The organism is Leisingera sp. (genome assembly GCF_982940295.1).
In genome coordinates, this window is the sequence record NZ_CEYXRG010000004.1 from 1 (window position 1) to 46,111 (window position 46,111).

The following is a 46,111-nucleotide window of genomic DNA, read 5'->3' on the forward strand; positions in this document are numbered from 1 at the left end:
ACCGAATCCGATTCGGTATTGAGCCGAATCCTATTCGGTATTCGGCCGAATCCGAAGCCGAAGCCGAAGCCGAAGCCGAAGCCGAAGAAATCATCGCCGCAGCGCTGGATGAAGCAACCCCCGCCACCGGGACCGGCGCGCAAACCGAAGAGCGCAAGGACAGTCCCGCTGTCGAGCTGCTGGAGGTCAACGAAGCCGAGGCACAGGAAGACGCGGACGCTCCGGCAGCCGCCGAAGCGGAAGACGCTGCACCGCACGCAGCAGAGGACACCGCCCCCGCCGCCGACAGCATCGCCGCCAAGCTGCAGCGCATCCGCGCCGTGGTGGCGCAGGCGCCCGAAGAGGACTTCAGCGAGGACGAGCACGCCGACGACGTGCTGGAAAGCGCGGCTGAGGAAATCACCTCCGCGCTGATGGAGGACGACGCAACCGGCGCGCCGGACTTCGACGACGACGGCGACGACGAAATCTCCCGCACGCTGGACCGCCTGGACCTGGGCCGCGCAGCAGCTCAGGAGCCTGAAACCGCCGCGGAGGCAGAGACCGAAGACAGCGCAGACGCCTCTGACGGCAGCCTGTTCGCAGACCTAAAGGACGCTGCCGCCGCAGACCAGCCCGCAGCCGGCGATGCCGGAAACCTTCTGGCGGATGAGGACGCTGAGCAGGCGCCCGCTCCGGCGGCGCGGGTGCGCATCACCAAGGTCAAACGCTCCGACTTCGACAAGGCCATCGCCTCAGGCCGCCTCCAGGACACCGGCAGCCGCCCCGAAGCGGACGCCGCGCCGGCGGCCCTGTCGGAAGAGGACGAAGCCGACCTGATGCGCGAACTGGCCGAGGTGGAAGCGGAAATCCTCGCCGCTTCGGAACTGCCTGAAGACACCGCCGCTGATCAGGACACTGCCGCCGCAAGCCCCGCAGCAGGTGCTGCCGCGGAGCAGCCCGCTGCCTCCAGCCTGGCGGATAGCGATGTCAGCCGCCTGATGGCCGCCGCCGACGAAAAGCTCGAGGACCCCGAATCGGCCTCCTCGCGCGAAGCCTACGGCCACCTGCGCGCCGCCGCCGCCGCCGCCAAGGACGGCTCCGCCGGGGGCACCGGCGGCAACGACGACGCCCAGGCCTACCGCGAGGACCTGGCCAGCGTGGTGCGCCCGCGCCGCCCGGAGGCCCGCCAGGCCAGCTCCGAGCGCCCGGCCAGCCCGGCTGCCCGCCCGGCGCCGCTGAAACTGGTGGCCGCCCAGCGCATCGACCAGGGCGCGGACCCGCAGCAGCCGGTGCGCCCGCGCCGGGTTTCGGCCGCAGTTCTGGGAGAAGAATCCGAGACCGCCGGCAGCGGCTTTGCGGCCTATGCCGCTGAACGCGGCGCTGCTGAGCTGCATGAGCTGCTGGAAGCCGCCGCCGCCTACATGAGCTTTGTCGAAGGCCGCGACCACTTCTCGCGCCCGCAGCTGATGAACAAGGTGCGCAGCGCCGGCAGCAGCGACTTCAACCGCGAGGACGGGCTGCGCTCCTTCGGCCAGCTGCTGCGCGACGGCAAGATCGAACGCTCCGGCAACGGCCAGTTCACCGCCTCCGGCGACATCGGCTTCAAGCCCGGCAAACGCGCCGCGGGCTGAACAGCCGGTCAGACAACCAAAAAAGGCGGCCCCGCGAGGCCGCCTTTTCTTTTTCAGACCGGATCCCAATTCTTCTGGCCGGAAATATCCCGGGGTGAATTGGCCGTCAGGCCAAGAGGGGCAGAGCCCCTCCCCTTACTGGTCCTTAGCGTCCGGATCCGCCTGGCCGACGCCGCGGAACACGAACTTGAACGGCAGCACCCAGACGATGCCCAGGGCGACATAGACGATCAGTTCCAGCCACAGCGGCGGGCGGTCCAGCCAGTTCATCACCGTGACCGCGGCCACGATGTAGAGCGGCATCCCGACCAGCAGGATCACCAGGGCCCAGCGCCGCCGGGCCTTGTAGCTCAGGCCTTGCTTCTCAGCCATCAGTCAGCGAACGGGTCGGTCACCAGGATGGTGTCGTCCCGCTCCGGGCTGGTGGACAGCAGCGCCACCGGGCAGTCGATCAGCTCTTCCACCCGCTTCACGTATTTGATGGCGTTGGCGGGCAGGTCGTTCCAGCTGCGCGCGCCCTCAGTCGACTCGCTCCAGCCCGGCATTTCCTCATAGATGGGGGTGCAGCGGGCCTGCTGGTCGGCGGCGGTCGGCAGATAGTCCAGCGTCTCGCCATCCAAATCATATCCGGTGCAGATTTTCAGGGTCTCGAACCCGTCCAGAACGTCCAGCTTGGTCAGGCAGATGCCCTTGATGCCCGACGTGGCGCAGGTCTGGCGCACCAGCGCCGCATCAAACCAGCCGCAGCGGCGCTGGCGGCCGGTGGTGGTGCCGAACTCATGGCCGCGGGTGCCCAGGCGCTCGCCGTCCGCATCCGGAGTGCCGTCTTCCTTCAGAAGCTCGGTCGGGAACGGGCCTTCACCAACGCGGGTGGTATAGGCCTTGACGATGCCCAGCACGTAATCAATCGAGCCCGGGCCGATGCCGACGCCGGTGGCCGCCTGGCCTGCAATCACGTTCGAGGAGGTCACAAACGGGTACGTGCCGAAATCGATGTCCAAGAGCGCGCCCTGCGCGCCTTCGAACAGGATCCGCTTGCCCGATTTCCGCTTTTCGTTCAGCACCTTCCAGACCGGTGCCGCATAAGGCAGGATCTTGGGCGCGATTTCCTTCAGCTGTTCGATCAGCGCGTCGCGGTCGATCGGATCAACGCCCAGGCCGTTGCGCAGCGGGTCATGGTGCTGCAGCGCGCGGTCGACGCGGGCAATCAGGGTCGCCTCATCGGCCAGGTCGGCAACGCGGATCGCGCGGCGGCCCACCTTGTCTTCATAAGCCGGGCCGATGCCGCGGCCGGTGGTGCCGATCTTGGTGCCCTTGGAGGCCGCCTCTTCGCGCGCCCGGTCCAGCTCGCCATGCAGCGGCAGGATCAGCGGGGTGTTCTCGGCGATCATCAGCGTCTCGGGGGTGATCTCGACACCCTGCTCGCGGACCGTCTCGATTTCCTTCAGCAAGTGCCAGGGATCCAGCACCACGCCGTTGCCGATGACGCTGAGCTTGCCGCCGCGCACCACGCCCGAGGGCAGCGCGTGCAGCTTGTAGACCTTGCCGTCAATGACCAGCGTGTGGCCGGCGTTATGGCCGCCCTGGAAGCGGGCGATCACGTCAGCGCGCTCGCTCAGCCAGTCCACGATCTTGCCTTTCCCTTCGTCGCCCCACTGGGCGCCGACTACGACGACATTGGCCATATCCGGTCCTTTACAGTCTGGTTCAAACCCACGCTCATATAGCGATGCTGCGCAGGCAGTGGAACCGGAAATTCGCCGCAGTTGGCGGCCCGGCCAAGGTTTTCGCCCCAATCACCGAGGGCTGCGCCTGCCTGGGCTGACGCGAATGCGCCTGCCGGGGGGCAGGCAGGCGCAGCCCGGCGGTGCTGCGCGCCTTGATTCCGGGCAGGGTGTGATTCCGGGCAGGGTGTTGCGCCCCCGCCGCACGCCCCCTTCACCTGATACCCACGTCCCTATGCCATCCTGCCAAACGATCGCGATCCCCCGCCATGGTTCCCGCGCGCGGGGCCATGATACGAGGCGCAGGCATCTGTGCGGCTGCCTGCGCGACACCCGGAGACCGGCCCTGATAAAAAGGGGGTCGTCCAGGAAATCCTGTCCGAGCAGGCCCCCGGCGGGGTCTGTCCAACTCCACCCGGCGGCGCCGCCCCCTTAACTGGGACACAGCGCGACAGCGGAATGAAACACCAGAAACAGCAAAAACCGCCCCGGCCCCAACGGCCCCGGCGGCCAAAACTGCGCGCTCAGCCGCGCAGATGCACCGGCGCGCCATGCGGCGTCGTCAGATACGCCTCTTCCCAGCGGCTGCGCATCGCTTCCGCCTCCGCAGGCGAGGCCGCGCCCTGCTCCGCCAGAAAAGCTTCCAGCGTCTCCAGCCAGGCGCGAAAGTAATCCTCGCCGCCATCCAGCTCGCGGCTCAGCCCGTGGCGTTTAAGTGCCGCGGAGAACCGCTCCACCCACTCACCCCAGGTAAACCGCCCGGATTCATTCAGATGCACGGTCAGCGCAAAGACCTGCGCGTGCCACGGCTCGGCAAAAACCGGCTCCGGCGCTGCGACCTCGGGGCAATCACTCATAACGGCTCCAGATAGCTCTGCCACAGGTCCAGCACCACCTCGTCCTCCGGGTGCTCCGGATGCGCCCACAGCTCACGCGCAAAAAAGCGCACCGCATAAAGCGGCTCCGGCGCCTCGCCCAGACCATGGGCGCTGCTGTCCGGGAACACATGGGTGCCATGCAGCCGCAGGATATAGCCGCGCGCGCCGGCCGCGTACTGCGGCAGCCTTGTGTGGCCGCCATCCACCAGCGCGTTATCCGCCGGCATCCGCGCCCGCACCGCCTGCCCGGGCGAGAACCGCGGCGCCGGCCCGCCGTCGCGGTCCGCCGGACCGCCCTTGGCCAGCGCGCCCGCAACATTCTCCGCCTTCAGGGCCCGCTCCGCCAGCTCATGCAGCCCGGCTGCGCCCTTGCCCTCAAGGTCTTCGCGCGTCAGCACGCCCTTCTCCACCAGCAGATCCGCCAGTGCCGAGATCCATTTCTCGTAATAGGAAAACCGGGCGTAATCCTTGGGTGACAGCCGCTCGCGCGCGTGGCGCGAGGTGTCGATGTTCCATTGCCCCAGCGCACCGCAGGCCAGCGTCACCGCCAAGGCGCGCGCATGCCAGTCCTCGGCAAAGACCGGCGCGTCCTCCGCTTCCGGCACCACCGGCCCGTCGCCGAATCGCCCGCCCATGTCATGCACCCGGGTCATGCCCCCGCCTCCCCCGGCTGCCGCGCCAGACCGGTGCCGATCATGCTGTCGCGGGTGACCAGCGCCGCCAGCTCCTCTTCGCTCAGCCCTTCCGTGCCTCCGGGCCGAACCGGAAGCACCAGATAGCGTACCTCGGCGGTCGAATCCCAGACCCGCACCGCGCAGCCCTCGGGCAGTGTGACGCCGAACTCCGCCAGCACCCTGCGCGGCTCGCGCACCGCGCGGGCGCGGTAGGCGTCGGATTTATACCAGCCGGGCGGAATGCCCAGCAAAGGCCACGGGTAGCAGCTGCACAAGGTGCACACGACCATATTGTGCTGTTGGGCTGTGTTCTCCACCACCACCATATGCTCGCCCTGGCGGCCGTAATAGCCCAGCTCCGCCAGCACCGGATCGGCATCGGCCAGCAGTGCTGCCTTGAACTCAGGATCGCTCCAGGCGCGGGCCACCACCCGGGCGCCGTTCTGCGGGCCGATCTTGTTCTGGTAGGTGTCGATGATCTCCTCCAGCGCGGCGGGGTCGATCAGCCCCTTCTGTACAAGAATCGTCTCCAGCGCCTTGACCCGCAAGGCAGGGTCCGGCGGCAAAAGGGCGTGCGGGTGGTCGTGGTGATCATGTGGCATGAGAAAACTCTGCCCTGCCCCAAGCCCCTGCGTCCAGTCACAAAGCACCGCTGCGGCACCTCTGACTGCACGTCATGGGTGCTGCCCGGCGTCAGGCAAACTCCGCCCTTGCCCCCCCGGGCAATCTTGCCTATTTACCGCCCGATACTCAGCCAACCGCCGCAGGGACCCATGGAAAACGTTGTTCTCATCATCCATCTTCTTCTGGCTCTCGGCCTTATTGCCGTGGTGCTGCTGCAGCGCTCCGAAGGCGGCGGTCTGGGCATGGGCGGCGGCGGCGGCGGCGCCATCTCGGGCCGCGCGGCGGCAACCGCGCTCAGCAAGGTGACCTGGATCCTGGCAATCGCCTTCATCTGCACCTCGATCACCCTGACCATCATGGCAGCGCAGAAATCCGCAGGCTCCTCGGTCACCGACCGGCTGGCGGTTCCGCAGGCCGAAGACGGCGACGCACCGGCGGTGCCGGCACCGCTGGGCAGCGATCTGCTGCCGCCGAGCGAAGGCGACAACGCTCCGCTGGTTCCCAGCGCCGACTAACCTACTACACCTTGAGAGGGTTTTAGGAACCGCAACAGCATCTTGCGGTTCCCTTGCGCTTATTGCGCGAATCCTTTATATATGAAGTCCCGTGATGCTGCGGTTTTCGTACCCATTCCGAGGGCCGCCGGGCAGCTAGATTCTGACTTCTCACGGGGGCAGCCGAACACTCATGGCGCGTTTCATCTTTATCACTGGCGGTGTTGTTTCATCCCTGGGCAAAGGCCTGGCTTCGGCAGCACTGGGGGCGCTTCTGCAGGCCCGCGGATACTCCGTCCGCCTGCGCAAGCTGGACCCCTATCTGAACGTCGATCCGGGCACGATGAGCCCGTTCGAGCACGGCGAGGTGTTCGTCACCGACGACGGCGCCGAGACCGATCTGGACCTCGGCCACTACGAGCGCTTCACCGGGGTTCCGGCGCGCAAGACCGACTCGATCTCCTCCGGCCGGATCTACACCAACGTGCTGGAAAAGGAGCGCCGCGGCGACTACCTCGGCAAGACGATCCAGGTGATTCCGCACGTCACCAACGAAATCAAGGACTTCATCTCCATCGGCGAGGATGAGGTCGACTTCATGCTGTGCGAGATCGGCGGCACCGTCGGCGACATCGAGGGCCTGCCCTTCTTCGAGGCGATCCGCCAGTTCGCCCAGGACAAGCCGCGCGGCGAATGCATTTTCATGCACCTGACCCTGCTGCCCTACATCAAGGCCTCCGGCGAGTTGAAGACCAAACCGACCCAGCACTCGGTCAAGGAGCTGCGCTCCATCGGCCTGGCGCCGGACATCCTGGTCTGCCGTTCCGAGGGCCCGATCCCGAAGAAAGAGCGCGAGAAGCTGGCCCTGTTCTGCAACGTGCGCCCCGACTCGGTGATTGCCGCGCAGGACCTCAAATCCATCTACGAGGCGCCGCTGGCCTATCACCGCGAAGGCATGGACCAGGCGGTGCTGGATGCCTTTGGCATTGCCCCCGCCCCCAAGCCGAACCTGGAGCGCTGGGAAGATGTGGCTGACCGCATCTACAACCCCGAGGGCGAAGTGCGGGTGGCCATCGTCGGCAAATACACCCAGCTGGAAGACGCCTATAAATCCATCGCCGAGGCGCTGACCCACGGCGGCATGTCGAACCGGGTGAAGGTGCGGATCGAATGGGTCGATGCCGAGCTGTTCGACAAGGAAGACGCCGCCCCCTATCTCCAGGGCTACCACGCGATCCTGGTGCCCGGCGGCTTTGGCGAGCGCGGCACCGAGGGCAAGATCAAGGCGGCCCAGTACGCGCGTGAAAACAAGGTCCCCTACCTGGGCATTTGCCTCGGGATGCAGATGGCGGTGATCGAGGCCGCGCGCAACGTTGCAGGCATTGCCGAGGCGGGCTCCGAGGAGTTCGACCACGAAGCCGGCAAAAAGCGCTTCGAGCCGGTTGTCTATCACCTCAAGGAATGGGTGCAGGGCAACACGATGGTCGAGCGCAAGGTCGGCGACGACAAGGGCGGCACCATGCGCCTGGGCGCCTATGACGCGACCCTGCTGGAAGGCTCCAAGGTCGCCGGGGTCTATGGCAGCACCCATATCGAAGAGCGCCACCGCCACCGCTACGAGGTCGACACCAAGTACCGCGAGCAGCTTGAGAAATGCGGCCTCAAATTCTCGGGCATGTCGCCGGACGGGCGCCTGCCGGAGATCGTCGAATGGTCCGATCACCCGTGGTTCATCGGCGTGCAGTTCCACCCGGAGCTGAAGTCCAAACCCTTTGCCCCGCACCCGCTGTTCGACGGTTTCGTGCGCGCAGCCAAAGAAGCGTCGCGGCTGGTCTGAGGGCATGCGCGGCTGGCGGGGTTCTCCCGCCCGTCGCCTGGCTCACGGCGCGTGAGCGGCTCCCGTTGGGCCCGGCGCCGCCAAGGCGGCGCAGGGAGAAACAGGAAAAAGGCGGGCCCAGAGCCCGCCTTTTGCATTTTACCTAATTGGATTGTGGCGGCTTAGAAGCCGTGCATCCGCTTGGCCCATTGATAGGCCACCACCAGCCCCTTCATCCGCGGCAGCATGATCAGCGAGGCGCCCACGGTGATCACCGACATGATGATCGCCAGCGTCCAGGGGTCCGGGCGCATCTGCATGTAGACGATGTGCAGCGCAAAGCCGAGGATGTGGCCCACCACCAGGATGGTCAGGTAGGCCGGGCCGTCATCGGCGCGCTGGTGGTGCAGCTCCTGGCCGCACTCGGTGCAGCTGTCGTTCACCTTCAGATAGCTGTGCAGCAGCTTGCCGCCGCCGCAGTTCGGGCAGCGCAGCCGCAGCCCCTTCAGCAAGGCGGGTTTCAGCTCCCGCTGCTCCTGTTCCACTAGATCAATCCCGGTCATCGCGGCGTCTCCTTGGGTTTGCCGCGTGATACAGTGATTCCGGCATTGAATGCAAACAATATGCCATCATTGATGTTGCATTTATTGACGCAGTCATGCATTGAACCAATCAATCAAGGCACAATGCGCCCAGCGGAGACACGGCGATGAAACAATGGACCCCTGCCCGCCTGGACAGCGGCAAGCCCCGTTACCTGGAAATCGCCGAGGCGATCCGGGCCGATATCGATGCGGGCGTGCTGTCCCCCGGCGACCGTCTGCCGCCGCAGCGGCGGGTTGCGCAGGATCTGGGGCTGGATTTCTCCACCGTATCGCGGGGATACGCCGAAGCCGTGCGGCGCGGTTACATCGAGAGCTTTGTCGGCCGCGGCACCTTTGTGAAGGCGCAGGAAGCGCTGCCTGAGCGGCCCGATCCGCGGCGGGCGCTGGAAGAAGACCCGATGATGAACATGCCGCCGGAGCCGGACGACCCTGCCCTGCTGGCGCGGATGCGGCAAGGGCTGGAGCATGTCTCCGCCAACCTGCTGCCGCTCTTGCGCTATCAGTCGGTGACCGGCAGCCCGCAGGACCGTGCCATCGCGGCAGAGTGGATGCAGGCCAACGGGCTGGCCTGCACGCCGGAGCGGCTGGTCATCACGCCGGGCGCGCACGCCAGCCTCTATGCCATCCTGACGGTTCTGTGCGAGCCCGGCTCGACCGTCATGTGCGAGGATGTGACCTATCCCGGCCTGCGCTCCATCGCCGCCCGGCAGGGGATCCGTCTGGTCGGGCTGGCGGGGGACAAGGACGGCATCCTGCCGGATGCGCTGGAGAAAGCCATCACCGGCCACTGGCCTGCAGCGCTGTATCTCAATCCGACGCTGCAGAACCCGACCACAAAAACCATCCCGGCCAAACGGCGGCAGGAGATTGCCGCGGTGCTGCAGAAACACGACCTGCCGCTGATCGAGGATGACGCCTATTGCTTTGTCGACAACGGCGCGCCGCAGTCCATCAGCAGCCTGATCCCCGATCTGGGCTGGCATATTGCCGGGCTTTCCAAGTGCTTTGGCGCCGGGCTGCGTCTGGCCTATACCACGGTGCCGAGACGCGCGCTGCTGGGGCAGTTCAGCCAGGCGCTCAGGTCGATGCATGTGATGGTGTCGCCCTTGAACCTGGCGCTGCTGGGCCGCTGGATCGAGGACGGCACTGCGGCGGCGCTTCAGCGTTTCATCCGCAAGGCGGCGGCCGAGCGGCAGGCGCTGGCAGCGGAGGTGCTGCAGGACTGTTTCGTCGAGAGCGATCCGCTGGCCTTCAACCTGTGGCTCAGCCTGCCGCGCGGCACCAGCCGGGCCGAGGTGATGGGCCGTATGGCGGGCCGCCAGATCGGCATCATGCCGAGCGATGCCTTCACCGTCTCCGGCCTGCCTGAGGAAGCGGTCCGGGTCTGCCTGGGCGGGCCGATCGGCCTGGACGAGCTGCGCGAGGACCTGATGGCGCTGAACGACGCGGTCACCCGCAAGGACTGGCTGGGGTGACGCGCCGGTGGTAAAGTCTCTGCGCACCGCAGGAGACCCCGCATGATGCGCGCATTCCGCAACCTGATCGAACGCCAGCTGGCCAAGGCGCAGGCCGAGGGGCAGCTGCAGGGCCTCGAAGGCGAAGGCAAGCCGCTGCCCGACCGCAGCAGCGAGGCGTACGCGGATGCGGGCATGGCGGCGGGGATGCGGATCATGGCCGAGGCCGGCGTGGTGCCGGAGGAGTTCAGCCTGAAGGACCAGCTGGCCGCCGCGCGCCGGGAGTATGCCGCGCTGACGGACCCGGAGGCACGCAAGGCGGCGATGGCGCGGATCTCGGATCTGGAAATGCGCTACAACATGGCGCGGGATGCGCGGAAATCCTTCTTCCGTTAGCGCAACACCCCGTTGTTTCCGGCGCAATTCGCGCTATAGACAGCCCCAAGACAGACCTTTCAAAAGAAGAGTGACGCATTATGGCTAAAGACGCTTCCGTACAGCAGGAACAACTCGACCGCATCGCAGGCGGCAAGGGCTTCATTGCCGCGCTGGACCAGTCGGGCGGCTCCACCCCGAAGGCGCTGAAGCTTTATGGCGTGAACGAAGACGCCTATTCGAACGACGACGAGATGTTCGCCGAGATCCACAAGATGCGCACCCGCATCATCACCTCGCCGAGCTTTACCAAGGACCGCATCCTGGGCGCGATCCTGTTTGAAAAAACCATGGACGGCGAGATCGAAGGCAAGCCGACCGCCGAGTTCCTGTGGGACAACTGCGGTGTGGTCCCGTTCCTGAAGGTCGACAAGGGCCTGGCGGACGAGGAAAACGGCGTGCAGATGATGAAGCCGATGCCGGAGCTGGACGCGCTGCTGGCGCGCGCCAACGATAAAGGCATCTTCGGCACCAAGATGCGCTCGGTCGTCAAGGACGCCAATGCCGAGGGCATCAAGGCGGTTGTCGCGCAGCAGTTCGAAGTGGGCCGGCAGATCGTTGCGGCCGGCCTGGTGCCGATCATCGAGCCGGAAGTCGACATCAACTCCGCCACCAAGGCCGAGGCGGAAGAGCTGCTGAAGGCAGAGATCAAGGCACAGCTGGACGCCCTGCCGTCCGATGCCAAAGTGGCGCTGAAGCTGACCATCCCGACCAAGCCGGGCCTGTACGACGATCTGGCGGACCACGCCAATGTTGTCCGCGTTGTGGCGCTGTCAGGCGGCTACACCACCGACGACGCCTGCGCGCGCCTGGCGCAGAACCCCAAGATGATCGCCTCCTTCAGCCGCGCCCTGACCGAGGGGCTGAACGTGGCGATGTCCGATGCGGAATATGACGCCGCCCTGGGCGCTAATATCTCCAAGATCTACGACGCATCGCTGTAATCCGGCTGCGTCCGGAAACGGCAAGGGCCGCGCCTGCTGAGGCTGCGGCCCTTTTTTTGTGCTGGCTGGCAGGCGGCCCCGCAGGCCGCCTGGCGCGCCCCGGGGCCAGGCGGCAGATCAGACCCCGGAGCGCCCGGCGCAGCACACCGCCAGCACAAGGCCTGCGCCGCTGAGGAAGGGCAGCCAGAAATAGCGCAGTGCCGCCAGGGTGAACCAGCCGGGCTGCGCCTCCAGCGTCTGCCCAGCGCCGCCGAGCCAGGCCCAGAACACCAGTGCCGCGGCAGAGATCAGAACGCCGCTGAAAGCGAGCAGCCAGCGGGCAGAGCTAGGCATCCGCGCCTCCGCCGCGCGATGACGATCCGCGGCCCGGCTGGCGGCGAGCCATCCGCTCACGCCGCTTCAGTCAGCGAGGGGCGCAGGCCGGTGCAGCTGACCTGGTTTTCATTGGCAGCCAGGTAGCGCTGCGCCTCCTCCCGGTTCCCGAAGCTCAGGGCCTCATCATAAAAATATGTGATCCTGTCCCCGGTCCGGGACAGCAAGGCGCCGCTTTCAAACAGAATAAACCACTTCTTACGCACCAGTTGCATCAGCCTCACTCCTTTCTGAAGCCCGGGCCAGGGCAATCCTCCCGCCTGGCCGGTTCCACTGCAGTTCCTGAGGGTGCACGCAGCCGTCCGGGGCCCTGCCGGGTCCCCCGCTGTCCGTCTGCCAGGTGCTGGATCTGCCCCTGTTGCGCCCTCCTGAAGCCAGGTTTTGCGCCCAGAAGTTGCCAAAAGGTTAACGGGTGTTTGTGCTGGTTTTGCGCGGCATTTTTCTGCCGGCAGACGGCGGTTTCCCGCTTGCGTCGGCGGATTTACGTAAAATTTGGCAAAAACCCGCCGTTGCAGTTTCCGGAGTTGTTTTTTGGGGGAAAGCCCCCCTGCCGGACGCTGCCTCAGCTCCCGGCAGCATAGCCTCACGCCGGGCAGCGGGACAGGTGCAGCGCCGTGCGGCCGTGCCCTCAGCGGAAGTCCGGCGGGCGTTTCTGAAGCTGGGCGGCGACCGCCTCCATATGATCGGGCTTGCCGATCAGCTCCAGCTGTTCGGCGCTTTCGGCCAGCAGCACCTCTGCCTGGCTGGCGCCGCTTTCGGCCTGGGCGATCAGCCGCTTGGCGGCGCGGATGGCGGAGGGGCTTTTGGCGGCGATGGTTGCGGCCAGCTCATTGGCGCGCGAGAGCGGGTTGCCGGCCAGTTCTGTCACCAGCCCCCAGTCCAGCGCCTGCTGCGCGCCGATCTTCTCCGCCGTGTAGGTCAGGCGCCGCATCACGTCGGTGCGCACCAGCCGCGGCAGCAGCGCCATGCCGCCCATGTCGGGGATCAGGCCCCATTTCATCTCCATCACCGCCAGCTGCGCTTCGGGGTGGGCGATGCGGATGTCAGCGCCCAGCGCGATCTGCAGCCCGCCGCCGAAACAGGCGCCGTGCAGGGCGGCGATCACCGGAACCGGCACCCGGCGCCAGACCATCGCGACTTCCTGAAAGGCATTGGCGTCGTGGTGGGTGCGCTCCATCACCAGGGTGCTGAGGTCGCGCTGCACGAAGCTGGCAAGCGCTGCCATGTCGAGACCCGCACAGAAGCTTTTGCCGGACCCGGAGAGCACCACCGCGCGGGCGTCCGACTCCGCCACTTCCTGGCCGGCGGCGATGATTGCGTTCACCATCTCCTCGTCCAGGGCGTTGTGCTTGTCCGGACGGGCAAGCGTCACATAGGCGATATGGTCCTTGTAGCCGATGGTCACTCTGTCCATGGTCTTCTCCCCGCTGGATCTTTTGCGTCAGCCTGCCCCGGAACCGGCGGCGTTTCCAGTGCTACGTGGGGGCAGCCGTCCTGCCGGGGCCGCAGCCCTTGCCCCGCTTTGCGGCTTGGGGTTATCTGCCGCCATGACTGGTCCCCGCTACACCCCGCTTGCGCTTTCCCTGCCCGCCACCGTGCCCTTTGTCGGCCCCGAAACCCAGGAGCGCGCCCGCGGCCAGGTTTTTGCCGCGCGGCTGGGGGCGAATGAGAACATCTTTGGCCCCTCGCCCAAGGCGATTGAGGCAATGGGCAAGGCGGCGGCGGAGATCTGGAAGTACGGCGATGCAGAGAACCATGATCTGCGCCAGGCGCTGGCCGCGCATCATGGTGTTGCACCGGCGAATATCATGGTGGGCGAAGGCATTGACGGCCTGCTCGGCTACCTGGTGCGGCTGCTGATCGGCCCGGGCGATGCGGTGGTGACCTCGCTGGGAGCCTATCCGACGTTCAACTATCACGTCGCGGGCTTTGGCGGGGTGCTGCACACCGTGCCCTACAAGGACGACCGCGAGGATTACGCCGCGCTGTTTGCCAGGGCGGCGGAGGTTGGCGCGAAGATCGTGTATCTTGCCAACCCCGACAACCCGATGGGCAGCTGGCACAAGGGCGCGGAGATTGCCGCGGCGCTGGACGGCCTGCCGGATGGCTGCCTGCTGCTGCTGGACGAGGCTTATGTGGAGTGCGCGCCTGAGGGCACCGCGGCCCCCATCAGCGCCGATGATGCGCGGGTGATCCGGATGCGGACCTTCTCCAAGGCCTACGGCATGGCCGGGGCGCGGGTGGGCTATGCGCTGGGGCATCCGGAGCTGATCCTTGCCTTCAACAAGGTGCGCAATCATTTCGGCATGAACCGGGCGGCGCAGGCGGGGGCGCTGGCGGCGTTGCAGGATCAGGAGTGGCTGGCGCAGGTGCTGGCGCAGATCGGCGGCGCGCGGGCGCGGATTGCGGAGATCGCGGCGGAGAACGGGCTGAGCACCCTGCCCTCGGCCACCAATTTCGTCACCATCGACTGCGGCCGGGACGGGGCGTTTGCCAAGGCGGTGCTGGACTCGCTGGTGGATCAGGGGATTTTCGTGCGGATGCCCTTTGCCGCGCCGCAAAACCGCTGCATCCGCGTCAGCTGCGGGCCGGAGGCTGAGCTGGCCGCGTTTGCCGCCGCGCTGCCGCGGGCGCTGGAGGCCGCGCGGGGAGCTGGCTGAAACCTGCCGGCCGCCGCCGGATCGCGGCGGTTTTACCGGACATTCACCACTCCAGGACTACCATCTGAAAGTAGTACCTGGAGAATTGTCATGCGTGACCCTGAACTGCCGGATGGCATGCCGGATTTCTTCACTGCCGCGATCACTTTTGCCGGGATCAACCTGATGTGGATCTTCTTTGTGATCTGGGTGATGTACGGGATGGTTCCCGTGCTGGTGCTGGCGGTGCTGATCAACCATTTCATCACCCGGCTGGACATCCGGCTGAATTCGCAGAAGGCGTGACGCCGCCTTCTGCCCGGACCTGACCAGCCGCTAAGCGCCGCCGAGCGCGGATGCGGCCGCTTCCAGCGCACCCGCCCCGTGCGGAATGTCCAGCGCCCTGAGGCCGGTTTCGATTCCGCCCAGCAGACCCATCACCATATGGCCGTTCACGTGGCCCATGTGGCCAAGCCGGAAGAAGCCGTGCCATTCCGGGCTGCGGGGCGGCGCCATGCCCAGGCCGATGCCCAGGGTGAGGCCCAGGTTCTGCTCCAGCCAGGTCCGCAGCTCTGTGCCCAGCGGCGAACCGATGTGCAGCGCGGTGACCGCGTGGGAGCGCAGGGCGCGGTCGGGCACATTCATCTTCAGCGGGCCGTCCCTGCCCCAGGCCTCGCACGCAGCCCAGATGGCGCGGGCCAGATGGGCGTGGCGAGCCCAGACGGCCTCCATGCCTTCGGCGTGGATCAAGTCGAGGGCAGCGCGCAGCCCGTAGAGATGATGGGTGGGCGCGGTGCCGCCGAAATACTGGTAGAACTCTTCCGGGTTGGCGCGCGGCTCCCAGTCCCAGTAGCGGCTGATCCGCGGCAGCGCGCGGCGTGCTTCGGCGGCGCGGCCGTTGAAGAAGACAAAACCCATGCCCGCAGGCACCATCAGCCCCTTCTGGCAGGCGGTGACCATGACATCGACGCCCCACTCGTCCATCTCGAACCGGTCGCAGCCGAGCGAGGCGATGCAATCGGCCATCAGGAGCGCCGGGTGGCCGGCCGCATCCAGCGCCCGGCGCAGGGCCGCGACGTCGTTGCGGATCGAGCTGGAGGTGTCCACATGCACGCCCAGCACCGCCTTGATGCGGTGGCCGGTGTCGGCGGCCAGGGCTTCGGCGATCCGGGCATGATCCCAGGGCGCGTGGTTGCCGAAATCCAGTATCTCGGCCTCGATCCCCAGCCCCTCAGCCATTTCCGACCAGCCGATGGCGAAGCGGCCCGAGGAGGGCACCAGCACCTTGTCGCCCGGCTGCAGGGTGTTTTGCAGCGCTGCCTCCCAGGCGCCGTGGCCGTTGGAGATGTAGATCGCAACCTGATGCTGCGTGCGCGCCACGCGGCGCAGGTCGGGGATCAGGGTGGCGGTCATCTCCACCAGCTCGCCCGCGTAGATGTTGGGAGAAGGCCGGTGCATCGCCTGCAGCACCTGGTCCGGGATGACCGAAGGCCCCGGGATGGCCAGGTAGGAGCGCCCTGCCCGCACGTTCACTGATCCGCTCATGGATGACATTCCTTGCAGCGCGGAAGGCGTCCTTGCCCGCCGCGGTTGATCCGTGCCGCCACAGTAGCCGCCCGGCCCGCCGGGTCAATTCCGCAGGCCGCAGCGTCACGGCGAATTGCTTGCGCCCTGCTGCCCACCTGCTTAAATGGCGCTGGAACGACAGGGAAAGGCCCGCAATGACACGAATTTCCTGCCGGAAAGCGCTGAAATGAGCCAGAAACCGCACAAGTCCTCGAAGGAGCTGTTCGGCTGGCTGTGGCGCGGATACCTGCGCCATTACATCGGGCTGCTGGGCGTTGCCGTGATTTTCATGCTGCTGGAAGGCGCCACCATGGGGGCGCTCGGCTATATGATGCAGCCGATGTTCGACCTGGTGTTTGTCGCGGGCAACACCGATGCGCTGGTCTGGGTCAGCCTGGCGTTTCTGGCGATCTTCACCCTGCGCGGCGTGTCCAGCGTCACCCAGAAGGTGCTGCTGAGCAAGGTCTCGCAGACCTCTGCCGCGCATCTGCGCAAGGACATGCTGGCGCGGCTCATCCGCCAGGATCCGGCGTTTCACCAGCAGCACCCGCCGGGGCTGCTGCTGCAGCGGGTGCAAAGCGATGTGGGTGCGATCAACGCGGTCTGGCAGGCGGTGATCACCGGCGCGGGCCGCGATCTGGTGGCGCTGGTGGCGGTGCTGGGCGTGGCCTTCAGCATCGACTGGCGCTGGACCCTGATCCTGCTCATCGGCGTGCCGGTGCTGCTGCTGCCGATCGCCTCGATCCAGCGTTATGTGCGCAAGAAGGCGTCGCGGGCGCGGGATCTGGGCGCCGATCTGGCGACCCGGCTGGACGAGATTTTCCATGGCATCGTGCCGGTCAAGCTGAACCGGCTGGAGGATTATCAGGTCAACCGCTTCTCCGAGCGCACGGATGAGTTTGTCCGCTCCGAGGTGAAGGCGGCCTTTGGCACCTCCTCGATTTCCGGGATGACCGACATCATGGCCGGTGTCGGCTTTATGGCGGTGCTGCTTTATGGCGGCTCCGAGATCATTGCGGGCGAAAAGACCGTCGGCCAGTTCATGAGCTTTTTCACCTCGATCGGCCTGTCGTTTGAACCGATGCGGCGGCTGGCCAATATCTCTGGCGTGTGGCAGGGGGCGGCGGCGGCGCTGGAGCGGATCAAGGAGCTGCTGGATGCGCCGATCCTGCTGAGCGAGCCGGAGCATCCCAAACCGGCGCCGGAGGGCCTGCCGGCGATCAAGCTGGAGGGTGTCGACCTCAGCTATGGCGATGCGCGGATCCTGAATGGTCTGGCGCTGGAGGCGGAGGCGGGCAAGACCACCGCGCTGGTGGGGGCGTCGGGTGCGGGCAAGTCTACGATCTTCAACCTGCTGACCCGGATGGTGGATCCGCAGGCGGGGTCGGTCACCGTCGGCGGGGTCGAGGTTCAGGACCTGAACACCGCCGATCTGCGCAGCCTGTTTTCGGTGGTGACGCAGGACGCCATGCTGTTTGACGAGACGCTGCGCGAGAATATCGTGCTGGGGCGGACTGATGTCAGCGACGAAGAGCTGCAGGCGGCGCTGGATGCCTCGCATGTGGCGGATTTCCTGCCCAAACTGGAGCATGGGCTGGAGACACGGGTCGGCCCGCGCGGATCTGCCCTGTCGGGCGGCCAGCGGCAGCGGGTGGTGATTGCGCGGGCGCTGCTGCGCAACACGCCGGTGCTGCTGCTGGACGAGGCGACCTCGGCCCTTGATGCGCAGTCGGAGAAGGTGGTGCAGCAGGCGCTGGACAAGCTGTCGGGCGGGCGCACCACGCTGGTGATTGCGCATAGGCTGTCGACCATCCGCAACGCCGACAAGATCGTGGTGATGGACCGCGGCCAAGTGGTTGATCAGGGCAGCCATGACGAGCTGCTGGCGCGCGGCGGCATCTATGCCGACCTTTACCGGCTGCAGTTCCAGGACGGCAAGACGGTGGTGGACACCTCCAGCATTGCAGCCCAGGCGGAGCAGGTTCCCGATGGCGCGGCGGACAACGGCAAGGAACGCTGGTTCCGCCGCTTTGCGCGCAAGGTGTTCGGCTGAATTCCAGTTTCCCCTGTTGACCGCTGAGGGCAGCGCCCGAGCCTGGGTGGGCGCCTAAGCGCCCTCCCGTGGGGAGGGTCGGGCGCTGCCCGGCCTCTCGGCCGGGCGTAACAGTTATTTGCTGTAAGACTTTGCCAGCCTCTCCGGGGCCACACCGAAGAAATACCGCATCAGCGTCCACATGTTCCTAGCCCCGCGCCGCAGCCAGCCGGCCCGCTGGTAGCGCGCCGCACTGGTCAGCGCCGCTGAGGGCAAGGCCGCCAGCCCCTTGAGACGGCGCACCAGCGCCACGTCCTCCATCAGCGGCTGATCGGGGTAGCCGCCCGCGGCGTCATAGTCCGCGCGGCGGATCAGCAAGCCCTGGTCGCCGTAGGGCAGCGCGAACAGGCGGGACCGCAAGTTAGCCCAGCCGGCGACCCAGGCGGGCAGCACCCCGCGCGCCCGGAACCGCAGCCGGAAATAGGCGGGCCTGCCCTGCCCGTCCTGCAAGTGCTGCGCCACTGCCGCGGACCAGCCCGGTTCCAGATGGGTATCGGCGTGCAGCACCAGCAGCCACTCGCCCTTGGCCGCCGCGCAGCCGCGGCGCAGCTGGCCGCCGCGCGAGGGCGCGCCGCTGACCCATTCCGCCCCGGCGGCCTGGGCGATGGCGCGGGTCTCATCGATGGAGCCGCCGTCGGTGATCACCAGTTCGCGGATCAGCCCGGCGCCCAGCCCCTCCATCAGATGCTCCAGGCAGGCGGGCAGCTCTTCGGCTGCGTTCAGGGCGGGGATCACGATGCTGACCGGCGCGGGCATGGGTATTTCCTATGCGGTTTTGCTGTTTTCTTCCGCCCTGCTTCCTATATCACTGGGCCAGGCAGTAAAACGCCCCAGAGGCACACAGGAGAAAAGACATGAGCGACCGCCGCATCCTGCGCGTGAGTGGCAGTGACGCCAAGAGCTTCCTGCAAGGGCTGGTCACCAATAACGTGGACAAGCTGAGCGATGGTCTGGTCTATGCCGCGCTCTTGACGCCGCAGGGCAAGTACACTGCGGATTTCTTCCTCGCCGCCGAGGGCGATGCGGTGCTGCTGGACGTGGACGCCGCGCTGGCCGAGGGCCTGCTGAAACGGCTGAACATGTACCGGCTGCGTGCCGATGTGCAGGTGGAGATGACGGATCTGCAGGTGAAGCGCGGCACCGGGGAGGCTCCGGAGGGTGCGCTGGCTGATCCGCGCCATCCGGCGATGGGCTGGCGGCTGTATGGGCTCGAAGGCGGCGATGACGGCAGTGACTGGGACGCGATCCGGGTGGCCCATTGCATTCCCGAAACCGGCGCTGAGCTGGGGCCGGAGAGCTATATCCTGGAAGCGGGTTTCGAGGGCTTGCACGGGGTGGACTTCCGCAAGGGCTGTTATGTGGGCCAGGAAGTGACCGCGCGGATGAAGCACAAGACCGAGCTGCGCAAGGGCTTCCGCACCGTGCAGGTCGAGGGCAGCGCCCCCGTTGGCACCGACATCACCGCGGACGGCAAGCCCGTGGGCACGCTGTTCACCCAATCGGGCGGCAGGGGCATCGCCTATCTGCGGTTCGACCGCGCTAAGGGGGAGATGCAGGCAGGAGACGCCCGCGTTACCTGGCAGCCGTGAACCGGCTGGAGAAAACAGGTCTTTCCCTGCTGGGCGCGGAGGTGTCACGCGCCCGCCCGCTGCACGGCGGCGACCTGTCGGAGGTGCAGCTGCTGGGCCTGAGCGACGGCCGCCAAGTGGTGGCTAAGACCGGGCCGCTGGTGTCCTCAGAAGCCACCATGCTGCGCGCGATCCGCGAGGCTGGCGCGCCTGCCCCCGAAGTGCTGGGCGTTGCCGGTGATGTGCTGCTGATGGAAGCTCTGGAGGAAACCTCCGCCAGCGCGGAGGGCTGGCAGGCGCTGGGTCAGGCGCTGCGGCTGCTGCATTCGGCCACAGGCCAGCAATACGGCTGGGCGGAAGACTATGCCTTCGGCGCGGTGAAAATTCCGAACGCGCCGCTGCCGGACTGGCCGGAGTTCTGGGCCGGCCGCCGCCTGCTGGCGGCCCCGGACGCCCTGCCCTGTGATCTGCGGCTGCGGATTGAGGCGCTTTGCAAGCGGCTGCCGGAGCTGCTGCCCGCCGCGCCGCCTGCCGCCCTGCTGCATGGCGATCTGTGGACCGGCAATGTTCTGTTCAGCCGTGCCGCCGCCTATCTGATCGATCCGGCCTGTTACTGGGGCCATGGCGAGGTGGATCTGGCGATGCTGCATCTATTCGGTGCGCCGCCGGCCGCGTTCCACGACGCCTATGGCGCGCTGGAGCCGGGGCATGAGGCGCGCCGGGTCATCTATCAGCTGTGGCCCGCGCTGGTGCATCTGCGGCTGTTCGGCGCCGGCTACCGCGGAATGGTGGAGGACCGGCTGGCGGCCCTGGGTTTCTGACAAGCCTCTGTTCACCTGATTGCGCTAGGGTCGCGGGCAGAATTGCTGAAAGGGTATTTGATGCGACTGGTGTTTGGCATGTGCCTGACCGCGCTGGCGGCCTCCCCGGCGCTGGCGGAGTATTGGAGCTACAAGGACTGGCACGCGGCTGTGGAGCCGCATGTGACGGAGCAGGACAGTTACCTGACCTGCCGCGCCTGGACCGGCGGCGATGGCGACCCGATCCTTGCGCTGGAGGTGTTCTCCGGTGATGCGGGTCCGCCCGCGTTCTACCCGATGGCGCAGGTGCAGGAATACGCGCCCCGGCACTACCCCACGCTGATGCAGCAGGGCGGCACGGTGGATTTCATTTTTGACTTCGACCGGACGCTCTCGGTCACTGCCGGGATCAATTCCTGGATCAATGAGGAAGGCCTGGCGGAAGCCGAAAGCGTGCTGCGGTTTCAGGATCACCTGCCGATGCTGCAGGCGATGAAACAGGGACGCTGGGTGGAGATCTGGGCGGGCAACGACATGTTTTATGAAGCCTCGCTGAGCGGCTTTACCGCGGCCTATGGCAAGATGATGGATGAATGCGGTTTTGACCTGGCGCTGCCTGCCAGGTGATCCGGCAGCTTGCCCGCGCAAAAGTTTTCTGAAAACTTTTGCCTAAGACTTTTCATAAAAGTCTTAGGTGGCCCCGCAGGAACGGAAAAAGCCGCCCCCGAGGGAGGGCGGCTTTCTGCTTTCCGGGGCGCGGCCTGGATCAGGCGCGCTCGGAATATTCCATGGTCTCGGTGTTGACCACGATCATCTCGTCCTGGCCGACGAAGGGCGGCACCATGACCTTGACGCCGTTGTCGAGGATCGCCGGTTTGAAGGAGTTCGCCGCGGTCTGGCCTTTGACGACCGGCTCGGTCTCGACGATCTTGCAGGTGACTTTCTGCGGCACGGTCGCGTTCAGCGCCTCGGACTCGTAGAATTCCACCACGATAGTCATGCCGTCCTGCAGGAACGGGCGGCGGTCGCCCAAGAGGTCCGCGGGCAGCTCGATCTGCTCATAGGTTTCGGCATCCATGAACACCAGCATGCCGTCGCTCTCATACAGGAACTGCTGGTCCTTCTGCTCCAGGCGGACGCGCTCTACCTTGTCCGCCGAGCGGAAGCGCTCGTTCAGCTTGGAGCCGTTGCGCAGGTTGCGCAGCTCGACCTGGGCAAAGGCGCCGCCCTTGCCGGGTTTGACGTGATCGACCTTCACCGCCGCCCACAAGCCGCCGTTGTGTTCCAGAACGTTGCCGGGGCGGATTTCATTGCCGTTGATCTTGGGCATGAGAAATGCCTTTCAGATGGTTGATGAATTCTTACCAGCCCCTATATCTGGCGGGCTTGGCGCTGGCAAGACAAGGATCTGGTATGGAATGAGTGAGAAAAGGTATGCGCAATTTGCATGAAAGCTATGCATCTGCGCCCTATCCGAATCGTCACAATTCCGCCATAAGCAGCGCTACGCCGAAAATTGCAATAGCAAGAACAACAAGGGATACGAGATGCGAGATTTCGTAGACGGCACCGCTTATAACAACGAGCAAGGCAACCGCGCCCGCAAACTGTTTGCTGCCGTGGTCCTGGCCGCACTGGATGACGCCATCGCCGACGACAAGAAATACGGCAATGGCCCGGAGCAAATCGCCCGCTGGGCGCGCTCGCGCGATGGCCGCGAAGTGCTGTCCTGCGCCGGTATCGACCCCAACGAACGTGTGGTCGAAGGCCTGATGGAATTTGTCGGCCGCGGGGTACGGACCTCGGTTGCGCTGTCGCGTGAAGAGAGCGAGCGCCGCAATGCCGCACAGGCTGAAGCCGCCTAAAGGCTGCTGCCTGCATTGCTGAAAAGCGCGCCCCTTCGGGGCGCGTTTTTCTTTTGCCCGCGCGGGTTTCCCCAGCGTCAACCGGTCGCCCCCGGACAGCGTGCCGACGGTTCCGGCGCAGCCGTTATGGACGGCGGCGTCTAACCTGCTATGCAGGCCCCAGAAATGCGGGGCGCAGGCAGGGAGCTGGCAGCAAGATGACACGGGCGCGTTCGATCATGATCCAGGGCACCGGCAGCAATGTCGGCAAGTCACTTCTGGTGGCAGGGCTGGCGCGCGCCTACGTGCGGCGCGGGCTGAAGGTTGCGCCGTTCAAGCCGCAGAACATGTCCAACAACGCCGCCGTCACCCCTGAGGGCGGCGAGATCGGCCGTGCCCAGGCCTTGCAGGCGCGCGCGGCGATGCGGGCGCCGCATACCGACATGAACCCGGTGCTTTTGAAGCCGGAGACCGACACCGGCGCCCAGGTGATCGTGCAGGGCAAGCGCCGCGGCACCCAAGGCGCCGGCTCCTTCATGCGCGACAAGTCCGGCCTGCTGGAGGCAGCGCTGGAGAGCTACCGGCGGCTGGCGGCGGACGCGGATCTGGTGCTGATCGAGGGGGCGGGATCGCCCGCCGAGACCAACCTGCGCAAGAACGACATTGCCAACATGGGCTTTGCCTGCGCGGCGGAGGTGCCGGTGGTGATTGCAGGCGACATCCACCGCGGCGGGGTGATCGCGCAGATCGTCGGCACCCATGCGGTGCTGGAGCCGCAGGATCTGGAGCGGGTCGTGGGGTTCATGGTGAACCGCTTCCGCGGCGACCTCAGCCTGTTTGACGGCGGACGCGATGACATTGCTGCGCGTACCGGCTGGCCCTCGCTTGGCGTGGTGCCGTGGTTCTGGGACGCCTGGAAGCTGCCGGCCGAGGACATGATGGACATCGCCTCGCGCCAGGGCGGCGCCTGCAAGGTGGTGGTGCCGCAGCTGGAGCGGATGGCCAATTTCGACGACCTGGACCCGCTGGCGGCGGAGCCGGAGGTGACGGTGGAGATCGTGCCGCCCGGCCGCGCCCTGCCCGGCGATGCGGATCTGGTGATCCTGCCCGGCAGCAAGTCGACCATTGGCGATCTGGCTTATCTGCGGGCGCAGGGCTGGGACATCGACATCCTCGCCCACTACCGCCGCGGCGGACATGTGCTGGGCCTGTGCGGAGGCTATCAGATGCTGGGCAAGACCATTGACGATCCCGAGGGCGTCGACGGGTGTCCCGGTAAGGTGGACGGCCTGGGCCTGTTGGACGTGCACACGGTGATGGCGGGGGAAAAGCGCGTCACGCTGACCGAAGCGGTCACACGCGACGGCAACCTGCCGGTGAGCGGTTACGAAATTCACATGGGCCGCACCACGGGCGCCGACTGCACCCGCGCCTGGCTCAGCATCAATGGGCGGCCCGAAGGGGCCGCCTCTGCCGATGGCCGGGTGAAGGGGTCTTATCTGCACGGGCTGTTTTCCTCGGATGCCTTCCGCGCCAGCGTCCTGGCTTCGCTGGGGCATGAGAGCCAGGCGGGATACGAGGATGGCGTGGACGAGACGCTGGACAAGCTGGCCGATCACCTGGAACGCTACATGGACCTGGACCAGCTGCTGCAGCTGGCGCAGCCCGTCCGGTTCTGACCACAGGCGGAGGCGCTCCCGCGCCCGCCGGTCACCGCTGGCTGCCGCCAGCACCGTCCGCGGCCTTGGGCCCGGCGCCGCGCGCTGGGGGGCGCCGGGCCCAACGGGCAGAAGGCTTTTTCAAAAGCCGCCCGCCGGGCGGGAACCCGCCTCTGCCAGCCTCAGCCGTTAAGGCGGCTCTGATCCCGCTTTTCCGAACAGGCCAAATGAAAAAGGCACGCGCGGGGCGTGCCTTGGTGGAGATTACTGCAACCGGCCTTTCTGGCCGATCGCCGTCAGGCTTCAGAGCAGGTCATGCGCCGCCAGCGCCCGGTGGATTTCCCGCCGGACCAGCTTGCGGACGTTGCGGGTGATCCGCTCGCCCAAAGGCCCTTGAAGCTCCTCGCGCACGATGCTGGCAACCAGGTCGCGCAGGCCGTCCTCGTCGAGATAGCTGTCGCCGGTCTCTGCCAGCGTCTCCAGGGCCGCGCCGGTGAAGGCGGCCTCCACCACCGTTTCCGCCGGGTCTGCTACGGGCGCAGTGTCCGGCCCTGCCGGCTGAGGCCTGCCGGACCGTGGTTCGCCGGCGTCTTCCGCATCTTCCGCGGGCTCAGGGCGGAAGTCCGCATCGCTGATTGCAGCCTCGCCGTCTGCCGGCGCGGCGGAGCGGGCGGGTGCCGGTTCGTCGCGCCATTCGATGGTATCTACCAGCGTGGCGGCAAAGGGCGCTTCGGTCTTGCTGTCAGGCTCCCAGTGCTGCTGGTCCTGATCCCGCGCGCCGGTGCTGCGCGCCTCCAGCTCGGCGATCTTGCGGACCACCGAGGCTGCGCGGGCACCCGCGGTGCCGCCGGCCTGGTCCTCCGCCGGGATTTCGCCCGCGGCGATCTTCGTGCCCGCCTTTTTCGGCGGCGTACCGGAGGCCGCAGAAAACAGAGTGGCGGCGGGGTCGGCCCAGGGGGCCGCGGTCTCTGCACTGCCGGTCTCTTCCGCCTCGCCGGTTTCGGTGTCCGCTCCTGTGCCGGTTTCGTCCTGCCGGGTGCCGTCCAGGTCGGCAGGGCCGGTGCCGTAAGCGCCGGCGCGGTGGCGGAAGGCAACAGCCGGTTCCGCTGCGGGCTCCTCTGCCGCCGCCGCTGCGCGCTCATCATCCGTGGACCGCCCTTCCGCCGGCAGGGCCTCAGGCGTCTCATGCTGAACATCCGGGGCGGCCGGGGCGGTGCCCGGCGCCACCTGCGAGGACGCTTCGGCCAAGTACGGCGCGTCCTCATCCGGGGCGGGGCTGCCGGCCTTGTCCGGGCTGCGGGGTTCCGGTTCCTTCACCCGCAGCGCAGGCGTCAGCACCAGCTTCGCCGCCGGTTCCGGAGCCGCGGGCTCGCCACGGCTGTCTTCGCTCACCAAACGGCGGATTGAGGACAGCACATCTTCAATCTCAGCATGGGTAACTGGATCGGACATTTTATAAACCACTCTTGCCTCTTACCAGAGAGTGTAGCCGCGTTCCCGCCACCACACAACAGATAGGATAAACTATCAGTTGCGCCCCAAGGCCTTGAGCACCCGGTCCAGATCCTTGCCGCGCTTGCTGCGGTGCGCGGGGGCGTCCTTGACCAGGTTGTAGTAAAGCGTCGGGTCATAGATCTCCACCGCCAGGCCAAGGTGCTCGGCAGTCAGCAGGCCCTGCGACTGCAGCAGCTGATAGGCCGCAATCGCCTGGTTGGCGCGGGCGTTCACCTGCTCGGTCTGCGCGTCGAGGTATTCCTGCTCTGCCTGCAGCACGTCGAGGGTGGTGCGGGCGCCCAGGGTGGCTTCCTCGCGGATGCCGTCAAAAGCAACCCTGGAGGCGCGCACGCGCTCGCCCGAAGACACCAGGCTGGCCCGGGCGGTCTCAACATTAAAGAAAGCTTCGCTCACCGCCTGCTGGACGGCGCGCTGGGTGTCGATCAGCGCTCCGCGCTCTGCGTCGGCGTTGGCAATGGCCCGGCGCCGGACCGCGGCATTGCGGCCGCCGGCATAGAGTTGCTGGCTCAGCGTGATGCCGATGCTGGAGGAATTGGCCGCCCCGGCCCCGTCCTGCACGTCTTCGCTCACGCCGGCGCTTGCCTGCAAGTTCACAGTCGGGCCAAGGCTCGCGGTTGCGGCAGCGACCTGATACTCCCGCGACTTGACGACGTGCTGCTGCGACAGCAGATCCGGCTGGTTCCGCAGCGCCACAGTCTGCGCCGCGCCAAGCGAAACGCGCTGGCGGGGCAAGGCCGGCTGGCCGGCGATAACGCCGGGGGCCCGGCCGACGACCTGCTGGTAGGTTGCCTTGGCGGTCAGCAGGGTGCCCTCGGCGTCGGTCAGGCTGGCACGCGCGCCGGCAACACGGCTTTCGGCAAGGGCCACGTCGGTGCGGGTGACTTCGCCGACTTCAAACCGGTCCTGCGCGGCCTTAAGCTCCTCCTGCAGCAGACGGAGGTTGTTGCGGCGCAGGGCGACGTTTTCCTGCCCCTGAAGAACGCCGACATAGGCCTGAACAGCCCGGAACAGCACCGTCTGCTCCACGCTGAGCAAGGCCTGCCGGGTGGCCAGCACGATTTCCTGAGCTGCCAGCTTGTCCAGGCGCGAGGAGCCGCCGTCATACAGAAGCTGCGTCAGTTCCAGCTGGGTGGACAGGGTGTTGCGCGTCTGGTTGAGGTTCACCTCGTTATAGGAGTTGATTGCGTTCACCGTCCACTGGACCAGCGGCCGCAGCCGGGAAACGGCAATCGCGACGTCTTCATCCGCGGCCCGCAGCAGCGCCCGGTTCTGCTCCAGCAGGCCGCTGGTTTTATAGGCGCCAATCATGGCGTCGGACAGGTTGTCCGCGGCCGCCTTGAGCGGCATCAGCGCCGTGGCGGCAACGCCGCCGGCAAACACAAAAGCCTTAAACACACTCGCCGGGAATTTCTTATGCATCGGTTGCCTTTTATATTGCCGCGCCGCCAGCCGCGGTGAGTTGTCCCTGATCAGGCGCCAGAGTCACCGGCGCCCGGCCTCTCCCCATTATCCGCGGCCCCGCCCCGCCGGCCGCCGTGCCTGACCTGTGCGGTCAGAGCGCGAATTCGCGCGCAGCAGCAAACCCGGGCAGCACCGGCGCAGCGGCGTTGAAGTCGAACCGCCAGGAAATCCTGCCGCCGCTCTTGTAGCCGATCTTCACCTCGCCCAGCGCGCCGTTCATCATCAGCGCCGCGATCCGGCCGCCGTCCTTGAGCTGCGCAAGCAGCGGCGCGGGCAGTTCTTCGACCCCGCCCTGCACCAGGATCACGTCATAAGGCCCATGTTCTGCCGCGCCGTCCGCCAGCGGGCCCACGTGCACAATCGCGTTGTCGGCGCTGATTTCGGACAGCATCGCCTGGGCGTCGCCGGCCATGTCCTCGTCTTCCTCGACGCCGATCACCATCTGCGCCACCCGCGCCGCAACCGCGGTGGAATAGCCCAGCCCGCAGGCCACATCGAGCACCAGCTCATCGTTCTGGATATCCAGCGCATCCAGCATCTTGGCCAGGGTGCGCGGCTCCAGCAGCACGCGGCTGCCGCCGAGGCTCACATTCTGGTCGGCATAGGCGGCTTCGCGCTGCGCATCCGGCACGAACTGCTCGCGCGGGACCGCCAGCATGGCTTCGATGATCGGGTATTTGGTGACATCCGACGGGCGGATCTGGGTATCCACCATCATGCGGCGGCGTTCGGCGAAATCAGGCATCTGCTAAACTCATGTGTTCAGTCTGTTACAGCAGGTTGTGGCACATCCCGGCAGGCACGGCAACGGGGCCTTTGGCGCGAGGGCCGCAACTGGTGCAGCGCTGCAGCGGCGCCGCGCCGCTGAACCCGCCTCAAACTGCAGCAGCCAGCTGGCCGGGCGGCCGCTGGCTGTGATAGATTTATGGCTTCCGGCGGCTGCGGGCGGCCGGCGCCCTGCCCCGGCTAGAGAGCGCAGCTTTTGCAGAAGGGCGAGGCCGGGCGCTGGTCCAGCCAGTCGTCGCCGATATCGTCGCCGCAGATCTGGCAGAAGCCATATGACCCCTCGCGCAGGCGCGCCAGCGCGGCGTCGATGCGGCGCAGCTCGTCCAGGCTGGCCTTGGCCGGCACCCCGATGGCCGGTGCCGGCGCCCGTGGCATACGAGGCGCTGCATACGCCCCCTCCATCCCAAGCCCGGCCTGTGACAGAATCCCTGCCAGCTCCGTCCGGCGCACCTCAAGCGTTTGTTTTCTGGTGGAAAAGTCCATAGTACATACCCTCCAGCTCAATTTTCGCGCAACGTGCCGTGAGGCCAAAGCTATAGCCTTGATCCAGATCAAGATACTCGCGATTTTCGGGGATTGCACTACCCTATAAGTTGCGAATTTTTTGTAAACCCCTGTTGCGCCGGAGGCTGCGGCTCAGCCGGCCCCTTCGGCGGCGCAGGTCTTGCACAGGGGCGCGGCGGGCAGCAGGTCCAGACGGGCGTCGGAGATCATCTCGCCGCAGGAGGCGCAGATGCCGTAGGTGCCCGCCTTGATCCGGGCCAGCGCCGCATCAATCCGGCGCAGCTCGTCCAGTTCCGCATTGCCGAGGCTTTCCAGCACCTCGTCGCCCTGCCGCTCGGAGGCGCGGTCCTCCCAGTCCTTGGGCATCGGCGCGTCCAGCGTGTGCTCAACCTCGCTCAGATGCCCGGTCAGTTCAGCCCGGCGCGCCTCCAGCGCCTGTTTGCGGGTGGAAAGATCCATGATGTCTGCCTCCTGTTTTGTCCTGCGCAGCGTAGCCCGGCCCCGGACGCCCGGCCTTGACTTGGCTCAAGCCCCTTGCCTGCCCCGCAAATCCGCTGGCCCGCAAATCCGCTGGCCTGAGGCGGGGCGGCTTGCTAGACATTTGCCAAAGGGTTTGAGCAGAGATGAGGAGCCTTCGACGATGATCCGGATTTTCACATGTGCGCTGATGCTGCTGGGCCTGGCGGCCTGCGAAACCACCAAGGGCGCGGGGCGCGATATTTCCAAGGCAGGCCAAGCGATCAGCGGCGCCGCGCAGGACGTGCAGGACAGCTTCTGAGCGGCTTCTGCGAAGACTGTGAGGACGCCCGGCCAGCCGCCGGGCGTTTTTGTTTGGGCTGCGGGGCCTCAGATCCCCAGCATCGCCTTGGCTTCGGCCAGGGTCTCGACCGAGGCATCATGATCGCCCGCGTCATGCAGGCTCTGCCCCTCGTCGCGCAGTTCCTGGACGGTTGCCAGGTCTTCTTCCGACAGTTCGGTGCCTGCGGCCAGCGCGGCGTCGATGGCGGCAATGTCGGCGGGGCATTGCCCGGCCAGAAGTGGCGACGCCAGGAGGGTGATCGCGGCGGCCAAAGTCAGGTGTTTCATGGTGTTATCCTCCCCAGATGAACGAGGTTGAGGATAGCATGGAACGGGTGCGTTTTCAGGCAGGAGTTGCGGTGAGGCCGCGGATGGGCGGAGAGTGGCGCATGGGGTGGCGGCGGTGGATGGTGGGCAGGATTGCCCACCCTACGGTGTTTGATCAGCACGCGGAGGGCAGCGCCCGGCCCGGCGGGGCGGGAAGCGAAGCGCCCGCGTCGTGCTGGAAGCACGCCTCCGGCATGACGGGGGGGGGGCGGGACGGGCGCTGCCCGGTCTGCGGCCGAGCGAAACCGAACAAAAAATCAACTAGGATTGAAATATGCAAGCCCGCCGAATACGGCACCTGCGACACCGGCGAAAAGCGCCAGAATTGGCAGCCAATTCAACAGGATGGATACCCCAACGACTTTCCAGGCCTCCTTGCGCGCAAGGTTAATTACCCCCTGAACATTGAGAAATGTCTCTGAAAACTGGTGTCGGCTTCGCGCATCAATTGCACATGAATATGTGACCGGATGCTGAGTAAACTTCTCCAAGTTTTTCACTTTCGCGTGCTCAAAGAACAGAACACGGAACAGACGCTGGTCGACAGTAATTTCGCGTTCAACACTTGAAAAATTCACCAGCATTGCGCTCAGCGGACCATCATAACCTGGATCCACAACCCCAACGTTTAAGCAAAGAATTCCTTTTTGCGTTAGGCTGGTCACCAATGTTGCCAAACCTGTAACGTTGTCAGGAAGTGTGAGCTTTTGGGCTGTCACAACAGAAACCATGTGACCAGGCTTCAAGGTGAACTCTCTGGTTCCCTTTACCCAGTCCCGCGGCCTCAGACCCATTGGAAATATCTCTCCAATCGTAAGATCACAGGTGGAGTTTTTTGTTCTTATCTGCCAGGCAGGAGAAACGAGCCCCCTTTCTTCAATACGCTTCTCGGTGACTAGCATGACTTCTCCATTCAGTTCTACCATTGGCAGTGCCATTGATAGCAAGCTCGCCATTTGGGACAAGCGCTTCATGGAGCTATGTGAGACAATCGCCGAATGGAGCGAAGACCGCGGAAGAAGAGTTGGCTGCGTCGTTGTTGGAGAAGGCAACACGATCTTGTCCACAGGATACAACGGCTTACCTCGTGGCGTTTCAGCGCTTGAAGAAAACCGGCATGACCGAACCAACGGCGAGAAATACTTCTGGTTTGAGCACGCGGAACGCAATGCAATTTTCAATGCTGCCAGAGCAGGCATAAGCCTCCGCAACTCAAGAATGTACGCAAATCATTACCCCTGCGCGGACTGCTCCCGTGCTATTATCCAATCCGGCATTATTGAACTAGTGACTAGGAAACGTCCTGAGGCTGACCAGAAATTTGGCCCAAGCATGAGCATTTCAGAACAACTCCTTAGCGAAGCCGGCGTTAAGGTTCGCTATCTATGATAGTCCGCACTCGGCCTGTCCGCTTATAGTACGTTAGAACGAGCGGGCGTGTGGATAATTCATTACCAGCACCTACCGCTTTCACCCACCTCCGCTTCTTTGATTTTGCAGAGCCGCGCCCGCCCGTGGGAGCGTATCGGGCGCGGCCCGGCCTCTCGGCCGGGCGGGACTTTGGATCGAGCAGAAACAGAAAACGGGGCCGAAGCCCCGTGTTGCAACTGTCTGAATAGGTCTCGTTTCCGCCGCAGAACGCTGGGGTGCGGGCACGCAATTGGCTGCGCCAACCGCTTTCGCCCGCGCGCCCTCAAAATGGACAGCCTTAGCTGTCCATTTTGAGGGCGGAAATGAACGCTTCCTGCGGGATATCGACTTTGCCGAACTGGCGCATCTTTTTCTTGCCCGCTTTCTGCTTGTCCAAGAGCTTCCGCTTCCGCGTGGCGTCGCCGCCGTAGCATTTGGCGGTCACGTCCTTGCGGAGCGCCGAGAGGGTCTCGCGGGCGATCACCTTGCCGCCGATGGCGGCCTGGATCGGGATCTTGAACATGTGGCGCGGGATCAGCTCCTTGAGCTTCTCGCACATCGCGCGGCCGCGCATCTCGGCGCGGTCGCGGTGGACCATGGTGGAGAGCGCATCGACCGGCTCGTCGTTCACCAAGACCGACATCTTGACCAGGTTGTCCTGGCGGTAGCCGGTCATCTGGTAGTCGAAGGAGGCATAGCCCTTGGTCACTGATTTCAGGCGGTCGTAGAAGTCGAAGACCACCTCGTTCAGCGGCAGGTCATAGACCACCATGGCGCGGGAGCCGGCGTAGGACAGGTCCATCTGGATGCCGCGGCGGTCCTGGCAGAGCTTCAGCACGTCGCCCAGGTATTCGTCCGGCACCAGGATGGTCGCCTTGATCCGCGGCTCCTGGATGTGGTCGACCTTGGAGGGGTCGGGCATGTCGGCGGGGTTGTGCAGCTCGATCATCTCGCCGGGCTCGTTGTCCTTGCCCTTCATGTAGACGTGGTAGATCACCGATGGAGCCGTCGTGATCAGCTCGATGTTGTATTCGCGTTCGATCCGGTCGCGGATCACCTCAAGGTGCAACAGGCCCAGGAAGCCGCAGCGGAAGCCGAAGCCGAGGGCGGCGGAGGTTTCCATTTCAAAGCTGAAGGAGGCGTCGTTCAGCGCCAGCTTGTCGATGGCGTCGCGCAGGTCCTCGAACTCGGCCGAGTCGACCGGGAACAGACCGCAGAACACCACCGGCTGGGCGGGTTTGAAGCCCGGCAGCGCCTTTTCGGTGCCGTTGCGGTCGTTGGTGATGGTGTCGCCGACGCGGGTGTCGCGCACCTGCTTGATCGAGGCGGTGAGGAAGCCGATCTCGCCCGGCCCCAGTTCGTCCACCACCTGCATGGCGGGGCGGAAGACGCCGATGCGGTCGACGTGGTGCAGGGTGTTGTTCGACATGAACTTGACCCGCATGCCCTTTTTCAGGACGCCGTCCATGATGCGGACCAGGACGATCACGCCGAGGTAGCTGTCGTACCAGGAGTCCACCAGCATCGCCTTGAGCGGTGCGTCGCGGGTGCCCTGCGGTGCGGGCAGGTGCTGGACGATGGCCTCCAGCGTTTCGCGGATGCCCTGGCCGGTCTTGGCCGAGACCTGGATCGCGCCGGTGGCGTCGATGCCGATCACATCCTCGATCTGCTCCGCCACCCGGTCGCAGTCCGATGCGGGAAGGTCGATCTTGTTCAGGACGGGGACGATCTCATGATCCGCGTCAATCGCCTGGTAGACATTGGCCAGCGTCTGCGCCTCCACCCCTTGAGTCGAGTCGACCACCAGCAGCGAGCCCTCAACCGCGCGCATGGAGCGGGAGACCTCATAGGCAAAGTCGACGTGGCCGGGGGTGTCGATCAGGTTCAGGACATAGGTCTCGCCGTCGTCCGCCTTGTAGTCGATGCGGACGGTGTTGGCCTTGATGGTGATCCCGCGCTCGCGCTCGATGTCCATGGCGTCGAGCAGCTGTTCCTTCATATCGCGGTCCTTCACCGTTCCGGTCTCCTGGATGAGCCGGTCAGCGAGGGTGGATTTGCCATGGTCGATATGGGCGACGATGGAGAAATTGCGGATGTGAGCGAGGTCAGTCATGCTCAGGCATATGATTTGGAATCGGGGTTTGGTCAAGCGGGCGTGTAGCGTCGCGTGAAGGTATTTAGCTAATGGACAATTGAAATTGAAAAACTTCAGCGTCATGACAACAGAGGGTCAACTGAACTCCTGGCTGCGGGAACAGGACGCACAGACATGTAACACGCTAGCTGGCCGCATGCTTTTGAGATGCTTACCCGCGGCAATGCAAAATGAAAGCAACCCCACGGCAGACCCAAATCCCCCAGAGTACCTGCTGACTTTGTGCCGTGCCGCAATAATGTCGATTGCCACAGCTGCGAGCAGCACAATTCTCCCACCTAGGCATACTAGAGCCGCAGAAGCAGTTGGAGCAGCATGTGAGGAAATATGCCTTACGTACGCTCGGTCGGCGGCAATTACGTCGGATATAGCAAGCCTCCAACACGCTGTTCTCAATAGCATGAACTCTGCGACGTACGCAGCCAGGTTTGCCGCGGAGGCAACCTTTTCGAGCCATGAACCTTTCTCGACCTCTACAATGCGCGCAATTTGCTCCGCTTCGGAGGCTGTTGCGTTACTCGGTACTCCAGTTGATGCGGCTAAGTCAGTTCGAAGGCAGGTAATCTCGATCGTATGTAAGGAGACTTCTCTTTCGACAGCAGAAAGGCTTAGAGCACCATTATGGCCAGAGCACGAAGTCAGCAAGAAGCCTTTGCGTGCTTGGGAGAGCTTCCGGCGCGTTAAGGCTAGCTTACCTAAGTGGCGTTTCTGGATTGATTGGTACCAAGGTTTCTTAGACGGCAAACCGCTTGACTGGGACCTCCAGCGCCGGGTTGCGTTGATCGACGACAAGGTTTGGGACACAGGCCCCGAAGCCGTCGCCAAGGAAATCGAGCGCATCTGCAGCCTTTTTGAGCTGGAGCAGGAAGTCGCCCGCCTCAAGGAACAGCTAGCAGCAGTTGAACGCACTCCCACAGCCGCCCTGATCGGCGACAATGGCGGGCCGCCGCTGGAGGATGCTGCGGCGCGCGCCTTGCAGACCGACCTCGCGCTGATCTGGAGGCAGGTTGAGGAACTGGAGGAGGAGATATCGAAACCGTCGCCCTCCCCTTCGCTGCTGGAAAAGATCGCCAGGACACTTTGGGAGATTTCCCTGCGCATGGCGTCCTACTGCGGGTCCGTCGCGGACGGCATGATCCGCGAAGGTTCCAAGGAATTAGCGAAGGCCGGTGCGAAATGGACCGCGAGGGCAACAGCGGTCACCGTCACGGCACAAACCGAAAGCGTTCAATCCGTTGCCAAGGCCATTTGGGCATTCGTCAAGACACTCCAATAGGCGGATTTGAGCCTCCTGCCCGGCCGCAAGGCCGGGCCGCGCCTGACCTTCCCCACGGGAAGGCGCGTTGCGCCTCCCCAAGGTCAGGCGCGGCCCTTAGCTCTGCAGACGCTCCACCGCACCGGAATGGGGCTCCGCCCCTTAAATAGTTCCCGGATGATTTTCGGGCAGCTTTCCCACTCGCCACTAGTAGGCGCATCGCGCCTCCCCAAGGTCAGGCGCGGCCCTTAGCTCTGCTACAGCACCGGAACCGCCGCTTGCGCCCGCCAAACCGTGTCCACCCGCTCCCGAACCCCTCAAATTCGCCCCGTTCCCTGCACGCCGCGCCGAAATGCGCTATACTCCATGCGTACCGCGAGACGCGCGACCCTCTGGTGGGTGACACAGCAAAGGAGGACGACCCGCATGGATGCAATCAAAGCCGCTGAGTATGCCCGCGCGCTCTACAGCGCGCATGGCGACAAGGCCGAGGCCGAAGCCGCGCAGAAAATGCGCCAATGCGAAGAGGCCGGCAAGGACGCCGAGGCCGCAGACTGGAAAGCCGTGCGCCAGGCCGTGCGTGCCATGCGCGGGCCGAACCAGGCTTGAGCACCAAGCAGCTGGAGGGCCGCGGCGTGCGGCGCTCCAGCCCCCCAGCCCTCCCCTGAAACATCCCGTTTACCACGATTGAAACGGATCCCGGCTTGCGGCATAGTAGTGTCAATTCCGCGGGCAGCAGACCCGCTTGCCAAAAACGGGGCACGAGCCAGATGAAACACTTCCTGACAGCCGCGCTTTGCGCAGGATTTCTCGCAACCCTGGCCCCCTCCGGGGCCGAAGCGGGCGCCATCGAGCGCGCCTGCCGCCAGTCGGACCGCACCGCCGCGACGCCGTCGTTGTGCAACTGCATCCAGAAGGTGGCCAACCGCAGCCTGACGCGCTCGGAGCGCAAGACCGTCTCCAAGTGGTTCGGCGACCCGCACCAGGCCCAGGTGGTGCGCCAGTCCAGCAACCGCAGCGATGAGCGCCTGTGGCAGCGCTACAAGGCATTTGGCGATCACGCCGCCCGCAGCTGCGGCTGAGCCGATCCGCTTCCGGACTTGAGCGAAGGCGCCCCCGCGGGCGCCTTTTTGCTGTTTTGATGCATTGGCGCTGCGGCATTTCCGCTGGGGGCGAAAGACCCCTCTCCTGCCCCCCTTGACCGGACCGCGGCAACGCGGAACAAACGGCGCAAGGTATTGGAGCAGTTAGATGTTGATCAAAGGTGTTACCCTGCGCGGGCTGGAAGTGTTTGAGGCCTTGGCCAAGACCGGCTCAGTGGCGCAGGCGGCGGAGCTGACCGGCCTCAGCCAGCCTGCCGTCAGCCAGCAGATGCGCAACCTGGAAAAGGCGCTGGACAGCGAGCTGATCGACCATGGCCGCCGCCCGATGGTGCTGACCGCGGCAGGGCGCAGCTTTCTGGCGCGGACCGAGGCGGTGCTGGGCGAGCTGCGGCTGGCCCAAAGCGAGCTGACGGTGATGGACCTGACGCACCTGCAGGCGCTGTCGATCGGGCTGATTGATGACTTCGACAATGACCTGACGCCGCGGCTGGCCACCATCCTGGCCGACAGCCTGACCCAGTGCCGGTTCAAGATGATCACCGCCTCCAGCCACGACATCATCCGCGCGCTGGAAGCCCGCGAGCTGCATATCGCCGTCGCCGCCACCGCGGGGGGCTTGCACGAGGGGCTGGTGGAATACCCGCTGGTGCGCGACCCCTTCATCCTGGCGGCGCCGCGCGGCGCGGTGTCGGACGCGGCGCAGGCGGCGGAGCAGCTGCGGGACCTGCCGTTCCTGCGCTATGCCCGCGAGCAGCTGATCTCGCAGCAGATCGAGGGGCTGCTGGCGCGTCAGAAACTGGAATTCGAGGACCGGTTCGAGGTCGGCTCGCACCTGGCGCTGATGGCGATGGTGGCGCGGCGGATCGGCTGGGCCATCACCACGCCGCTGGGCTACATGCGCGCGGGCCGCTTCCACGACCAGATCGACGCTTTCCCGCTGCCGTTCGGGGAGATGTCGCGGACGATTTCGCTGTTCACCGCCGCCGACTGGGCCGACCGGGTGCCGCGCGACGTGGCTGAGACCGTGCGCCGCCTGGTGCAAAGCCAGATGATCGACCCGGCGGTGCAGCAGCTGCCGTTCCTGGCGGGCGGCTTCCGGGTGATTGCGGAGTGATTTAAAGCGCCGCCTTGAGGCCCTTGGCGGCCTGTTCGATCAGGTCCAGACAGCCGTCGAAATCGCGGGTGTAATAGGGATCGGGCACATGATCGGCGCCGGTTTCCGGCGCATAGTCCGTGAACAGGCGCACCGGGGTCTCGTTGCCTGCCGGGCGCAGCGCTTCGATATTGTCCAGATTGCTGGCGTCCATCGCGATGATCAGGTCGAATGCCTCGAAATCCGCGCCCCGGAACTGCCGCGCGCGCAGGTCCGAGATATCCAGCCCGCGCGCCCGCGCCGCCGCCTGCATCGGGCCATAGGGCGGCTCTCCCACGTGGTAGGAGGCGGTGCCTGCACTGTCAGTATTTGCTTCCGGGCACAGCGCGCGGAACACGCCTTCGGCGGCCGGGGAGCGGCAGATGTTTCCTAGGCAGACGAACAGAATACGGGTAGGCATTGGCAAGCGGCTCCTTTGAATGGACGCAGTGATAGGAGGTTCCGGGACAATGGGAAAGAGGGCGAAGATTGTCATCCTGACTGGCGCCGGGATTTCCGCCGAAAGCGGGCTGGGCACCTTCCGCGACGAGGGCGGGCTCTGGGCGCAGCACCGGATCGAGGATGTGGCGACGCCGGAAGGCTTCGCGCGCAATCCGGACCTGGTGCACGGCTTCTACAATGCGCGGCGGGCGCAGGCAGCAGAGGCGCAGCCTAACCCGGCGCATCAGGCTCTGGCGCAGCTGCAGGCGGAGCATAAGGGCGAGGTGGTGATCGTCACCCAGAACGTGGACGGGCTGCATGAGGCCGGCGGGGCCGCGCAAGTGCTGCATATGCACGGCACGCTTTCAGGCGCGCTTTGCGCCGCCTGCGGCCACCGCTGGGCAGCGCCGCTGGAGATGCAGACCGGCCAGCCCTGCCCCGCCTGCGCCGCGCCTGCGGGCCGCCCGGATGTGGTCTGGTTCGGAGAGATGCCGTATTTCATGGAAGAGATTTACGCGCATCTGGCAGAGGCGGATGTGTTCGCCGCCATCGGCACCTCGGGCGAGGTCTACCCGGCGGCGGCCTTTGTCGACGAGGCACGGGCGGCGGCGGCCCATACGGTGGAGCTGAACCTGGAACCGTCCGCCACCGCCTCCCGCTTCGCCGAGCGCCGCTTTGGCCCGGCCAGCGACACTGTCCCCGCCTGGGTGGCGGAGTTGCTGGGCTAGCCGCAGGCGGCAAAAAGCCCGCCGCAAGGGCGGGCTTTGGGCGCGAAGGAGGGCTGCAGCGCGGCCTGACGCCGCGCCCGCCCTGCCTTGGCGGATCAGTTGGAATGGCCGGAGTGATCCATGCTTCCGTGGCCCTCGGCCTTGCGCTCCAGATCGACCGGCACGTCGATCTCGATCTCGCCGGCCTTCTCGAACACCAGCGTGACCTTCACAACGTCGCCATGGTTCAGCGGCTGGTTCAGGCCCATGAACATCACATGGTCGCCGCCGCGCTTCAGCATGTGGGTTGCACCTGCGGGCACGGCAAAGCCTTCCTCCACGTGCATCATCTTCATGACGCCGTCATCGCCTTCCTTATGGGTGTGCAGCTGCACTTTGGCGGCCACGTCCGAGCGCACGCCGATCAGCTGGTCGTCGGCTTCGCCCTTATTCATGATCTCCATGAAGGCCGCACCGGCCTTGGCAGTGGGCGAGGACACCCGCGCGTACTGGTCGTGAACCATGATCATGGCGTCGCCTGCAAAGGCGGAGGTGGCAAAGGCAGCGGCAGCGGCGGCAGCAAAGACAGCAGACTTCAGGGACATTTTCAGTCTCCTCATACTTGGGTTTTCAAATTTCAGATAGGTAAAGGGGTTGGCCGGTCAGGCGGCGGCCGGCGGCGCCCGGGCGCTGGCGCGCAGGATCTTCTGAACCGATGCCAGTGCAGCCACCTGCCCCGCAACCGCTTCGCTGCAGGCGATGACCGGCAGCACCAGCCCCGCAGGCTGCGCCACCGCGTCCAGAACATGCATGACGCAGTCGGGGCAATTGTGCGGCGGTTTTACCGGCTGGCCGTCGCTGTCCACATAGATGGTGGCAGGACCGGTGCCGGTGCAGATCACCATTTGGCCTGCGGCATCACGCTCCCCCTGGCGGGCGGCAGCGCTGTGCGCCGTCAGGGCGACGGTCAGGGCCAGAAACAGGCCAAGCCATATGCGCAGAATGCGTGTCATCTCCGCATGGTATGCCCGCTGGCCCCGCGGCCTGCAAGGCCTGGCTCTGCGGCAGATTGCGCAAACGCAAACACCGCGCAGGGTTGCCCTTGCGCGGTGTCCGTAATCCGATCCGGTGAAGGGATCAGGCCAGGGAAATCAAGCCTGAGCGGCTTGTGCCTTGGCGATCTCTTTCTTCACTTTCAGCGCGTTTGCCGACAGCTCTTCGTCCTTGGCTTTGGCCAGGAACGCGTCCAGGCCGCCGCGGTGGTCGACCGAGCGCAGGGCAGCTGCGGAGATGCGCAGCTTGACGCCACGGCCCAGAACTTCGGACTGCAGGGTCACGTCGTTCAGGTTGGGCAGAAAGCGGCGCTTGGTTTTGTTGTTGGCGTGGCTGACATTGTTGCCAGTCATCGGGCCTTTTCCGGTCAGTTCGCAACGGCGCGACATATCTTCATCCTTCGTTTCTGGAGGCGCTGGCAGTCCGGCGCCAAATCACAAGGGGCGCGGCCATTGGCTGCGCCCGAAAACTGGTCCGCTGCTCTTACGCTCAACCGGCAACAGCGTCAAGTGATTCAACTCAGCTTTCTTGCCGGGCTTACTGCACCTATTTCCGGCCTGCTGCAACCCCTTGCGGCCGCCCGTTTCCGGCCCGGCAGGTGGCGTCAGGCGGCGCCCAGCGCCCGCAGCATGATCCGGGCCGCCTCGCCCGGGCTTTTGCCGCCCTCGGCAACTGTTCCCGCCAGTTCCGCCATCTGCGCCTTGGCCTCCGGCGTCTCCAGCCGCGCCAGCAGCGCCTGACGCACTTCCTGGTCGAACCAGTAACAGGCCTGATCGGCACGGCGGCGGTCCCAGTGGCCGTTCTCCTGGCGCCAGGCGGTCAGCGCCTGCATTTCTTCCCAGGCCTTGTCCAGCCCGTGCTCCTCGACGGCGGAGACCATCAGCGCCTTGGGAAAGCCCTCGGGGTCCTGCGGGCGCTTGCGCAGCAGCCGCAATGCGCCGGCGTAATCGGCGCAGGTGCGGGTCGCCACTGGTTTCAGCGGCCCGTCCGCCTTGTTCACCAGAATGAGGTCGGCCATTTCCATGATGCCGCGCTTTACCCCCTGCAGCTCATCGCCGCCCGCAGGCGCCAGCAAGAGCAGGAACAGGTCCGACATCTCCGCCACCACGGTTTCCGACTGGCCGACACCAACGGTTTCAATCAATACCACGTCAAAGCCTGCCGCCTCGCACAATGCCACCGCCTCGCGGGAGCGGCGGGCGACGCCGCCAAGGTGGCTCTGACTGGGGGACGGGCGGATGAAGGCGTTACGCTCGCGGCTGAGGCGCTCCATCCGGGTCTTGTCGCCCAGGATCGAGCCGCCGGAGCGCGCCGAGCTGGGATCAACCGCCAGCACCGCCACCCGCAGGCCAAGGCCGGTCAGCATCATGCCGAAGCTCTCGATGAAGGTGGATTTTCCCACGCCCGGCGTGCCCGACAGGCCGATGCGCAGGGATTGGCGCTTGTGCTTGGCCAGTTCCGACAGCAGTTCCCCCGCCCTGGCGCGGTGATCCTCGCGGCCGCTCTCCACCAGAGTAATGGCCCGGGCCAGCGCCCGCCGGTCGCCATCAAGGATTTTCTGCGTCAGTTGTCCGGTATCCATGCGTGCCTTCCTGATCTCTCGGGCGGACCTTGGCGCAAGCCGTGCCGCAAAGTCCAGCCCCTGCCGTCTGCCGGGCACCCTACATCAGCGCACGCCGCAAGAAAGGCGGCAAATCCGCCGCGCCTGATGCGGTTTGCGCAGTGCGGGCAGCGCCCCCCACCCCTGCCTCGAGAAACAATCATGCAAAAGCAGACTGTCCCGCCCGGCTGAAAGCCGGGCTGCGCCGGCCCGCCCCCATGGGGCGGCGCATTCGCACCACCCCGCGGGCCTCTGCAGCCCTCAGCGCTTCACCCATGACGTCCTGCCCACGACACCGCTAGACCTCTCCCTCCCCTTTGGCGATAAGGCGGCATGACCAGATTGCCGATCGAAGACGCCCTCCCCGAATTGCTGGACGCCCTGCGCGCCCGCGGCCGCGGCCGCGCCGTGCTGCAGGCGCCGCCAGGTGCGGGCAAGACCACGCGGGTGCCGCTGGCGATGCTGGAGGCCGGGCTGGTCACGGGCCGCATCGTGATGCTGGAACCCCGCCGCCTCGCCGCCCGCGCCGCGGCGGAGAGAATGGCGGAGACGCTGGGGGAGAAGGCAGGCCAGACCGTCGGCTATAGGGTGCGCGGCGATGCCAAGGTCTCGAAGGCGACCCGGATCGAGGTGGTGACCGAGGGCATCCTGACCCGGATGCTGCAATCGGACCCGGACCTGCCCGGCGTCGGCGCGGTGATCTTTGACGAATTCCACGAACGCTCGCTGAACGCCGATCTGGGCCTCGCTCTGTGCCTGGAGGTGGCGGGCGCGCTGCGCGATGACCTCATTCTGCTGGCGATGTCGGCGACGCTGGACGCGGACCCGGTGGCGGCGCTGATGGAGGCGCCGATGGTGACCTCCGAGGGCCGCAGCTACCCGGTGGAGACCCGCTGGCTGGAGCGCCCCCTGCCCGCGCAGGCCCGGCGTGTGGACGCCTTGGTGGACCTGGTGGTGCAGGCGGAACGGGATACAAAGGCCACCGGCGGCGGCATCCTGGTGTTCCTGCCCGGCGAGGGCGAAATCCGCCGCGCTGTCGGCGCGCTGGAGAAGCGCCTGCCCGGCCATTGCCATATCCGCCCGCTGTTCGGCGCCCTGCCCTTTGCCGAGCAGCGCGCAGCGATCCAGCCCGAGGCGCAGGGCCGCAAGGTGGTGCTCGCGACCTCGATCGCCGAGACCTCGCTGACCATTCAGGACATCCGCGTGGTGGTGGACATGGGGCAGGCGCGGCGGGCGCGGTTTGATCCGGGCTCCGGCATGTCGCGGCTAGTGACGGAAAAGGTCACCCGCGCCGAGGCCACCCAGCGCCAGGGCCGCGCGGGCCGTGTGGCCGAAGGCATCTGCTACCGCCTGTGGACCAAGGGTGAGGAAGGCGCGCTGATGGCCTTTCCGCCCGCTGAGATCGAAAGCGCCGACCTGACCGCGCTGGCGCTGGAGCTGGCGCTGTGGGGCGCCGCTCCTGACGATCTGATGTTCCTGACCCAGCCGCCCGCAGGCGCGATGGCGGAGGCGCAAGCACTGCTCGCGATGCTCGGCGCCCTGGATGCGCAGGGGCGGATCACGGAGCGTGGCAAGGCACTGGCCGCCCTGCCCCTGCACCCGCGGCTTGGCCATATGCTGCTGCAGGCAGGTCCAGCGGCGGCGCCCTTGGCGGCACTCTTGGGGGAGCGCGACCCGCTGCGCGGCGCGCCTGCGGATCTGTCCCTGCGGCTGAAGGCGCTGAGGGACCCCAAAGGGTTTGTACGCAATCACCCCTATCCGCTGAACCGTCCCGTCGTGGAACGGATCAAGAGCGAGGCGCGGCGGCTGGAGAAACAGGCCGGCCGCCGGGATGCAGGGCTGTCTGCGGCGATGATGGCGGCCCTCGCCTATCCCGACCGTATTGGCCAGCGCCGCAAGGGCGACGCGCCGCGGTTCGTGCTGTCCGGCGGCAAGGGCGCCATTCTCGACGGCGGCGACACGCTGGCAGGCGCGCCGTTTATCGTGGCGCTGGATACCGACGGCAACCCGCGCGAGGCCAGGATCCGGATGGCCGCACAGATATCGCTGGCTGAGATCCGCGAGCTGTTTGCCGGTCAGATCGCCTGGGCAGATACCTGCGAGTGGTCCAAGCGCGACCGCCGGGTGGTGGCGCGCCAGCAGGAGCGGTTCGGCGCCGTGGTGCTGGACGACCGGATCTGGAAGGACGTGCCGCCAGACGCCGTGGCACGGGCGATGCTGGACGGGGTGCGCGACCTGGGCCTGCGGCTCACGGGCGCTGCGGCGCGGCTGGCGGCGCGGGTGGAGCTGGTGCGGGCGGAAGGATTTGACCTGCCGGATTTCTCCCTGGCCGGCCTGACGGACACGCTGGAGGACTGGCTGCTGCCGATGCTCGGCGGGGTCAAATCGGCGGAGGACTGGAAGCGCTTCGACCTGCTGCCCGCCCTGCGCGCGGCGCTCAGCTGGGACCAGACGCAGCTGCTGGACCGCGAGGCGCCGGGCAGTTTCGTCACACCGCTGGGGCGCAAGATCCCGATCAGCTATGACGGCGAGATCCCGGAAATCTCGGTCCGCCTGCAGGAGATGTTCGGGGTGACCCGGCATCCGTCCGCGGGCGGCGTGCCGCTGAAAGTCTCGCTCTTGTCACCCGCCCAGCGCCCGATCCAGATCACCCGCGACCTGCCGGGCTTCTGGGCCGGCTCCTATGCGGATGTGAGGAAGGACATGCGCGCCCAGTACCCCAAGCACCCCTGGCCCGAGGACCCCACGCAGGAAGATCCGACCCTGCGCGCGAAGCGGCGGAAATGACCGCCCGCAGCGCGCCGCAGGCGCGCTGCACGGCCCAACGGCTGGCCGTGCATCTGTGATGCGCGCCAGCGGGCGGGAGCGCCGCCGCAAGAGGGCGCTGTGCCGGTGGCCGCGGTATAATCGCTTTCTTCACGGGTTTGCGGCCATACTGCGCAGGATGCCGCAAGCGGACCGTCAATGCGCAGCTGGAAAACCGCGCAGGACGGCTCCGTTCAGGCGGCAGCCTTGAAATTCCGGGCAAGTACGCATACTTTCCCACAACTTCGCACAAGAACACGGGGCAAACCCAACACCAAAGGCTGAGCAGAAATGACCCGCACCCTGACCCGCGCCTGGGAGGAAATCCTCAGGCCGATGCTGAAACGACCCAACCGCCTGCAAGTTGCCGCCCTGTGCTACCGCATGGGCGCGGACGGCAAAGAGGTGCTGATGATCACCAGCCGCGGCACCGGCCGCTGGATCATCCCCAAGGGCTGGCCGGTCGAAGGCAAGGACGGTCCCGCCTCTGCCCTGCAGGAAGCCTGGGAGGAAGCCGGCGTCAGATCCGCGAAAGTTTCCAGGCAGCCCATCGGCGAATTCAATTACGTCAAACGCCGCGATCATGGCCTTGATGAACCGGTGACCACGCTGATCTTTGCCGCCGAAGTGGAAACACTTGCCGACGACTACCCCGAGTCCGATCAGCGCAAGCGCCAGTGGATGCGCCCGGAGCAGGCTGCGGAACTGGTGCATGAGCCGCAGCTGCAGGTTCTGTTACGTCAATTGTAAAAGTTATGTGACATTTTCATGTCAGACGCTTGAACCGCTCCCGGAGCGGCGTTAGGCGCGTCCGCAGACCTCAGAATCAGGAATACGACAATGAGCGATGCACCCCAGCGCACGCAATGGACCACGCTGGACAAGGACCTGAACCGGATCTCCCAGCTTGAACTCGCCACCGCCTATGTCTCCCGCCCGCTGGTGGCGCCGGGCATCGCGCTGGCCTTTATCGTGCTGGCAGGCCTCGGGGCCGGCGTCTTCTTCGGCGGCTCCGCCATGAGCATGGTGGTAATCGCCGCCGCCGCATTCGGCGCCTATATGGCGATCAACATCGGCGCCAATGACGTCGCCAACAACATGGGCCCGGCGGTGGGCGCCAACGCGCTGACCATGGGCGGCGCCATCGTGATCGCTGCCATCGCCGAAAGCGCAGGCGCGCTGCTGGCGGGCGGCGATGTGGTTTCGACCATTTCCAAGGGCATTATCGACCCCACCGCAGTTGCCAGCAGCAACGTGTTCATCTGGGCGATGATGGCAGCGCTGATCTCCTCCGCCCTGTGGGTGAACCTGGCCACCTGGGTCGGCGCCCCCGTGTCCACCACCCATTCGGTTGTGGGCGGCGTGCTTGGCGCCGGTGTGGCTGCCGCAGGCACCGCAGCGGTGAACTGGCCCACCATGGGCAAGATCGCCGCCAGCTGGGTGATCTCGCCGGTGCTGGGCGGTATCATCGCCGCGCTGTTCCTCGCCTTCATCAAGGCCAAGATCATCTACCAGGAAGACAAGATTGCCGCCGCCCGCCGCTGGGTGCCGGTTCTGGTCGGGATCATGGCTGGCGCCTTTGCCTCCTACCTGGCGCTGAAGGGCCTCAAGAAGATCGTCAAGATCGACCTCCAGACCGCGCTGCTGATCGGCGCTGCCATTGGTGCGCTGTCCTATGTCATCACCGCGCCGCTGATCAAACGCCAGTCAGAGGGCATGGAGAACCGCAACAAGTCGCTCAAGGCGCTGTTCGGCCTGCCGCTGGTGATCTCCGCCGCGCTCTTGTCCTTTGCCCATGGCGCCAATGACGTGGCCAATGCCGTTGGCCCGCTGGCGGCCATCGTGCACGCCACCGAGTTCGGCGATTTCGCCTCCAAGGTCACCATCCCGACCTGGGTGATGGTGATCGGCGCCTTCGGCATCTCCTTCGGCCTGTTCCTGTTCGGCCCCAAGCTGATCCGCATGGTCGGCAGCCAGATCACCAAGCTGAACCCGATGCGCGCCTATTGCGTGTCGCTGTCGGCCGCCATCACCGTGATCGTGGCCAGCTGGCTGGGCCTGCCGGTCTCCTCCACCCACATTGCCGTGGGCGCGGTGTTCGGCGTCGGCTTCTTCCGCGAGTGGCATATGGAGCGCCGCCTGAAGAAATCCGCCGCAGGCCGCCCGGCGGAGAGGCGCATCGCGCCGGAGGAACGCCGCCGCCGCAAGCTGGTGCGCCGCAGCCATTTCATGACCATCGTGGCCGCCTGGGTGATCACCGTGCCCGCCGCAGCACTTCTGTCGGCCGTGATCTACCTGGTGCTCAACACCTTCGTCGGCTGAGCCGTTCAGCCCGGCCAATCACAAAGCCCCCGCAGCATCCGCCTGCGGGGGCTTTTCTTTTGCGATCAGAAGCGCTCCACCCAGGGCCGCAGCACCAGTTCATCGCTCCAGGCAGAGCGGTCCTGCTGGATCAGGTGCATGTATTCCCGGGCGATCGCATCCGGGTCGAGCATGCTGTCCGGGTTGTCCGCGCTCTCTACCCTTTCAGGGCGGGAGGCATTGCGGATGCCGCCGTCGATATTGACCCAAGCCACGTGAATGCCTTTGGGATGCAGCTCCCGCGCCATTGATTGCGCCAGCCCGCGCTGTGCAAACTTTCCCATGGCAAAGGGCGCCGAGTGGGCAAAGCCCTTTACCCCGGCCGAGGCGCCGGTGAACAGGATGGTGCCGAGACGGCCGTTCTCCGGCTGCTGCGCCAGCATCCGTTTGGCCGCTGCCTGACCAAGCAGGAACGCCCCATGTGCGGTCACCTCCACCGCCTTGCGGACCTGCTCCGGGTCCAGTTCCGTCACGGGGCCGCGGACCCGGGCCGAGGGGTTATAGCAGGCCACCCGCAATGAGCCCTGCACGCCCTGGACAAGCTGCTGGATCCCCTCCGCATCGGTGCCATCCAGCGCATGCACCTGCGCCCCGGTTTCCGCCGCCAGCCCTTCCAGCTTATCCGTGCTGCGCGCCGTCAGATGCAGCGCATAGCCGTCCCGGGACAGCGCCCGGGCCAGGGAGGCCGACAGGCCCGCTCCTGCCCCCACGATCAGTGCCACCGGTTTTGCTGATGTATCTGCCATCGCTGGACCTCCCCGTATGTGATGGAGAGATGCTGGGGGCAATTCACCCGCCGCACAAGAGCTGACAGCGCGGCACGGTCCTGGGTACTCCGACGCAAGGCCGGTGCAACAAGCGCAATGCCTGCGTGTTACGGGCCGCGGCCCGGCCCCCC

At 66.0% G+C, this 46,111-nt stretch carries 50 protein-coding genes; 24 read left to right on the plus strand and 26 right to left on the minus strand.

What is annotated here, in order from left to right; translation table 11 throughout:
• Positions 1-1,613: chemotaxis protein CheA (locus AC4HIX_RS04755; protein WP_490398098.1), on the plus strand; the 1,613-nt coding region annotated here is incomplete at its 5' end.
• Positions 1,614-1,748: 135 nt separating this feature from the next.
• On the opposite strand, the gene AC4HIX_RS04760 is transcribed toward AC4HIX_RS04755, so the two are convergent.
• The 5 genes from AC4HIX_RS04760 to nthA all read right to left on the minus strand — a co-directional run bounded on the left by AC4HIX_RS04760 (position 1,749) and on the right by nthA (position 5,491).
• Positions 1,749-1,985: a DUF2842 domain-containing protein gene (locus AC4HIX_RS04760; RefSeq protein WP_490398099.1), complete on the minus strand. Its 237-nt coding sequence runs from the start codon at positions 1,983-1,985 to the stop codon at positions 1,749-1,751.
• Positions 1,985-3,298 (minus strand): adenylosuccinate synthase, encoded by a 1,314-nt coding sequence (locus AC4HIX_RS04765; protein ID WP_490398100.1) that lies wholly within the window; start codon positions 3,296-3,298, stop codon positions 1,985-1,987. The genes AC4HIX_RS04760 and AC4HIX_RS04765 overlap by 1 nt, the downstream gene beginning before the upstream one ends.
• Before the next feature lie 563 nt (positions 3,299-3,861).
• On the minus strand, positions 3,862-4,194 hold the full coding sequence (locus AC4HIX_RS04770; protein ID WP_490398101.1) for a nitrile hydratase accessory protein: 333 nt from the start codon (positions 4,192-4,194) through the stop codon (positions 3,862-3,864).
• A complete protein-coding gene (nthB, locus tag AC4HIX_RS04775) occupies positions 4,191-4,868 on the minus strand; it encodes a nitrile hydratase subunit beta (protein WP_490398102.1) in 678 nt (225 codons plus the stop codon). Before nthB ends, AC4HIX_RS04770 begins: the two co-directional genes overlap by 4 nt.
• Entirely contained in the window at positions 4,865-5,491 is a 627-nt protein-coding gene (gene nthA / locus AC4HIX_RS04780) for a nitrile hydratase subunit alpha (protein WP_490398103.1), read from the minus strand. The genes nthB and nthA overlap by 4 nt, the downstream gene beginning before the upstream one ends.
• Positions 5,492-5,662: 171 nt before the next feature.
• On the opposite strand from nthA, the gene secG reads away from it, so the two are divergent.
• On the plus strand, positions 5,663-6,028 hold the full coding sequence (secG, locus tag AC4HIX_RS04785; protein WP_475050858.1) for a preprotein translocase subunit SecG: 366 nt from the start codon (positions 5,663-5,665) through the stop codon (positions 6,026-6,028).
• 172 nt (positions 6,029-6,200) lie between these two features.
• A complete protein-coding gene (gene pyrG / locus AC4HIX_RS04790; RefSeq protein ID WP_475050856.1) occupies positions 6,201-7,844 on the plus strand; it encodes a CTP synthase in 1,644 nt (547 codons plus the stop codon).
• Positions 7,845-8,005: 161 nt separating this feature from the next.
• Here the strand turns inward: pyrG and AC4HIX_RS04795 are convergent, their stop codons facing one another.
• Positions 8,006-8,386 carry a DUF983 domain-containing protein gene (locus AC4HIX_RS04795; protein ID WP_490398104.1) on the minus strand — a complete coding sequence of 127 codons (381 nt, stop codon included), beginning with the start codon at positions 8,384-8,386 and terminating at the stop codon, positions 8,006-8,008.
• Between the two features lie 146 nt (positions 8,387-8,532).
• Here AC4HIX_RS04795 and AC4HIX_RS04800 point away from each other — a divergent pair, with 146 nt between their 5' ends.
• The 3 genes from AC4HIX_RS04800 to AC4HIX_RS04810 all read left to right on the plus strand — a co-directional run bounded on the left by AC4HIX_RS04800 (position 8,533) and on the right by AC4HIX_RS04810 (position 11,261).
• Positions 8,533-9,903: an aminotransferase-like domain-containing protein gene (locus AC4HIX_RS04800; RefSeq protein WP_490398105.1), complete on the plus strand. Its 1,371-nt coding sequence runs from the start codon at positions 8,533-8,535 to the stop codon at positions 9,901-9,903.
• A gap of 42 nt (positions 9,904-9,945) precedes the next feature.
• Positions 9,946-10,278: a DnaJ family domain-containing protein gene (locus tag AC4HIX_RS04805; protein WP_475050851.1), complete on the plus strand. Its 333-nt coding sequence runs from the start codon at positions 9,946-9,948 to the stop codon at positions 10,276-10,278.
• A gap of 80 nt (positions 10,279-10,358) precedes the next feature.
• Positions 10,359-11,261, plus strand: a complete 903-nt coding sequence (locus AC4HIX_RS04810; protein WP_490398106.1) for a fructose bisphosphate aldolase — start codon at positions 10,359-10,361, stop codon at positions 11,259-11,261.
• Positions 11,262-11,378: 117 nt separating this feature from the next.
• Here AC4HIX_RS04810 and AC4HIX_RS04815 read toward each other — a convergent pair whose 3' ends face one another.
• From AC4HIX_RS04815 to AC4HIX_RS04825, 3 genes are all read right to left on the minus strand, one after another.
• Positions 11,379-11,594 carry a hypothetical protein gene (locus AC4HIX_RS04815; protein ID WP_490398107.1) on the minus strand — a complete coding sequence of 72 codons (216 nt, stop codon included), beginning with the start codon at positions 11,592-11,594 and terminating at the stop codon, positions 11,379-11,381.
• Between the two features lie 56 nt (positions 11,595-11,650).
• The gene (locus AC4HIX_RS04820; RefSeq protein ID WP_475050847.1) at positions 11,651-11,848 is read right to left on the minus strand and encodes a hypothetical protein; all 198 of its coding nucleotides are present in this window, start codon (positions 11,846-11,848) and stop codon (positions 11,651-11,653) included.
• A 413-nt stretch (positions 11,849-12,261) separates the two neighbouring features.
• Positions 12,262-13,047: a crotonase/enoyl-CoA hydratase family protein gene (locus AC4HIX_RS04825; protein ID WP_475050845.1), complete on the minus strand. Its 786-nt coding sequence runs from the start codon at positions 13,045-13,047 to the stop codon at positions 12,262-12,264.
• A gap of 133 nt (positions 13,048-13,180) precedes the next feature.
• Between AC4HIX_RS04825 and AC4HIX_RS04830 the strand changes: the two genes are divergently transcribed.
• Both AC4HIX_RS04830 and AC4HIX_RS04835 read left to right on the plus strand, forming a co-directional pair.
• Positions 13,181-14,293 carry a pyridoxal phosphate-dependent aminotransferase gene (locus tag AC4HIX_RS04830; protein WP_490398108.1) on the plus strand — a complete coding sequence of 371 codons (1,113 nt, stop codon included), beginning with the start codon at positions 13,181-13,183 and terminating at the stop codon, positions 14,291-14,293.
• A gap of 90 nt (positions 14,294-14,383) precedes the next feature.
• Complete coding sequence (locus tag AC4HIX_RS04835; protein ID WP_475050841.1) at positions 14,384-14,578, plus strand: histidinol phosphate aminotransferase; 195 nt, start codon at positions 14,384-14,386, stop codon at positions 14,576-14,578.
• A gap of 30 nt (positions 14,579-14,608) precedes the next feature.
• Here the strand turns inward: AC4HIX_RS04835 and AC4HIX_RS04840 are convergent, their stop codons facing one another.
• On the minus strand, positions 14,609-15,817 hold the full coding sequence (locus AC4HIX_RS04840) for a pyridoxal-phosphate-dependent aminotransferase family protein (protein WP_490398109.1): 1,209 nt from the start codon (positions 15,815-15,817) through the stop codon (positions 14,609-14,611).
• A 208-nt stretch (positions 15,818-16,025) separates the two neighbouring features.
• On the opposite strand from AC4HIX_RS04840, the gene AC4HIX_RS04845 reads away from it, so the two are divergent.
• Entirely contained in the window at positions 16,026-17,891 is a 1,866-nt protein-coding gene (locus AC4HIX_RS04845; protein ID WP_490398110.1) for an ABC transporter ATP-binding protein, read from the plus strand.
• Positions 17,892-18,005: 114 nt separating this feature from the next.
• Here the strand turns inward: AC4HIX_RS04845 and AC4HIX_RS04850 are convergent, their stop codons facing one another.
• Positions 18,006-18,686 carry a TIGR04283 family arsenosugar biosynthesis glycosyltransferase gene (locus tag AC4HIX_RS04850; RefSeq protein WP_490398111.1) on the minus strand — a complete coding sequence of 227 codons (681 nt, stop codon included), beginning with the start codon at positions 18,684-18,686 and terminating at the stop codon, positions 18,006-18,008.
• Positions 18,687-18,784: 98 nt separating this feature from the next.
• On the opposite strand from AC4HIX_RS04850, the gene ygfZ reads away from it, so the two are divergent.
• From ygfZ to AC4HIX_RS04865, 3 genes are read left to right on the plus strand one after another with little or no spacing between them, the layout of a single operon-like run.
• Entirely contained in the window at positions 18,785-19,519 is a 735-nt protein-coding gene (gene ygfZ, locus AC4HIX_RS04855; RefSeq protein WP_490398112.1) for a CAF17-like 4Fe-4S cluster assembly/insertion protein YgfZ, read from the plus strand.
• Complete coding sequence (locus tag AC4HIX_RS04860) at positions 19,516-20,319, plus strand: fructosamine kinase family protein (RefSeq protein ID WP_490398113.1); 804 nt, start codon at positions 19,516-19,518, stop codon at positions 20,317-20,319. The genes ygfZ and AC4HIX_RS04860 overlap by 4 nt, the downstream gene beginning before the upstream one ends.
• Before the next feature lie 60 nt (positions 20,320-20,379).
• Positions 20,380-20,925 carry a hypothetical protein gene (locus AC4HIX_RS04865; RefSeq protein ID WP_490398114.1) on the plus strand — a complete coding sequence of 182 codons (546 nt, stop codon included), beginning with the start codon at positions 20,380-20,382 and terminating at the stop codon, positions 20,923-20,925.
• A gap of 139 nt (positions 20,926-21,064) precedes the next feature.
• On the opposite strand, the gene efp is transcribed toward AC4HIX_RS04865, so the two are convergent.
• Positions 21,065-21,628, minus strand: a complete 564-nt coding sequence (gene efp, locus AC4HIX_RS04870; RefSeq protein WP_420395470.1) for an elongation factor P — start codon at positions 21,626-21,628, stop codon at positions 21,065-21,067.
• A 217-nt stretch (positions 21,629-21,845) separates the two neighbouring features.
• On the opposite strand from efp, the gene AC4HIX_RS04875 reads away from it, so the two are divergent.
• Complete coding sequence (locus tag AC4HIX_RS04875) at positions 21,846-22,163, plus strand: DUF6280 family protein (RefSeq protein WP_065270891.1); 318 nt, start codon at positions 21,846-21,848, stop codon at positions 22,161-22,163.
• A gap of 197 nt (positions 22,164-22,360) precedes the next feature.
• Positions 22,361-23,821 (plus strand): cobyric acid synthase, encoded by a 1,461-nt coding sequence (locus AC4HIX_RS04880; RefSeq protein ID WP_490398115.1) that lies wholly within the window; start codon positions 22,361-22,363, stop codon positions 23,819-23,821.
• Between the two features lie 282 nt (positions 23,822-24,103).
• On the opposite strand, the gene AC4HIX_RS04885 is transcribed toward AC4HIX_RS04880, so the two are convergent.
• From AC4HIX_RS04885 to AC4HIX_RS04905, 5 genes are all read right to left on the minus strand, one after another.
• Positions 24,104-25,252 (minus strand): hypothetical protein, encoded by a 1,149-nt coding sequence (locus tag AC4HIX_RS04885; RefSeq protein ID WP_490398116.1) that lies wholly within the window; start codon positions 25,250-25,252, stop codon positions 24,104-24,106.
• A 75-nt stretch (positions 25,253-25,327) separates the two neighbouring features.
• Entirely contained in the window at positions 25,328-26,734 is a 1,407-nt protein-coding gene (locus AC4HIX_RS04890; RefSeq protein ID WP_490398117.1) for a TolC family outer membrane protein, read from the minus strand.
• Between the two features lie 133 nt (positions 26,735-26,867).
• Positions 26,868-27,521, minus strand: coding sequence for a protein-L-isoaspartate O-methyltransferase family protein (locus AC4HIX_RS04895; RefSeq protein ID WP_490398118.1), 654 nt, complete (start codon positions 27,519-27,521; stop codon positions 26,868-26,870).
• Positions 27,522-27,742: 221 nt separating this feature from the next.
• On the minus strand, positions 27,743-28,045 hold the full coding sequence (locus AC4HIX_RS04900; RefSeq protein ID WP_490398119.1) for a TraR/DksA family transcriptional regulator: 303 nt from the start codon (positions 28,043-28,045) through the stop codon (positions 27,743-27,745).
• A 153-nt stretch (positions 28,046-28,198) separates the two neighbouring features.
• Positions 28,199-28,525 (minus strand): TraR/DksA family transcriptional regulator, encoded by a 327-nt coding sequence (locus AC4HIX_RS04905; protein ID WP_259944836.1) that lies wholly within the window; start codon positions 28,523-28,525, stop codon positions 28,199-28,201.
• Positions 28,526-28,706: 181 nt separating this feature from the next.
• Between AC4HIX_RS04905 and AC4HIX_RS04910 the strand changes: the two genes are divergently transcribed.
• Positions 28,707-28,844: an entericidin A/B family lipoprotein gene (locus AC4HIX_RS04910; protein WP_008557432.1), complete on the plus strand. Its 138-nt coding sequence runs from the start codon at positions 28,707-28,709 to the stop codon at positions 28,842-28,844.
• 68 nt (positions 28,845-28,912) lie between these two features.
• On the opposite strand, the gene AC4HIX_RS04915 is transcribed toward AC4HIX_RS04910, so the two are convergent.
• Together AC4HIX_RS04915 and AC4HIX_RS04920 are read right to left on the minus strand one after the other, a co-directional pair.
• Entirely contained in the window at positions 28,913-29,152 is a 240-nt protein-coding gene (locus tag AC4HIX_RS04915; protein ID WP_475050818.1) for a PA2433 domain-containing protein, read from the minus strand.
• A gap of 296 nt (positions 29,153-29,448) precedes the next feature.
• Positions 29,449-30,093 carry a dCTP deaminase domain-containing protein gene (locus AC4HIX_RS04920; RefSeq protein WP_490398120.1) on the minus strand — a complete coding sequence of 215 codons (645 nt, stop codon included), beginning with the start codon at positions 30,091-30,093 and terminating at the stop codon, positions 29,449-29,451.
• On the opposite strand from AC4HIX_RS04920, the gene AC4HIX_RS04925 reads away from it, so the two are divergent.
• Positions 30,092-30,580: a deoxycytidylate deaminase gene (locus AC4HIX_RS04925; RefSeq protein ID WP_490398121.1), complete on the plus strand. Its 489-nt coding sequence runs from the start codon at positions 30,092-30,094 to the stop codon at positions 30,578-30,580. The two genes, AC4HIX_RS04920 and AC4HIX_RS04925, sit on opposite strands and share 2 nt — an antisense overlap.
• A gap of 319 nt (positions 30,581-30,899) precedes the next feature.
• On the opposite strand, the gene lepA is transcribed toward AC4HIX_RS04925, so the two are convergent.
• Positions 30,900-32,714, minus strand: coding sequence for a translation elongation factor 4 (lepA, locus tag AC4HIX_RS04930; protein WP_490398122.1), 1,815 nt, complete (start codon positions 32,712-32,714; stop codon positions 30,900-30,902).
• An 820-nt stretch (positions 32,715-33,534) separates the two neighbouring features.
• On the opposite strand from lepA, the gene AC4HIX_RS04935 reads away from it, so the two are divergent.
• From AC4HIX_RS04935 to AC4HIX_RS04950, 4 genes are all read left to right on the plus strand, one after another.
• Positions 33,535-34,032 (plus strand): hypothetical protein, encoded by a 498-nt coding sequence (locus tag AC4HIX_RS04935; protein ID WP_490398123.1) that lies wholly within the window; start codon positions 33,535-33,537, stop codon positions 34,030-34,032.
• A gap of 405 nt (positions 34,033-34,437) precedes the next feature.
• Complete coding sequence (locus AC4HIX_RS04940) at positions 34,438-34,620, plus strand: hypothetical protein (RefSeq protein ID WP_475050810.1); 183 nt, start codon at positions 34,438-34,440, stop codon at positions 34,618-34,620.
• A 161-nt stretch (positions 34,621-34,781) separates the two neighbouring features.
• Positions 34,782-35,093 carry a hypothetical protein gene (locus tag AC4HIX_RS04945; RefSeq protein ID WP_490398124.1) on the plus strand — a complete coding sequence of 104 codons (312 nt, stop codon included), beginning with the start codon at positions 34,782-34,784 and terminating at the stop codon, positions 35,091-35,093.
• A 169-nt stretch (positions 35,094-35,262) separates the two neighbouring features.
• Complete coding sequence (locus AC4HIX_RS04950; RefSeq protein ID WP_490398125.1) at positions 35,263-36,228, plus strand: LysR family transcriptional regulator; 966 nt, start codon at positions 35,263-35,265, stop codon at positions 36,226-36,228.
• A 1-nt stretch (position 36,229) separates the two neighbouring features.
• Here the strand turns inward: AC4HIX_RS04950 and AC4HIX_RS04955 are convergent, their stop codons facing one another.
• Positions 36,230-36,667 (minus strand): low molecular weight protein-tyrosine-phosphatase, encoded by a 438-nt coding sequence (locus AC4HIX_RS04955; RefSeq protein WP_490398126.1) that lies wholly within the window; start codon positions 36,665-36,667, stop codon positions 36,230-36,232.
• Positions 36,668-36,716: 49 nt separating this feature from the next.
• Here AC4HIX_RS04955 and AC4HIX_RS04960 point away from each other — a divergent pair, with 49 nt between their 5' ends.
• On the plus strand, positions 36,717-37,415 hold the full coding sequence (locus AC4HIX_RS04960) for an NAD-dependent deacylase (RefSeq protein WP_490398127.1): 699 nt from the start codon (positions 36,717-36,719) through the stop codon (positions 37,413-37,415).
• A 95-nt stretch (positions 37,416-37,510) separates the two neighbouring features.
• Here the strand turns inward: AC4HIX_RS04960 and AC4HIX_RS04965 are convergent, their stop codons facing one another.
• The 4 genes from AC4HIX_RS04965 to meaB form a co-directional block, all read right to left on the minus strand.
• On the minus strand, positions 37,511-37,999 hold the full coding sequence (locus AC4HIX_RS04965) for a copper chaperone PCu(A)C (protein ID WP_475050802.1): 489 nt from the start codon (positions 37,997-37,999) through the stop codon (positions 37,511-37,513).
• Positions 38,000-38,056: 57 nt separating this feature from the next.
• Positions 38,057-38,407, minus strand: coding sequence for a DUF2946 family protein (locus AC4HIX_RS04970; RefSeq protein WP_490398128.1), 351 nt, complete (start codon positions 38,405-38,407; stop codon positions 38,057-38,059).
• Between the two features lie 138 nt (positions 38,408-38,545).
• A complete protein-coding gene (rpmB, locus tag AC4HIX_RS04975) occupies positions 38,546-38,836 on the minus strand; it encodes a 50S ribosomal protein L28 (RefSeq protein WP_019296104.1) in 291 nt (96 codons plus the stop codon).
• A 215-nt stretch (positions 38,837-39,051) separates the two neighbouring features.
• Positions 39,052-40,029 carry a methylmalonyl Co-A mutase-associated GTPase MeaB gene (gene meaB / locus AC4HIX_RS04980; protein ID WP_490398129.1) on the minus strand — a complete coding sequence of 326 codons (978 nt, stop codon included), beginning with the start codon at positions 40,027-40,029 and terminating at the stop codon, positions 39,052-39,054.
• Positions 40,030-40,380: 351 nt separating this feature from the next.
• Here meaB and hrpB point away from each other — a divergent pair, with 351 nt between their 5' ends.
• The 3 genes from hrpB to AC4HIX_RS04995 all read left to right on the plus strand — a co-directional run bounded on the left by hrpB (position 40,381) and on the right by AC4HIX_RS04995 (position 45,174).
• Positions 40,381-42,834, plus strand: a complete 2,454-nt coding sequence (gene hrpB / locus AC4HIX_RS04985) for an ATP-dependent helicase HrpB (RefSeq protein ID WP_490398130.1) — start codon at positions 40,381-40,383, stop codon at positions 42,832-42,834.
• A 309-nt stretch (positions 42,835-43,143) separates the two neighbouring features.
• Positions 43,144-43,602, plus strand: a complete 459-nt coding sequence (locus AC4HIX_RS04990) for an NUDIX hydrolase (protein WP_475050795.1) — start codon at positions 43,144-43,146, stop codon at positions 43,600-43,602.
• Positions 43,603-43,692: 90 nt separating this feature from the next.
• Positions 43,693-45,174 (plus strand): inorganic phosphate transporter, encoded by a 1,482-nt coding sequence (locus AC4HIX_RS04995; RefSeq protein ID WP_490398131.1) that lies wholly within the window; start codon positions 43,693-43,695, stop codon positions 45,172-45,174.
• A gap of 65 nt (positions 45,175-45,239) precedes the next feature.
• Here AC4HIX_RS04995 and AC4HIX_RS05000 read toward each other — a convergent pair whose 3' ends face one another.
• Entirely contained in the window at positions 45,240-45,959 is a 720-nt protein-coding gene (locus tag AC4HIX_RS05000) for an SDR family NAD(P)-dependent oxidoreductase (protein WP_490398132.1), read from the minus strand.
• Positions 45,960-46,111 lie beyond the last annotated feature (152 nt).

Coding starts and splice junctions, on each gene's coding strand:
- AC4HIX_RS04845 (WP_490398110.1), top strand. CDS start 16,026: ATGAGCCAGAAACCGCACAAGTCCTCGAAGGAGCTGTTCGGCTGGCTG.
- AC4HIX_RS04815 (WP_490398107.1), bottom strand. CDS start 11,594: ATGCCTAGCTCTGCCCGCTGGCTGCTCGCTTTCAGCGGCGTTCTGATC.
- AC4HIX_RS04850 (WP_490398111.1), bottom strand. CDS start 18,686: ATGCCCGCGCCGGTCAGCATCGTGATCCCCGCCCTGAACGCAGCCGAA.
- AC4HIX_RS04965 (WP_475050802.1), bottom strand. CDS start 37,999: ATGTCCCTGAAGTCTGCTGTCTTTGCTGCCGCCGCTGCCGCTGCCTTT.
- AC4HIX_RS04945 (WP_490398124.1), top strand. CDS start 34,782: ATGAAACACTTCCTGACAGCCGCGCTTTGCGCAGGATTTCTCGCAACC.
- AC4HIX_RS04770 (WP_490398101.1), bottom strand. CDS start 4,194: ATGAGTGATTGCCCCGAGGTCGCAGCGCCGGAGCCGGTTTTTGCCGAG.
- AC4HIX_RS04865 (WP_490398114.1), top strand. CDS start 20,380: ATGCGACTGGTGTTTGGCATGTGCCTGACCGCGCTGGCGGCCTCCCCG.
- AC4HIX_RS04805 (WP_475050851.1), top strand. CDS start 9,946: ATGATGCGCGCATTCCGCAACCTGATCGAACGCCAGCTGGCCAAGGCG.
- AC4HIX_RS04895 (WP_490398118.1), bottom strand. CDS start 27,521: ATGCCTGATTTCGCCGAACGCCGCCGCATGATGGTGGATACCCAGATC.
- hrpB (WP_490398130.1), top strand. CDS start 40,381: ATGACCAGATTGCCGATCGAAGACGCCCTCCCCGAATTGCTGGACGCC.
- AC4HIX_RS04795 (WP_490398104.1), bottom strand. CDS start 8,386: ATGACCGGGATTGATCTAGTGGAACAGGAGCAGCGGGAGCTGAAACCC.
- AC4HIX_RS04940 (WP_475050810.1), top strand. CDS start 34,438: ATGGATGCAATCAAAGCCGCTGAGTATGCCCGCGCGCTCTACAGCGCG.
- AC4HIX_RS04765 (WP_490398100.1), bottom strand. CDS start 3,298: ATGGCCAATGTCGTCGTAGTCGGCGCCCAGTGGGGCGACGAAGGGAAA.
- AC4HIX_RS04905 (WP_259944836.1), bottom strand. CDS start 28,525: ATGGATCTTTCCACCCGCAAACAGGCGCTGGAGGCGCGCCGGGCTGAA.
- AC4HIX_RS04900 (WP_490398119.1), bottom strand. CDS start 28,045: ATGGACTTTTCCACCAGAAAACAAACGCTTGAGGTGCGCCGGACGGAG.
- AC4HIX_RS04875 (WP_065270891.1), top strand. CDS start 21,846: ATGCGAGATTTCGTAGACGGCACCGCTTATAACAACGAGCAAGGCAAC.
- AC4HIX_RS04810 (WP_490398106.1), top strand. CDS start 10,359: ATGGCTAAAGACGCTTCCGTACAGCAGGAACAACTCGACCGCATCGCA.
- AC4HIX_RS04835 (WP_475050841.1), top strand. CDS start 14,384: ATGCGTGACCCTGAACTGCCGGATGGCATGCCGGATTTCTTCACTGCC.
- lepA (WP_490398122.1), bottom strand. CDS start 32,714: ATGACTGACCTCGCTCACATCCGCAATTTCTCCATCGTCGCCCATATC.
- AC4HIX_RS04890 (WP_490398117.1), bottom strand. CDS start 26,734: ATGCATAAGAAATTCCCGGCGAGTGTGTTTAAGGCTTTTGTGTTTGCC.
- AC4HIX_RS04800 (WP_490398105.1), top strand. CDS start 8,533: ATGAAACAATGGACCCCTGCCCGCCTGGACAGCGGCAAGCCCCGTTAC.
- nthB (WP_490398102.1), bottom strand. CDS start 4,868: ATGACCCGGGTGCATGACATGGGCGGGCGATTCGGCGACGGGCCGGTG.
- AC4HIX_RS04995 (WP_490398131.1), top strand. CDS start 43,693: ATGAGCGATGCACCCCAGCGCACGCAATGGACCACGCTGGACAAGGAC.
- AC4HIX_RS04910 (WP_008557432.1), top strand. CDS start 28,707: ATGATCCGGATTTTCACATGTGCGCTGATGCTGCTGGGCCTGGCGGCC.
- nthA (WP_490398103.1), bottom strand. CDS start 5,491: ATGCCACATGATCACCACGACCACCCGCACGCCCTTTTGCCGCCGGAC.
- AC4HIX_RS04950 (WP_490398125.1), top strand. CDS start 35,263: ATGTTGATCAAAGGTGTTACCCTGCGCGGGCTGGAAGTGTTTGAGGCC.
- rpmB (WP_019296104.1), bottom strand. CDS start 38,836: ATGTCGCGCCGTTGCGAACTGACCGGAAAAGGCCCGATGACTGGCAAC.
- meaB (WP_490398129.1), bottom strand. CDS start 40,029: ATGGATACCGGACAACTGACGCAGAAAATCCTTGATGGCGACCGGCGG.
- AC4HIX_RS04825 (WP_475050845.1), bottom strand. CDS start 13,047: ATGGACAGAGTGACCATCGGCTACAAGGACCATATCGCCTATGTGACG.
- AC4HIX_RS04990 (WP_475050795.1), top strand. CDS start 43,144: ATGACCCGCACCCTGACCCGCGCCTGGGAGGAAATCCTCAGGCCGATG.
- AC4HIX_RS04915 (WP_475050818.1), bottom strand. CDS start 29,152: ATGAAACACCTGACTTTGGCCGCCGCGATCACCCTCCTGGCGTCGCCA.
- AC4HIX_RS04830 (WP_490398108.1), top strand. CDS start 13,181: ATGACTGGTCCCCGCTACACCCCGCTTGCGCTTTCCCTGCCCGCCACC.
- AC4HIX_RS04840 (WP_490398109.1), bottom strand. CDS start 15,817: ATGAGCGGATCAGTGAACGTGCGGGCAGGGCGCTCCTACCTGGCCATC.
- pyrG (WP_475050856.1), top strand. CDS start 6,201: ATGGCGCGTTTCATCTTTATCACTGGCGGTGTTGTTTCATCCCTGGGC.
- AC4HIX_RS04885 (WP_490398116.1), bottom strand. CDS start 25,252: ATGTCCGATCCAGTTACCCATGCTGAGATTGAAGATGTGCTGTCCTCA.
- ygfZ (WP_490398112.1), top strand. CDS start 18,785: ATGAGCGACCGCCGCATCCTGCGCGTGAGTGGCAGTGACGCCAAGAGC.
- AC4HIX_RS04955 (WP_490398126.1), bottom strand. CDS start 36,667: ATGCCTACCCGTATTCTGTTCGTCTGCCTAGGAAACATCTGCCGCTCC.
- efp (WP_420395470.1), bottom strand. CDS start 21,628: ATGCCCAAGATCAACGGCAATGAAATCCGCCCCGGCAACGTTCTGGAA.
- AC4HIX_RS04820 (WP_475050847.1), bottom strand. CDS start 11,848: ATGCAACTGGTGCGTAAGAAGTGGTTTATTCTGTTTGAAAGCGGCGCC.
- AC4HIX_RS04925 (WP_490398121.1), top strand. CDS start 30,092: ATGACTTCTCCATTCAGTTCTACCATTGGCAGTGCCATTGATAGCAAG.
- secG (WP_475050858.1), top strand. CDS start 5,663: ATGGAAAACGTTGTTCTCATCATCCATCTTCTTCTGGCTCTCGGCCTT.
- AC4HIX_RS04880 (WP_490398115.1), top strand. CDS start 22,361: ATGACACGGGCGCGTTCGATCATGATCCAGGGCACCGGCAGCAATGTC.
- AC4HIX_RS04760 (WP_490398099.1), bottom strand. CDS start 1,985: ATGGCTGAGAAGCAAGGCCTGAGCTACAAGGCCCGGCGGCGCTGGGCC.
- AC4HIX_RS04920 (WP_490398120.1), bottom strand. CDS start 30,093: ATGCTAGTCACCGAGAAGCGTATTGAAGAAAGGGGGCTCGTTTCTCCT.
- AC4HIX_RS04970 (WP_490398128.1), bottom strand. CDS start 38,407: ATGACACGCATTCTGCGCATATGGCTTGGCCTGTTTCTGGCCCTGACC.
- AC4HIX_RS05000 (WP_490398132.1), bottom strand. CDS start 45,959: ATGGCAGATACATCAGCAAAACCGGTGGCACTGATCGTGGGGGCAGGA.
- AC4HIX_RS04960 (WP_490398127.1), top strand. CDS start 36,717: ATGGGAAAGAGGGCGAAGATTGTCATCCTGACTGGCGCCGGGATTTCC.